The organism is Xanthomarina maritima, assembly GCF_008084905.1.
Classification (GTDB): Bacteria; Bacteroidota; Bacteroidia; order Flavobacteriales; family Flavobacteriaceae; genus Xanthomarina; species Xanthomarina maritima.
The window spans coordinates 1-57671 of record NZ_VSFC01000050.1 but is presented as its reverse complement, the minus strand read 5'-3'; the positions used below and the strand labels follow the sequence as shown (position 1 = coordinate 57671).

The 57671-nt window shown below is 30.2% G+C and carries 61 protein-coding genes and 1 tRNA gene (1 of these 62 running past the window's edge); 33 read left to right on the top strand and 29 right to left on the bottom strand.

Annotated elements, in window-relative coordinates:
• The 3 genes from FVF61_RS09430 to FVF61_RS09420 all read right to left on the bottom strand — a co-directional run.
• A protein-coding gene (locus FVF61_RS09430) for a sulfotransferase family protein (RefSeq protein WP_148455648.1) crosses the window boundary here: on the bottom strand, positions 1-548 show its 5' end (the start). Its footprint begins 703 nt before the window's first position; only the first 548 of its 1251 coding nucleotides appear in the window; it begins with the start codon at positions 546-548; its stop codon lies off the left edge, out of view.
• A 1-nt stretch (position 549) separates the two neighbouring features.
• A complete protein-coding gene (locus FVF61_RS09425) occupies positions 550-1731 on the bottom strand; it encodes a DUF1214 domain-containing protein (RefSeq protein ID WP_148455646.1) in 1182 nt (393 codons plus the stop codon).
• 134 nt (positions 1732-1865) lie between these two features.
• Positions 1866-2537 carry a hypothetical protein gene (locus FVF61_RS09420; RefSeq protein ID WP_148455644.1) on the bottom strand — a complete coding sequence of 224 codons (672 nt, stop codon included), beginning with the start codon at positions 2535-2537 and terminating at the stop codon, positions 1866-1868.
• Positions 2538-2613: 76 nt separating this feature from the next.
• On the opposite strand from FVF61_RS09420, the gene FVF61_RS09415 reads away from it, so the two are divergent.
• Entirely contained in the window at positions 2614-3654 is a 1041-nt protein-coding gene (locus FVF61_RS09415) for an NAD-dependent epimerase/dehydratase family protein (RefSeq protein ID WP_148455642.1), read from the top strand.
• Positions 3655-3741: 87 nt separating this feature from the next.
• Here FVF61_RS09415 and FVF61_RS09410 read toward each other — a convergent pair whose 3' ends face one another.
• The 7 genes from FVF61_RS09410 to FVF61_RS09380 form a co-directional block, all read right to left on the bottom strand.
• Complete coding sequence (locus FVF61_RS09410; RefSeq protein ID WP_158635205.1) at positions 3742-4524, bottom strand: alpha/beta hydrolase; 783 nt, start codon at positions 4522-4524, stop codon at positions 3742-3744.
• A gap of 201 nt (positions 4525-4725) precedes the next feature.
• The gene (gene scpA, locus FVF61_RS09405) at positions 4726-6846 is read right to left on the bottom strand and encodes a methylmalonyl-CoA mutase (RefSeq protein WP_148455638.1); all 2121 of its coding nucleotides are present in this window, start codon (positions 6844-6846) and stop codon (positions 4726-4728) included.
• Between the two features lie 13 nt (positions 6847-6859).
• On the bottom strand, positions 6860-7552 hold the full coding sequence (locus FVF61_RS09400) for a hypothetical protein (RefSeq protein ID WP_148455636.1): 693 nt from the start codon (positions 7550-7552) through the stop codon (positions 6860-6862).
• A gap of 16 nt (positions 7553-7568) precedes the next feature.
• Positions 7569-8921, bottom strand: coding sequence for a methylmalonyl-CoA mutase subunit beta (locus FVF61_RS09395; RefSeq protein WP_148455634.1), 1353 nt, complete (start codon positions 8919-8921; stop codon positions 7569-7571).
• Complete coding sequence (locus FVF61_RS09390) at positions 8911-9240, bottom strand: FtsB family cell division protein (protein ID WP_148455632.1); 330 nt, start codon at positions 9238-9240, stop codon at positions 8911-8913. The genes FVF61_RS09395 and FVF61_RS09390 overlap by 11 nt, the downstream gene beginning before the upstream one ends.
• Positions 9240-9848 carry a uridine kinase gene (gene udk, locus FVF61_RS09385; protein ID WP_148455630.1) on the bottom strand — a complete coding sequence of 203 codons (609 nt, stop codon included), beginning with the start codon at positions 9846-9848 and terminating at the stop codon, positions 9240-9242. The genes FVF61_RS09390 and udk overlap by 1 nt, the downstream gene beginning before the upstream one ends.
• Positions 9849-9929: 81 nt before the next feature.
• The gene (locus tag FVF61_RS09380; RefSeq protein ID WP_148455628.1) at positions 9930-11036 is read right to left on the bottom strand and encodes a PQQ-dependent sugar dehydrogenase; all 1107 of its coding nucleotides are present in this window, start codon (positions 11034-11036) and stop codon (positions 9930-9932) included.
• A 96-nt stretch (positions 11037-11132) separates the two neighbouring features.
• On the opposite strand from FVF61_RS09380, the gene FVF61_RS09375 reads away from it, so the two are divergent.
• The 6 genes from FVF61_RS09375 (at position 11133) to FVF61_RS09350 (ending at position 15638) form a co-directional block, all read left to right on the top strand.
• Positions 11133-11207 (top strand) — tRNA-Pro (locus FVF61_RS09375).
• Positions 11208-11352: 145 nt separating this feature from the next.
• Positions 11353-11781 (top strand): FKBP-type peptidyl-prolyl cis-trans isomerase, encoded by a 429-nt coding sequence (locus tag FVF61_RS09370; RefSeq protein WP_148455626.1) that lies wholly within the window; start codon positions 11353-11355, stop codon positions 11779-11781.
• Between the two features lie 101 nt (positions 11782-11882).
• Positions 11883-12812 (top strand): DUF1295 domain-containing protein, encoded by a 930-nt coding sequence (locus FVF61_RS09365; RefSeq protein WP_148455624.1) that lies wholly within the window; start codon positions 11883-11885, stop codon positions 12810-12812.
• 86 nt (positions 12813-12898) lie between these two features.
• On the top strand, positions 12899-13759 hold the full coding sequence (locus FVF61_RS09360; protein WP_148455622.1) for a porin family protein: 861 nt from the start codon (positions 12899-12901) through the stop codon (positions 13757-13759).
• Between the two features lie 93 nt (positions 13760-13852).
• Entirely contained in the window at positions 13853-15001 is a 1149-nt protein-coding gene (locus FVF61_RS09355) for a sulfotransferase family protein (protein WP_148455620.1), read from the top strand.
• Positions 14994-15638 (top strand): SRPBCC family protein, encoded by a 645-nt coding sequence (locus tag FVF61_RS09350; RefSeq protein ID WP_148455618.1) that lies wholly within the window; start codon positions 14994-14996, stop codon positions 15636-15638. Before FVF61_RS09355 ends, FVF61_RS09350 begins: the two co-directional genes overlap by 8 nt.
• Here the strand turns inward: FVF61_RS09350 and FVF61_RS09345 are convergent.
• The 4 genes from FVF61_RS09345 to FVF61_RS09330 form a co-directional block, all read right to left on the bottom strand.
• Positions 15631-16368, bottom strand: a complete 738-nt coding sequence (locus tag FVF61_RS09345; protein WP_148455616.1) for an outer membrane lipoprotein-sorting protein — start codon at positions 16366-16368, stop codon at positions 15631-15633. The two genes, FVF61_RS09350 and FVF61_RS09345, sit on opposite strands and share 8 nt — an antisense overlap.
• Entirely contained in the window at positions 16358-18619 is a 2262-nt protein-coding gene (locus tag FVF61_RS09340; protein WP_148455614.1) for an efflux RND transporter permease subunit, read from the bottom strand. Before FVF61_RS09340 ends, FVF61_RS09345 begins: the two co-directional genes overlap by 11 nt.
• A 71-nt stretch (positions 18620-18690) precedes the next feature.
• Positions 18691-19440: a DUF1295 domain-containing protein gene (locus tag FVF61_RS09335; protein WP_148455612.1), complete on the bottom strand. Its 750-nt coding sequence runs from the start codon at positions 19438-19440 to the stop codon at positions 18691-18693.
• Positions 19437-20414: an NAD-dependent epimerase/dehydratase family protein gene (locus tag FVF61_RS09330; protein ID WP_148455610.1), complete on the bottom strand. Its 978-nt coding sequence runs from the start codon at positions 20412-20414 to the stop codon at positions 19437-19439. Before FVF61_RS09330 ends, FVF61_RS09335 begins: the two co-directional genes overlap by 4 nt.
• 177 nt (positions 20415-20591) lie before the next feature.
• On the opposite strand from FVF61_RS09330, the gene FVF61_RS09325 reads away from it, so the two are divergent.
• The 5 genes from FVF61_RS09325 to FVF61_RS09305 all read left to right on the top strand — a co-directional run bounded on the left by FVF61_RS09325 (position 20592) and on the right by FVF61_RS09305 (position 24896).
• Positions 20592-20921, top strand: a complete 330-nt coding sequence (locus tag FVF61_RS09325; RefSeq protein WP_148455608.1) for a YtxH domain-containing protein — start codon at positions 20592-20594, stop codon at positions 20919-20921.
• Between the two features lie 5 nt (positions 20922-20926).
• Positions 20927-21277 (top strand): hypothetical protein, encoded by a 351-nt coding sequence (locus FVF61_RS09320; RefSeq protein ID WP_148455606.1) that lies wholly within the window; start codon positions 20927-20929, stop codon positions 21275-21277.
• Positions 21278-21280: 3 nt separating this feature from the next.
• Positions 21281-21481: a DUF6327 family protein gene (locus FVF61_RS09315; protein ID WP_148455604.1), complete on the top strand. Its 201-nt coding sequence runs from the start codon at positions 21281-21283 to the stop codon at positions 21479-21481.
• 157 nt (positions 21482-21638) lie between these two features.
• Positions 21639-22619: a thioredoxin-disulfide reductase gene (gene trxB, locus FVF61_RS09310; protein ID WP_148455602.1), complete on the top strand. Its 981-nt coding sequence runs from the start codon at positions 21639-21641 to the stop codon at positions 22617-22619.
• Positions 22620-22736: 117 nt separating this feature from the next.
• On the top strand, positions 22737-24896 hold the full coding sequence (locus tag FVF61_RS09305; protein ID WP_148455600.1) for a prolyl oligopeptidase family serine peptidase: 2160 nt from the start codon (positions 22737-22739) through the stop codon (positions 24894-24896).
• Between the two features lie 81 nt (positions 24897-24977).
• Here the strand turns inward: FVF61_RS09305 and FVF61_RS09300 are convergent, their stop codons facing one another.
• The 4 genes from FVF61_RS09300 to FVF61_RS09285 form a co-directional block, all read right to left on the bottom strand.
• Positions 24978-25706 (bottom strand): head GIN domain-containing protein, encoded by a 729-nt coding sequence (locus FVF61_RS09300; RefSeq protein ID WP_199757295.1) that lies wholly within the window; start codon positions 25704-25706, stop codon positions 24978-24980.
• 98 nt (positions 25707-25804) lie between these two features.
• Positions 25805-27649 (bottom strand): PspC domain-containing protein, encoded by a 1845-nt coding sequence (locus tag FVF61_RS09295; RefSeq protein WP_148455598.1) that lies wholly within the window; start codon positions 27647-27649, stop codon positions 25805-25807.
• A complete protein-coding gene (locus tag FVF61_RS09290; RefSeq protein ID WP_148455596.1) occupies positions 27649-27987 on the bottom strand; it encodes a PadR family transcriptional regulator in 339 nt (112 codons plus the stop codon). The genes FVF61_RS09295 and FVF61_RS09290 overlap by 1 nt, the downstream gene beginning before the upstream one ends.
• Positions 27988-28048: 61 nt before the next feature.
• Entirely contained in the window at positions 28049-28525 is a 477-nt protein-coding gene (locus FVF61_RS09285) for a DUF4870 domain-containing protein (protein ID WP_317131665.1), read from the bottom strand.
• Between the two features lie 23 nt (positions 28526-28548).
• On the opposite strand from FVF61_RS09285, the gene FVF61_RS09280 reads away from it, so the two are divergent.
• The 4 genes from FVF61_RS09280 (at position 28549) to FVF61_RS09265 (ending at position 31555) form a co-directional block, all read left to right on the top strand.
• Positions 28549-29847 (top strand): T9SS C-terminal target domain-containing protein, encoded by a 1299-nt coding sequence (locus FVF61_RS09280; RefSeq protein WP_233586769.1) that lies wholly within the window; start codon positions 28549-28551, stop codon positions 29845-29847.
• 64 nt (positions 29848-29911) lie between these two features.
• Positions 29912-30367, top strand: a complete 456-nt coding sequence (locus FVF61_RS09275; RefSeq protein ID WP_148455592.1) for a DUF4442 domain-containing protein — start codon at positions 29912-29914, stop codon at positions 30365-30367.
• Between the two features lie 57 nt (positions 30368-30424).
• A complete protein-coding gene (locus tag FVF61_RS09270; protein ID WP_148455590.1) occupies positions 30425-31225 on the top strand; it encodes a TIGR00266 family protein in 801 nt (266 codons plus the stop codon).
• Positions 31226-31357: 132 nt separating this feature from the next.
• On the top strand, positions 31358-31555 hold the full coding sequence (locus tag FVF61_RS09265; protein ID WP_148455588.1) for a hypothetical protein: 198 nt from the start codon (positions 31358-31360) through the stop codon (positions 31553-31555).
• A 31-nt stretch (positions 31556-31586) separates the two neighbouring features.
• Here the strand turns inward: FVF61_RS09265 and FVF61_RS09260 are convergent, their stop codons facing one another.
• Positions 31587-32525, bottom strand: a complete 939-nt coding sequence (locus FVF61_RS09260) for a LysR substrate-binding domain-containing protein (protein ID WP_148455586.1) — start codon at positions 32523-32525, stop codon at positions 31587-31589.
• A 108-nt stretch (positions 32526-32633) separates the two neighbouring features.
• On the opposite strand from FVF61_RS09260, the gene FVF61_RS09255 reads away from it, so the two are divergent.
• Positions 32634-33113, top strand: coding sequence for a Dps family protein (locus FVF61_RS09255; protein WP_148455584.1), 480 nt, complete (start codon positions 32634-32636; stop codon positions 33111-33113).
• 56 nt (positions 33114-33169) lie between these two features.
• On the opposite strand, the gene FVF61_RS09250 is transcribed toward FVF61_RS09255, so the two are convergent.
• Together FVF61_RS09250 and FVF61_RS09245 are read right to left on the bottom strand one after the other, a co-directional pair.
• Complete coding sequence (locus FVF61_RS09250) at positions 33170-33667, bottom strand: RDD family protein (RefSeq protein ID WP_148455582.1); 498 nt, start codon at positions 33665-33667, stop codon at positions 33170-33172.
• 4 nt (positions 33668-33671) lie between these two features.
• On the bottom strand, positions 33672-34094 hold the full coding sequence (locus FVF61_RS09245; RefSeq protein WP_148455580.1) for a DUF2141 domain-containing protein: 423 nt from the start codon (positions 34092-34094) through the stop codon (positions 33672-33674).
• A gap of 237 nt (positions 34095-34331) precedes the next feature.
• Here FVF61_RS09245 and FVF61_RS09240 point away from each other — a divergent pair, with 237 nt between their 5' ends.
• A complete protein-coding gene (locus FVF61_RS09240; RefSeq protein WP_148455578.1) occupies positions 34332-34934 on the top strand; it encodes a trimeric intracellular cation channel family protein in 603 nt (200 codons plus the stop codon).
• A 57-nt stretch (positions 34935-34991) separates the two neighbouring features.
• Here FVF61_RS09240 and FVF61_RS09235 read toward each other — a convergent pair whose 3' ends face one another.
• Positions 34992-35687, bottom strand: a complete 696-nt coding sequence (locus FVF61_RS09235) for a peptidylprolyl isomerase (RefSeq protein WP_148455577.1) — start codon at positions 35685-35687, stop codon at positions 34992-34994.
• Between the two features lie 74 nt (positions 35688-35761).
• Here FVF61_RS09235 and FVF61_RS09230 point away from each other — a divergent pair, with 74 nt between their 5' ends.
• Positions 35762-36403, top strand: a complete 642-nt coding sequence (locus FVF61_RS09230) for an NUDIX hydrolase (protein WP_148455575.1) — start codon at positions 35762-35764, stop codon at positions 36401-36403.
• 50 nt (positions 36404-36453) lie between these two features.
• Positions 36454-37269 (top strand): lysophospholipid acyltransferase family protein, encoded by an 816-nt coding sequence (locus FVF61_RS09225; RefSeq protein ID WP_148455573.1) that lies wholly within the window; start codon positions 36454-36456, stop codon positions 37267-37269.
• Here FVF61_RS09225 and FVF61_RS09220 read toward each other — a convergent pair whose 3' ends face one another.
• Together FVF61_RS09220 and FVF61_RS09215 are read right to left on the bottom strand one after the other, a co-directional pair.
• Entirely contained in the window at positions 37270-37914 is a 645-nt protein-coding gene (locus FVF61_RS09220; RefSeq protein WP_148455571.1) for a hypothetical protein, read from the bottom strand.
• Positions 37915-37918: 4 nt separating this feature from the next.
• Complete coding sequence (locus FVF61_RS09215; protein WP_148455569.1) at positions 37919-38413, bottom strand: RNA polymerase sigma factor; 495 nt, start codon at positions 38411-38413, stop codon at positions 37919-37921.
• A gap of 127 nt (positions 38414-38540) precedes the next feature.
• Between FVF61_RS09215 and FVF61_RS09210 the strand changes: the two genes are divergently transcribed.
• Positions 38541-39821: an NAD(P)/FAD-dependent oxidoreductase gene (locus tag FVF61_RS09210; RefSeq protein WP_148455567.1), complete on the top strand. Its 1281-nt coding sequence runs from the start codon at positions 38541-38543 to the stop codon at positions 39819-39821.
• A gap of 61 nt (positions 39822-39882) precedes the next feature.
• On the opposite strand, the gene FVF61_RS09205 is transcribed toward FVF61_RS09210, so the two are convergent.
• A complete protein-coding gene (locus FVF61_RS09205; protein ID WP_233586766.1) occupies positions 39883-40554 on the bottom strand; it encodes a lysoplasmalogenase in 672 nt (223 codons plus the stop codon).
• Positions 40555-40685: 131 nt separating this feature from the next.
• Here FVF61_RS09205 and FVF61_RS09200 point away from each other — a divergent pair, with 131 nt between their 5' ends.
• From FVF61_RS09200 to FVF61_RS09175, 6 genes are all read left to right on the top strand, one after another.
• Positions 40686-42839: a TonB-dependent receptor gene (locus FVF61_RS09200; protein WP_148455565.1), complete on the top strand. Its 2154-nt coding sequence runs from the start codon at positions 40686-40688 to the stop codon at positions 42837-42839.
• A 94-nt stretch (positions 42840-42933) separates the two neighbouring features.
• On the top strand, positions 42934-43665 hold the full coding sequence (locus FVF61_RS09195) for an energy transducer TonB (protein WP_148455563.1): 732 nt from the start codon (positions 42934-42936) through the stop codon (positions 43663-43665).
• Between the two features lie 216 nt (positions 43666-43881).
• Positions 43882-44484 carry a tetratricopeptide repeat protein gene (locus FVF61_RS09190; protein ID WP_233586763.1) on the top strand — a complete coding sequence of 201 codons (603 nt, stop codon included), beginning with the start codon at positions 43882-43884 and terminating at the stop codon, positions 44482-44484.
• Between the two features lie 5 nt (positions 44485-44489).
• Positions 44490-45827, top strand: a complete 1338-nt coding sequence (locus FVF61_RS09185; RefSeq protein ID WP_148455559.1) for a 2TM domain-containing protein — start codon at positions 44490-44492, stop codon at positions 45825-45827.
• A complete protein-coding gene (locus FVF61_RS09180) occupies positions 45818-46141 on the top strand; it encodes a 2TM domain-containing protein (protein ID WP_233586761.1) in 324 nt (107 codons plus the stop codon). Before FVF61_RS09185 ends, FVF61_RS09180 begins: the two co-directional genes overlap by 10 nt.
• Before the next feature lie 46 nt (positions 46142-46187).
• Positions 46188-46943, top strand: a complete 756-nt coding sequence (locus tag FVF61_RS09175) for a LytR/AlgR family response regulator transcription factor (protein ID WP_148455558.1) — start codon at positions 46188-46190, stop codon at positions 46941-46943.
• A gap of 1 nt (position 46944) precedes the next feature.
• Here FVF61_RS09175 and FVF61_RS09170 read toward each other — a convergent pair whose 3' ends face one another.
• Positions 46945-48120, bottom strand: coding sequence for an LETM1-related biofilm-associated protein (locus FVF61_RS09170; RefSeq protein WP_148455556.1), 1176 nt, complete (start codon positions 48118-48120; stop codon positions 46945-46947).
• Positions 48121-48269: 149 nt separating this feature from the next.
• On the opposite strand from FVF61_RS09170, the gene FVF61_RS14415 reads away from it, so the two are divergent.
• From FVF61_RS14415 to FVF61_RS09145, 5 genes are all read left to right on the top strand, one after another.
• On the top strand, positions 48270-48920 hold the full coding sequence (locus FVF61_RS14415; protein WP_148455554.1) for a DUF4331 family protein: 651 nt from the start codon (positions 48270-48272) through the stop codon (positions 48918-48920).
• A 22-nt stretch (positions 48921-48942) separates the two neighbouring features.
• Positions 48943-49515 carry a DUF4331 family protein gene (locus FVF61_RS14410; RefSeq protein ID WP_148455552.1) on the top strand — a complete coding sequence of 191 codons (573 nt, stop codon included), beginning with the start codon at positions 48943-48945 and terminating at the stop codon, positions 49513-49515.
• A 146-nt stretch (positions 49516-49661) separates the two neighbouring features.
• Positions 49662-50324 (top strand): DUF4331 family protein, encoded by a 663-nt coding sequence (locus FVF61_RS09155; protein ID WP_148455550.1) that lies wholly within the window; start codon positions 49662-49664, stop codon positions 50322-50324.
• A gap of 17 nt (positions 50325-50341) precedes the next feature.
• Positions 50342-50929 (top strand): DUF4331 family protein, encoded by a 588-nt coding sequence (locus tag FVF61_RS09150; protein WP_148455548.1) that lies wholly within the window; start codon positions 50342-50344, stop codon positions 50927-50929.
• A gap of 73 nt (positions 50930-51002) precedes the next feature.
• On the top strand, positions 51003-52298 hold the full coding sequence (locus FVF61_RS09145) for a tetratricopeptide repeat protein (RefSeq protein WP_148455546.1): 1296 nt from the start codon (positions 51003-51005) through the stop codon (positions 52296-52298).
• A gap of 175 nt (positions 52299-52473) precedes the next feature.
• On the opposite strand, the gene FVF61_RS09140 is transcribed toward FVF61_RS09145, so the two are convergent.
• From FVF61_RS09140 to FVF61_RS09130, 3 genes are all read right to left on the bottom strand, one after another.
• Positions 52474-53283: a hypothetical protein gene (locus FVF61_RS09140; RefSeq protein ID WP_148455544.1), complete on the bottom strand. Its 810-nt coding sequence runs from the start codon at positions 53281-53283 to the stop codon at positions 52474-52476.
• A 443-nt stretch (positions 53284-53726) separates the two neighbouring features.
• Positions 53727-54533 (bottom strand): anti-sigma factor, encoded by an 807-nt coding sequence (locus FVF61_RS09135; protein ID WP_148455542.1) that lies wholly within the window; start codon positions 54531-54533, stop codon positions 53727-53729.
• A gap of 1 nt (position 54534) precedes the next feature.
• On the bottom strand, positions 54535-55065 hold the full coding sequence (locus FVF61_RS09130; protein WP_148455540.1) for an RNA polymerase sigma factor: 531 nt from the start codon (positions 55063-55065) through the stop codon (positions 54535-54537).
• Between the two features lie 270 nt (positions 55066-55335).
• Here FVF61_RS09130 and FVF61_RS09125 point away from each other — a divergent pair, with 270 nt between their 5' ends.
• Positions 55336-57564 carry a TonB-dependent receptor gene (locus tag FVF61_RS09125; protein WP_148455538.1) on the top strand — a complete coding sequence of 743 codons (2229 nt, stop codon included), beginning with the start codon at positions 55336-55338 and terminating at the stop codon, positions 57562-57564.
• The last annotated feature ends 107 nt before the right edge of the window (positions 57565-57671 follow it).

Genomic DNA, 57671 nt, shown 5'->3' with positions numbered 1-57671 from the left:
AATCCAGGAGACATGTGTTTCAGGGCTTTGACACTTGTTTGGGCAATTTTAAGGCGTTCTTTTCCCGTTTTATCATCTCCTTTTAATGGAGCTGGATTTAAAGCTTCCCAACTTAAAAGGGCACGATTGTCTGGATCTGCAGCCAACAAACGTTGTAATTTTGTGGTTCCTGTACGTTGTAACCCAACAATAACCATACATGGATATAATTCCTGTTCTAAAATTTCAGGATATTTTTTGAAATAGTCTTCTGCTCTTAAGCGAACAGCCAATAAATTAATAATGCGTTGTCTTGCAATAAACTGTCCTATTGGATGTAATTTTGCTTCTTCATTAATGGATTTCAGCATGACTTTAAGAGGTTCTTCCCAGAAATTTCCAAAATCTGATAATCCTGTGGCTTTGATTGCTGCTTTTTTTAGACTTTCAATTTCTAAAGTTGACTTGGTTCCTAAAGCATAGGTTTTCAACCAAACACTATTTAGCAGATTAAACCAACCAGGTTGTTTATTATAATCACTCGAAGAGTATGTAGTTCCTGCTTTCATGTTATATTAAACTATCCCATTTTACGACTTCGCAAGTTGGTTGTATTTCTGTTCCTTCTTTTTCTAATCGATACCATCTCCAACACATGGTTCCTTCTAAATGATCGCACGTATTTAACCAATTTTTTAATCCAGGATTTTTATGTGCCACAATAACTTTTATACTTCCATCTGCTTCATATTCTGCAGTACCTTTGCTAATGCAAATGGTGTGGTAACGATAATCTAAAGATTCCATCCAATAATTATTAAGCTGAAAATTCCAGCTATCGCAAGCTGGTGGCTTTACAGTAATTATCAATGCTTCATCTTCTTTTAAATTCCAATAACTATGATAATAAATAATATTAGCATCACCTCCAGCAGCATTCGATACTTTTGGGTCGAATTGTGGTAAGGTGTTGGGGTGTTTTTTAAATCCTTTAGCCCAACGTGTAAACAGAATAGGAGCTCCAGCAACAAGCATGGCTGCCATTTTTAATCCTTCGTCTATCAATTTAGGTGTTATGGCATCTGGTGATTTCTTTCCATTTAGGTTTTCAATAGTAATTTCTGCAGGAATTTCTTTAAAGCGATTTAAAAACGTCTGACGTACCATAACCATACCAGTTTCGTCTTCAATTTTTAGCCAGTTTTTGCCTTTTCTTTCTTTGCTTAAAATAATTTCAAAACTCCCATCAGTTTCTAAAATCAGGTCTTTTCCTTCTAACGTTCCACAAGGAGATAAACCTCCTGTTGTTCCATAATTTCCATTCTGTGTAAAAAAACCAATATAATGTGCTGTGTTTCTTTTTCCAGAAATTTTATATTCAAAGTCACCACTAATTTGTGCATTGAAATAATAATTATCCGGATTATCGGCACCCATTTTTACAGTTTCATGCACCATTCTTTTAAAAATAGGAAAAGAAGGATCGGCATATTCCACAAAGGCTTCTAATGAAACTCGTGTTAAACGTGTTAAATAACGAATGCCTTCTGCTTGAGAAAGCGCATCTTGAGGTGTTCCTGGAGCTTTTAAATTAGTTCCTGCTAGCTTTATTTGGTTGCAAAACTCATCCCAAGATTTTCCTGAAACAATGCGTTCATTATAAATATCATCTTCTGTTTTTCCAAAAAGTGATAATCTAATAGATCTTAAAAATTTCGAAATATTTAAAAAAGCAAAAAGGAGTTTACGCATTGTATGAAATTAAAGTATTTTTTAATATTCTTAAAAGTAAAGGAATTTTATGAATATGATTATAAATTAAAAGTCAAAGCCATTATTTGGAGTCTTAAAATCCTTTTCAAGATGTTTGAACACAAAAGTAAGGACTAACTTTTTATATGATATTCAGCAGTTAAATAGGTTTCAATCGTTCCATAATCTAAAAAAGATTTCGTGTCTGTATAAACCGAAATCATATTTGGAATCATTTTAAGCGAGCCTCCAAAAAACTTTATAGGATTTATTAATTCAGCTTTGGTGTTACAATGTTCTTCAACAATACCATCCCAGTTTTCTAAATTACTGGAACCTTTTTCATCAACCACATTTCTATTATAGTGGGTTAAAGGATGAATTTTTAAGGAAAGTGGTGTATGACTGTTATGCCAACGATCAATAAATGTGTTGTATTCAATCGATTTTTTTTGATTGAAGAGCGTTAACAAACAGATACCTGGAGTTACTTTTCCATCATCCCAATCTTTATTGTAAGCTACAGGAAGTGATTCGGTGACTTCAAAAACTCCAGCAAATCCTTTGGCATGTAGCAATTCGGTAAAATATTTTTTTTCAGAACTTTTTATAGTTACAGAAGCAACTTTATCTTTTTTAAAAGGAATGATAGATATGGTAGGTGGAGGTGTTTCGGTTAAAACAACTTTAGCCAAAAGAGTTGGATTTTTTTCGACTAATTGATTTACTGACTGAAGTACATAGTTTTTAAAATCTTTATAACTCTCTTTTTTTCCACCTCTTATTAAGTATATAGTTTTTGTCATTTTCAAAATCAATTATTATGACTAATTTAGTTGCTTGTATCTAAGAGCAAGATACTAATAAATTGATGAAAAGCATATGGAAAATAAGCAACCACATATATTTTTAACAGGAGGCTCTGGCTTTATAGGAAGTAGAATTGTAGAAGAATTGTTAGCTGAAGATTCTCCTTTAAAGCCATCAAAAATTACTGTTTTTGATATTAAAGCTTATCAAGGTGTTGAAAGTGAGCTTATTCATTTTGTTCAAGGTTCTGTTTGTGATTATGAAGCTGTTGAAACATCTAGTAAAGATGCTGATCTTGTTATTCATACGGCTGCCATTATTGATTGGGGAACTAAAACGAAAGATGAGGTGTTACATATTAATGTGGATGGCACTAAAAACATCATAAAAGCTTGTAAAACAAACAATATCAATTATTTGGTCTATACAAGTTCTTTAGATGCTGTTTTTACTGGTTTTCCTTTGGTTGATATTGATGAAACTCAACCTTATCCTGAAACACATCATACGGTCTATTGCGAATCTAAAAAACTAGCAGAATTAGCAGTTTTAGAAGCACATTCATCCATGCTTAAGACTTGTATTTTAAGACCTTCAGATGTGTATGGTGAAGCTGATCCGTATCATATGGATCCATTAATTGATATGGCAAAAAGTGGTTTTTATGTGCGTTTAGGAAATGGAACCTCTACATGCCAGCATGTTTATGTTGGGAACATGGCTTATGCACATGTATTAGCCGCAAATGCTTTGTTGACTGGGAACCAAAAAATTGAGAACGAAGTTTATTTTATTACGGATGATACAGGACATAATTTCTTTCATTTTTTTGATAATATCGTTAAAGGTGCTGGTTATAAGATTTTCCCAAAAAATGCATGGATACCTAAAAGGCTTGCATATGCTATTGGAAGTCTATCTGAAGGCGTCGCTGTTTTATTTCGACCAATAAAACATTATAATCCAAAATTTAGTCGGTTTGCTGTAACTTATACCTGTACGGATTTTACGTTTTCTTCAAAGAAAGCATTGCACGATTTTAATTTTCGACCAAAATATGCAACTGAAGAGGCTCTTAAGAGAACAATTGGGTTTTATTCTAAAAGGAAATAAGGTTTTGAGGTTAGAATCGCAAAGAAAAGTCTCTTATCGAAATATCTTATTGTATTTAATTATCCATTGTATTGCATCCATTTTAAATTAATTAGGAAGAACGTGTCCAGAATCAAAATAGATTAATTCTTTTTTTGTTTCAGGAACATTCTTAAAAAAGGATGAAACCTCTTTTTCAGTATAAAAGAAATCTTTTTTACCCATTAACAATAGAATTGGGGATTTCTGAAAAATTGAATAATTAGATGGAGTTACATCTGAAAGCTCTTTCGTTAATTGTTTGGACCAATTAAATTCCTTTAATTCTTTTTCAGGATGATTTAAAGGAGGAACACATACTACGATGCATGAGATGCGATTGTCAGTTGCATTTAATAAAATAGCAAGAGCTCCTCCCATACTATATCCAATGACTCCAAATTTCAAATCTGGATTTTCAAATCTAAATTGTAAATAATCAATAATGATTCTAATATCTTTTACTGTAGAAGTCATTAATGTTTCAAAGTGTTTAGCATCTGCTTCATTCTTTGAAAGCATAGGTGGAAGTTTTTCAGCAGGACGAAAATCTAATTCATAACTTCTTTCTCCATGATATTTGGCATCTGGAATAATTAAATTATACCCAAGTGAAATAAGAGAATCTTTTATAGTCTTTAAATTTTCACTCCATTCTAAATATGGTTTAGATGGATAAACCCAATCCTTTTTAGAGCCACCTAATCCATGTAGTAAGATAATATAGTTTTTTGTATTAATTCTTTTATTTATGAAGTGGTAGAATGGTATTTTAGAATCAAAGCCATTAATGGTTATTTTTTCAAAAACAGTTACAGAGTCAATTTGCTGACTTTGAACAATATTAGCCAAATTGATTGATTTTTCATTATAATTAAAAACATTAGTATTTATCTGTGAATTTATTTGACTAATAATAATAAAAAATAGCAGAAATGTGGGTACGTACTTCATTACTTCAATTACTTATTTAATCACAACTTACTGTATCAAGTCAATTAAGTTGTTAAATATATAATATTCAAAATATTAAGAATCTTTAGTCTCTTTATTCTAATCAATCAAAATCTCCAAAATCTGTATCGCAGCATCACTAATTTTAGTTCCAGGGCCAAATACAGCCATAGCTCCAGCATCAAATAAATATTGGTAATCCTGTTTCGGGATAACACCTCCAACAACCACCATAATATCGTCTCTGCCATATTTTTTAAGTTCTTCGATAACTTGTGGAACCAAGGTTTTATGTCCAGCAGCTAAAGAAGAAACACCTAGAATATGCACATCATTTTCTACTGCTTGTTTTGCTGCTTCTTGTGGTGTTTGGAAAAGTGGTCCAATATCCACATCAAAGCCAACATCTGCATAACCAGTAGCAACCACTTTGGCTCCACGATCATGACCATCTTGTCCCATTTTGGCAATCATGATACGTGGTCTTCTGCCATCTTGTTCAGCAAACTTATCTGCTAATTCTTTAGCCTTATTAAAAGAGGCATCATCTTTTATTTCTTTACTATACACACCAGAAAAAGATTTAATTTGTGCTTTATAACGTCCGAAAACAGTTTCTAAAGCATCGCTTATTTCACCAAGAGTTGCTCTTTCACGAGCAGCTTCAACAGCTAAAGCTAATAAATTTTCTTGTCCTGATTGGGCAGCAGCTGTTAAATTAGCTAAAGCTTTTTGTACTTTATCAGAATTTCTTTCAGCTTTAATTTTTGTTAATAGTTCTATTTGCTGATTTCTTACTGTTTGATTATCGACTTCTAAAGTAGAAATAGGGTCTTCTTGATCTAATCTATATTTATTAACACCAACTATAATATCTTCACCAGAATCTATTCTGGCTTGTTTTCTTGCAGCAGCTTCTTCTATTCGTAATTTTGGGATGCCAGCTTCAATGGCTTTTGTCATACCCCCAAGTTCTTCAACTTCTTCAATTAATTCCCAAGCTTTTCTTGCAATGTCATCTGTTAGTTTTTCAACATAAAAACTTCCAGCCCAAGGGTCAACCGTTTTCGTAATCTTAGTTTCTTCTTGAAGATAGATTTGTGTATTTCTAGCAATTCTTGCAGAAAAATCTGTAGGTAGCGCAATGGCTTCATCTAAAGCATTTGTGTGTAAAGATTGCGTGCCACCAAAAGCAGCAGCAGCAGCTTCTATACAGGTTCGCGCTACATTATTAAAAGGGTCTTGCTCTGTTAAACTCCATCCAGAAGTTTGACAATGGGTTCTTAAAGCTAACGATTTTTTGTCTTTCGGATTAAAATGTTTCACCATTTTTGCCCATAGCATTCTGGCAGCTCTCATTTTAGCAATTTCCATAAAATGATTCATGCCAATAGCCCAAAAGAATGATAATCTAGGAGCAAAGGTATCGATGTCCATTCCAGCATCTAAGCCTTTTTTTATGTATTCTAAACCATCTGCAAGTGTGTAAGCTAATTCAATATCGCAAGTGGCTCCAGCTTCTTGCATGTGGTATCCAGAAATACTGATACTATTGAATTTTGGCATGTTCTTGCTAGTGTATTCAAAAATATCTGAAATAATTTTCATAGATGGCGTAGGAGGATAGATGTAAGTGTTACGTACCATAAACTCCTTTAAAATATCATTTTGAATAGTTCCAGCTAGTTGTTCAGGAGAAACTCCTTGCTCTTCAGCAGCCACAATATAAAATGCCATTATTGGTAGTACAGCTCCATTCATGGTCATGGAAACAGACATTTTATCCAGAGGAATCTGATCAAAAAGGATTTTCATGTCTTCAACAGAATCGATTGCAACTCCTGCTTTTCCAACATCTCCAAACACACGTTCGTGATCTGAATCGTATCCTCTATGCGTCGCTAAATCGAAAGCTACGGACAAGCCTTTTTGTCCAGCAGCTAAATTCCGTCTGTAAAAAGCATTGCTATCTTCAGCAGTTGAAAACCCAGCATATTGACGAATAGTCCAAGGTCTACGAACATACATGGTACTATATGGTCCACGAAGATATGGAGAGATTCCTGCAACAAAGTTTAGATGTTCAAGGTTGTTTAAATCTTCTTTTGAGTAAGTAGATTTTACATCGATATCTTCGGCAGTTTTAAAGATTTTATTATCTTTTTCCTCTTGCCTTTTACTTTCTTGAAGGATTATATTTTGAATGTTTTTTCTTGACATATTATTGCTTAGTCTATTCTTGAGATTCTTTCTGTTCTATTTTAACTGCATTTTCTTGGTTGACTTTTGCTGCATTTATAGCTGGTAAATTTTTTATTTTATTGTTTAATGTAGATCCAGTTCTTTCAGTAATAGTTGCAGGGTCTACATTAAATAGTTTTGCATAAAATAAATCTAATGCAATATAGGTTGCCATATATCTGTCTTCATGTGCATTTTTAACATGTGCTTTTAATGGAGCACCAAAAAGCTCAGGACTCATACTATTTGTAGATACTAAAGCATTAAATGTTGTTTGTAAACCTTCAACCTTAAAATTACTTGAAAGACAGGTGAAAATATCTGCATTGTAGTTGATGCTATTATCTTCATTCCAAAGGTATTTATCTTGTTTTAAAGATTCAAAAACCTCCATTGTATGAGGTGAAACAAATTCTTCATATTTTGCTCTATTAGCTATAGCATCTCTGAAATAAAATGAATGAGCTCTCCTTATATTTTTATTTTTTTCATCGTAATACAAAGCAATATCATCTTCAAATGAAAGAAGTGCTTCAACATATAATTTGGTGTCTAAGTTTTCGCAGATTAAAATATTTTCTTCATTTGCAAACTTAAAATTTTCAAATTCTGTTGACTCTTTTTTACAGTTAAAAAGAGTTAGACTTAATGCAATAAAAGTAATTTTAAGGTTTAATTTGCTCATAATTTTTATTTGAGATTTATTCAGTTTTTAATCTATTTTGTTCTGTAGTTTCAGCTAGTCTTTTTTCAATAATTGGTTCAACTAGAGTCTTTCTTGGGTTTGTTTTGACAAAAGGATAAAGTTCTAATTCATGTTTCATTTTATCATTAGGATTTGGATGCTTATTGGTCCCTAATAAAACTTCTTCGCCAAAATTGAATTGAGTTTGTTCAGTTTCGGCGCTTTCTTTTATTTTTCTTTGAATAATGCCTTCTTTCAATTGTTTTAAAAAGCCGCCATTTCTTTCAATATCTTTAAATAATTCCAATGCTTTTTCAGCTAATTGCTGTGTAAGACTTTCGATATAATAAGTTCCATCTGAAGGATTATTAACTTTATCGAAATAGCTTTCATGCTTTAAAACCAAAAGTTGATTTCTAGAAATTCGATTTCCAAATTCGTTAGATTTATGATAAATAGCATCGTAAGCTAGATTGTTAATGGTATTCGCTCCACCTAAAATTGCACTCATACATTCTGTTGTTGTACGAAGCAAATTGGTGTTATAATCGTATAATGTTTTATTGCGTTTGGTTGGAGTAGCAAAAATATGACAGTCTGAAGTGATGTTATATTCAGAAGCTAAAGTCTTCCAAAGTAAACGTAAAGCTCTAAGTTTAGCTATTTCAAAGAAGTAATTTGTACCAACTGAAACATTAAAAATTACATGAATTGATTCCTTGTTGTCTACATGATTTAAATATTCATTTGATTGGGCTAAAGCATAAGCCAACTGCTGAATGATAGTTGCTCCAGCATTTTGGAATAAAGATAAATCAACACTAAAAGTTGAAGTTTCTTTAATTATAGTATCAAAATGTTGATGATCTGCTTCAAGTGATGTAAACCAGTTTCCAGTTCTAGCCAGATTGCCAATAATGTCTGTATTGATGTAGATTTTAGCTTCAAAGGGAAATTGTGCAAGTGTTTTGGCAAATTTAGAATCTAAAAATTTAAGTTCAAAATATAAAGAATTAGCATAAGCATCGATACCTTTTAAAAGCGTGTTTAATGAAACATCTTTTGAAGGAATAATAAATTTAATACTTTGTGCGCCTCTACTTAAAAATTCTTTTGCATAGTGATTCGATTTTTTAACATCTGAAACAAAAATGGTATCGCAAATATGCCATTGCGTAGCTTGAGATGATGATACGTTTGGTAAAGAAGAGAATTCATCTGCATGATAAAAAGGTTTTACATCAATACCTTCGTTTGTTTTCCAAATAAGGGTTTCGTTATAATCGGCACCTTTTAAATCGGCTTGAATTTTTTGTTTCCATTCTTTAGATGAAACGTCGCTAAATTCTTCAAATAGTTTATTTTTCATTTTCTTTCACTTTAGCTATGCTATCTTCATATTCAATAATGTAAATGTCTTCATTTTCTTTCTTCATATAATATTTTTCTCTAGCAAGTTTTTCAATACCTTCTTCTGTACTTAACTCTTTTATAGCTTTTTTATCTTTTATGATTTCGTTTTTGTAAAAATCCTTTTCATCTTCTAGCTCGTCAATATCTGAATTTAATTCATTGTGTATAAGCCAGGAATTAGCATCAAAAAAAATCATCCAAACAGCAAATACAACTAATATTAAAACAAAGATGTTTCTAAAAGGTTTTAGGTATTTGTTTCTACTTTTAGCCATTATGCCAAGCGTTGATTAATAATAGTCTTAACGATATCCACAGCTACTGTATTATACTTATTGTTAGGAATAATAATATCTGCATATTCCTTCATGGGTTCAATAAATTGTTGGTGCATAGGCTTTAACGTGTTTTGGTATCGAGAAAGAACTTCTTCAATATCTCTTCCACGTTCTGTAATATCTCTTTTTAAACGACGAATTAATCTTTCATCACTATCTGCATGTACAAATATTTTAATATCGAACATCTCTCTTAATTCTGGATTTGTTAGAATTAAAATACCTTCAACAATCATTACTTTTCTTGGATGTGTTAAAATTGTATCTCCAGTTCTGTTATGTTTTATAAAAGAATAAACAGGTTGATGAATGTCGTTTCCTTTTCTTAATTCTTTTAAATGAGATTCTAGTAATACGAAATCGATAGACCTTGGATGGTCGAAATTTATCTTTACACGCTCATCGAAGCTTAAATGAGATGTGTCTTTATAATAAGAATCTTGTGAAATAACGCCAACTTCACCTTCAGGCAATTGATCTAAAATTTGATTTACAACCGTAGTTTTTCCACATCCAGTTCCACCAGCAATACCAATAATTAGCATGAATTAATATTTAAATTTAAGCACAAATTTAGTTATTTACATTGGGAAATACGAGAGGTATTATTGAAACTTATAAAACCATTATTTTTCAGGTATTAGCTTTACAATACCTAATTTTTCTATTCCAACATATATATAACCATCAGGACCTTGTTCTAGAGAACGAACTCTGCCAAGACCTTCAAGTAATTTTTCTTCTTTAATTACCTTGTTATCTTTTAAAATACATCTGCTAACATATTCAAATTTTAAAGATCCAACCAGCAAGTTGCCTTTCCATCCAGTATAAATGTCGCTAGAGATAAAAGCCATACCGCTTGGTGCAATTGAAGGTACCCAATAATGAATTGGAGACTCCATGCCGGGTAGTTCTTTATTATCAGTAATTTTAGTTCCTATATAATTAACACCATATGTTACTAAAGGCCAGCCATAGTTTTTACCTGATTTAATAATGTTTATTTCATCTCCTCCTTTTGGACCATGCTCATGAGTCCAGATTTCACCAGTTTCTGGATGTTTTTTCATGCCTTGAGGATTTCTGTGGCCTAAAGAAAAAATAGCAGTCTTGGTATTAGAAATATTGTAAAAAGGGTTATCTGTTGGAATTTTGCCATCATCATGTAATCTATAGACTTTACCACAATCTTTTGAAATATCTTGTGGGTTATTATCTCTATCACCACGATCACCAATAGTGAAAAATAAATATCCATCTTTATCAAATGCAATTCTAGACCCAAAATGCTGTCCTTTAGTGCTATTTGGTGATGCTTTATATATCAACGCTTTATTTACAAGTAGGTTGTTTTCTATTTTTGCCCTCATTATAGCCGTATTGCAACCTTCTTCTTCTCCTTCAGGCGATGCGTAAGAAAAGTATATCCAACCATTGTTTTTATAATCTGGATGAATCTCTATATCCATAAAACCACCTTGGCCACGGATTTCTATATCTGGTAGTCCTTGAATAAGTGTTTTTTTTCCATCTTTAAAATGTATAAGTTCTCCTTTTTTTTCTGTAATTAACATGGAGTTATCTGGAAGAAAAGTAAATCCCCATGGAATATTTAAATCAGGTACAATTATTTGATATGTGTCACTTGATGCCTTTTGTTTTTTTGATTGAGAACAAGCTAAAATACTTATTATAAGCAAAATAATATATTGTGAATATTTTAATTTCATTTAAATAGAGTTTTAAGGTTAAATTTAAAAAATAAAAACTTGTTTGTTGTTAAAGAAAAGCTATATATTTGCACCTCAAAATTTTGATAACTAATTCGGGGTGTAGCGTAGCCCGGTTATCGCGCCGCGTTTGGGACGCGGAGGTCGCAGGTTCGAATCCTGCCACCCCGACTTTAAAAGCTCAACTTTATGTTGGGCTTTTTTTATTTAATACGTTAATGTTATCTTAATTATCAGGTATTTATTCCATAAAAGGTGGATGTTCATTCAATAAATTAATAGTTTTGTACAGATTTAAAAACTAGAAAAATATATTATGAGTCAAGTAAAAGAGAATGATACTGTAAAAGTTCATTACACAGGAAAATTAAGCAATGGACAAGTTTTTGATAGCTCTTTAGAAAGAGAACCTTTAGAGGTAACTCTTGGTCAAGGGATGTTAATTCCTGGATTTGAAAAAGCTATCATTGATATGAAATTAAACGAAAAAAAGACTATAAATATTCCTAAAGTTGAAGCTTATGGTGAAGTAATGAAAGAATTATTTCACGAAGTTAAAAAAGAACAGCTTCCTCAAGATATGGCTCCTGAAGTGGGTATGGGTTTAGCTTCTAAGAATCCAGATGGTTCTGAAAATCAATTTAGAGTAGTGGCTGTAAATGACGACCATATTATAGTAGATGGTAACCATCCGCTTGCTGGTCAGGATCTTACTTTTGATCTTGAATTGGTTGGGATAAAATAAATTATAGTACCAAATTATATTAAAAGCTTGAGTTTCTTCTCAAGCTTTTTTTTTATAGCATAATTTGATTACATTTATTGCAACTAAACCAATTTTATTATATGAATATTATAAAAGTAGCCTCTCTTTTAATTACTACACTTCTTATTGTCCCAATCATTACTTGTTTTTTTGGAACTCCTTTAGATAACACTGAATTATTAGCTTTAAAAACGGTCTTGTATATTAATTTAGCAGTTGTTGTATATTGCTTTGTTGTTGGAGAATTAACTAACAACAATAGTCAAGTAGATAAACTTTGGAGTATTATTCCAATTGTTTACACATGGGTAATTACTGATTTCGGGAATTATTCACCTAGATTAATTTTAATGTCTGTTTTAGTAACTATTTGGGGTTTGAGATTAACTTATAACTTCTCTAGACATGGGGCTTTTACTATTAAATTCTGGGAAGGTGTTGAAGATTATAGATGGCAAGTTTTAAGAGATAAGCCAGAGTTTCAGCCAAAATGGAAATGGACACTTTTTAACTTGTTTTTTATTTCTGGGTATCAAAATATATTGATTTTGTTATTTACTTTACCAGTACTTGTTGCATTACAATTTAATAATACACCATTAGGAATATTAGATTATTTAGCAGCTGGTTTTATGTTGTTTTTTATAGTATATGAAACCATTGCAGACCAACAACATTGGAGATATCAAAGTAAAAAACATGATATGATTAAAAATGGGGAAGAGTTAACAGGAGATTATAAAAAAGGGTTTTTAGACAAAGGACTCTGGGCATATTCAAGACACCCAAATTATTTTGCTGAACAAAGTATTTGGGTAAGTTTCTACCTGTTTAGCGTGTCTGCATCAGGTCAATGGATAAATTGGAGTATAGCTGGATGTTTATTATTAATTGTTTTGTTTCAGGGAAGTTCAGATTTTTCTGAAGAGATTAGTGCAGGAAAGTATCCAGAATATACTAATTATCAAAAAAGAGTATCACGTTTTTTTCCTATGAAAGTTAAAAAGTAAAAATATTATATAATAATTTTTCACCTATCTACTTTTTATAAAATTTGTCTATATTTAACCATAATTAACCAACAAAATATTAATAAATGAAACATTTTAATAAACTAATTGTTTTAGCGTTTGTATTACTAACGTCAGGTAGTTTTGCACAAGAAACAAAAATGGGTATTCGTCTTGGAATAGGCTTGCCAAATCTTAAAAGTACTGACGATAATATCTATAGTAAAGATTACGAAACTGTAGCTGGTTTTGATGGTGGTATCTTTTTAGATTATGGCCTTACAGAAAACTTTTCTATTAAAACAGAATTGTATTACGCAAGAAAAGGTGGTGATAGAAATGGGATGCAACCTATTCCATCTGCTACATTGAATAGTACACCTGAAGGTCAACAACTATCTGGTTATTTACAATCACAAGGTATTGAAACAATTTATGCAACTTTTGATAATAGAGCTGTTTTTGATTATATTGGAATTCCGGTTTTAGCTAAATACGAGTGGAATTTAGGCGATAAATGGGGCGTATATGCTAATGCAGGTTTATATGTAGAATTTATTTTAAGCCCAGAACAAGTTACTTCAGGTGAAAGTCAGTTTTATTTGGATGAGGCAGGGACTATTCCTTTACAAATTCCTGTTAATATTGGTACAGAAGACATGCCTAATTATATTTTAGTTGATGTGGAAGGTGATTTAACAGCAACTACAGATATCGATAGTGATTTAGCAGATATGGATTTTGGTGCTATGTTTGGAGGAGGAGTAACTTATAACTTAACTGATACAAGTGAATTGATTTTTGACTTTAGAGGCTCTTATGGATTTATACCTTTACAAAACGATACAGATACTTATGGTACTGTACATATGGGAAGTTTTGTATTCTCTTTGGGTTATGCTTATACTTTTAAAAGAAAAAGTAAAGAAGTTGTACCTAATGAATAAATGATATAGTTAAAAGAAATGGAAAAAAATCTTGAGGAATGTAATTCTTCAAGATTTTTTTTTAAATGATTAAATATATAATAGCTTAACCAAATGTCTCAATTAGTGAAAAAGAGTAAAAAAGGATTTTTATTACCTCCAGCTGTAGGTTATTCTTTTCATATTGTTTTAGGCTTAGTATGGAAAAATAAAATATCTTTACGGTATTATTTCAGGTTACTAATTACTATATTTATTAATATTATAAACTTTCCATTTAGAACTTTCGAACGTCTATTTATCAACCCGAAATATAAAAAGCAAGACATTAAAAATCCACCTATTTTTATTGTAGGTCATTGGCGAAGTGGAACGACGCATTTGCATAATTTGCTTTGTCAAGACCAGAAAATGGGTTATACAACCACGTTTCAAAGTGTATTTCCTGATACTATTTTTAATAACATTGGAAATTTTATATTTGAAGGGTTTGCTAAATTATTAATTCCAGGTAGAAGAGCAGGAGATAATGTGGTTTTAGATACAAAGTTACCACAAGAAGAAGAGTTTGCTTTAGGAGATAAAACTCCTATAAGCTTTTATTATTTCTGGATGTTTCCTCAAAAAATTAAAGAATATTATAAACATTTTATACAATTTAAAGACTTAGATAGCAATCAATTAGAATCTTGGAAATCAGATTACAAATTGCTTATAAAAAAGTCTTTAAAAAACACAAATAAAAACATGTATCTTTCTAAAAACCCACCAAATACAGGACGTGTAGAGATGTTGTTAGAAATGTTTCCAAACGCAAAATTTATTCATATTCATAGAAATCCAGTAGAAGTCTTTTTGTCAACACACAATTTTTTCTCTAAAATGATGCCTCATTTGCAGCTTCAAACTATACCTAGGGAGTCTTTAGATGTTATGGTATTTGAACTTTATGAAAACTTGATGAGTGATTATTTGAAGCAACGAGAATTAATTCCAAAAGGAAATTTAGTAGAAGTGTCTTTTGATTGTCTTCAAGAAAGCCCAATGGACGTGTTAAACAATATTTATAAAAAATTAAATCTTTCAGGTTTTGAAAGAGCTGAAATAAATTTTAAAACATATATTGAAAGTAAAAAAAGTTATAAAAAGAATACTCATAAAATTTCTAAAAATCATCTAGAGACATTAAAAACAACATGTAAATTTGTTTTTGAAGAATATAATTATAACATTCCTGAAAATATAGAAATAATAAATGATTAAGAATAAGTTGAAATATAGTTTGCTGATTTTTATGTTAGCATTGCAATCTGTTTTTTCACAAGATGGATGGGATTTAGTTAAAGAAGAAAGTGGGATAAAAGTTTACACAAAACCTGTTAGTACTTCAGACTTTAAAGCTTTTAAAGCAACAATGACAATAGATGAAAGCATTCATGCGTTTCTATCCGTTTTATATGATGTAGAAGGCCTTTTAGATTGGGGTTATAAGTTAAACGATGTAACGTTACTTAAAAGATCTGGCGATTCTCTTCAAATATATTATGCCGAAGCTAAAGTGCCTTTTCCTTATAAAAATAGAGATGGTATTTACTCCAATAGCTTTAAATGGAATCCAAAAACTAAGACTTTATTTGTAGAAATTAAGCTTTTGGAAAATTACATGGCTGCCAAAGAAGATTTAGTAAGATTAACTGGTAAAGGCTATTGGAAAGCTAAAGTTTTAGATTCTGGTAGGCTAGAAATTGATTTCGAAATGCAAGTGGATCCAGGAGGAGGTATTCCTGCTTGGATGGCAAATATGTTTGCAGACGACTCACCTTATTTCACGATGGTTGAAATAAGAAATGTGATTAAAAATAAAAAGTATCAGAACAAAACGTATAAGTTTATTAATTAGATATTAATTTTTCAACCTCAAATTCTTCATCTTTTAATCCTTGATCGAATTTAATATCTTTCATAACAATTTTTGTGGAATGACTCTTTTGTAAATCTTCCATTATTACTTCTTGCGCATACCAATAATTGCCTTTTTTAGCATATTTATAGGTTGCTAGTTTTTCATAGTTTTTATCTAAATCAAAAAAGGCCATTTTAACAGGGTAATAATGAGTTTTATCAATTGAAATTACAATTTTAGAATAAGTTGTTTTGTTGGTTCTTGGTGTTAATTCCAACATATAAGTATTTGGCGTATCTGGATTTAATAACTTTGGGATATATCTTTCGCTATAAGGAATTCCGCTCATATCTTCATAAGAAAAATCAGTTCCAGTAAAGGCTTGACTTTTACTTAATAATGAAATTTTTATAGGTTTTCCAAAAGATGGCATATAAAGCCACATAATGTCATCAGGAAGAGATAATGTAGCAATTCCAGCTTTTTTTTCAGGCTTTGTATATCTGTACATTTTTCTATCTGTTCCTTTTTGTTTTAAAATGGCTTCTCTAACTTTTTCATCTTCAAATTTGTTAGTTACTGTCATTTCTACTGTTGCAACTCTATCTTTTGGTGCAGACATAAGCTTATCCATATTTTGAAGTAATGTTTCTGCATTTTGTGCTTCAGAAAAGGGAATAAAATTAAATATTAAAAAAGTTATAATAGATAATGTTTTATAATTCATTTGAATTTTGATTTAAAGATTTTTTGTTAACTAGTATTAAAATTGCTGGAAGTAAAGTTATAGCTCCAAGCCCAGAACTAACCATACTAATTGCTATTAGTAATCCAAAATATTGTAAAGGAACCATATCTGAAAAAACAAGCATTAAAAATCCTGCTGAAACAGCAATAACATTAATAATAATTGCATTACCACTAACTAAAATAGATTCTTTTATAGCTATTTTAAAATTTTGAGTGTCTTTAAAAACATGATTAAAATGCGATATGATATGAATGGAATAATCGATTCCAATACCTAATGCCACACTGGCAACTAAAACGGTAGCTATGTTTAGCGATATTCCTGTTAATCCCATTACTCCAAATAGAATAATGATGGCTGCAACAATTGGAATAGCTGCATAAATACCACTTTTTAATGAGCGTAAAATAAGCCCCACAATAAATATTACAAATATAATAGCTATGGAAATACTTCCCATTTGACTGTTAATTAAACTTTGATCCATAGTAATATCTACAAAAGGCATTCCAGTTATTTCAATCTGACATTTTTCTGTTGAATTTTCTTCAATAAAAGCATTCATATAATCTGAAAACACCTTTTTTGACTGATTGTCTGGAGATTTAAATTTAGAAATAATAATGCCTTCATCTAAATCATCACTAACAAAGCGTTCTAGTGTTTCGTTGCCATCTAATAAAAACCAAAGCTGTTCAATTTGTTCTGGATCTTCAGGAATGTCTCTATTTCCAGTTATGGCAAAATTTAATTCAGAAATTAAATCTGCAATAGACATTGATGTATAAATATCTGGACTTTCTTCCATATAGTCAGCTGTCTTTTTCATAGTTTTTAAAACTTCTGGACTTTGCATGTTTCCTTTAAACAAAACAAAAACAGGTTTTGTTCCTCCAAATTTATCAATCATTATTTTTTCGGCTAATCTGGTAGGATTATCATGTTTAAAATACTCTTGAATATCAACACTGCGTTTAATAGAAAATAATCCAAATATGCTGATTGCTATAAGAAGCATCCACATAGTTAAAATACGTTTTGGATATTTTAAAAGAATAGAATTTAAAGGCTCTAAAAAATAACTTGTTAATAATACATTTTTGGATGTTTTAACTTTCGACGCTGATTTTTTAAAAGACATAATTGCTGGAACAAAAAAGATAGATAAGATGCAAGCAAATAAAGTTCCTAAAGCTGTAAAAATGCCAAAGTCGACTATCATTTCTAAATAAGCTCCAAAAATAAAAGATACAAAACCAATCATAGTTGTTATTGATGCTAATATAACTGGAATCAACACATAAGCTAAAGCAGTTTGAACGATGTCTGTTTTGTTTTGGTCGTGTATTTGGTTAATTCTATTTATTACATGGATTGCGTAAGCACTTCCAATGGCTAATAAAATAATTGGAATATTGTTAGAAATCATAGACATACTAAATCCAAGTATAGCCATTAGACCTAAGCTCCAAACAATCGAGATTACAGCTGTTAAAAGTGGCAATAAAACTCCTAAAATAGTTTTAAAACTAAAGTAAAGTATAATTGCAATTACTAAAAAAGCGAGTGGTAATAATCTTGTTAAATCGTTTTTCATTAACTCAGATATGTATGTTACAAGCATTGGAGAGCCTGTGTAATATAGAGTTTCAGGTAAATTAAGTGTTTCGGTGGTTTTTAAAACATTTTTGGCAACAGCATTTACAATTGCTTCATCCTCTAAATTAAAAATAATTAAAGTTGAAGTTTCATCTTCAGAAACAATAGAGCCTTTGTACATGTCGTTAGAAAGAATATTATTTCTAAGAACTTCAAATTGTTCTGGACTTGTAGGTAGCTCAAATTCATCAACTAATCTACCAACTTCAATGCCATATTCGCTACCTTTAATATTGATAATATTAGTTAAACTTGAAACTGAAGCTATACCATCTATTTTTGAAAGAGAATCCGTTAATAATCTGACATGTTCTAAAACTTTTGTTTGATAGATATTATCTGTTTCCAGAATAATAACTCCCATACTATTACCGCCAAAATTTTTACTGATATGCTTTAAAAGTTTCGCATTTTTATCATCATCAGGTAAAGATTTAATGATATCTGCGTCAATCGTTAATTTTGTTAATTGAAACCCAAAGAAACAGGTGCTTAAAATGACTAAGAAGATGGTAATCCATCTAAATGAGACTATTTTATTTGAAATTTTCTTGCTGTTTAAAGACATATTTTTACGAACCTTAATAGGAGATTCAAGGTCTAAATATCGTGATTTTATTTAGTATATAAAACATTGAATTACCATATTTTTGGAATAATGGCTTTCCTATTAATTGGATACTCTTTAAAATGGTCTCGATACCATTTATGGTGATTTAAAGCTCTTGGAAGTAAATTTGCAATGGTCCAAATAAGAAAGGTAGTTGCTGGTAAATTCCAAGCCATGATGGCAAAACCAGACCATTGAATTATTTCACTTAAAAGATTTGGGCAAGAAATGTATTTAAATAAAAATCCATTTGGAATTTTATAACCTACTTCATCTGGTTTTCTTAAATTAATTAGAATAGAATCACTTATTTGATTAGAAATAAAACCTAAAACAAAAATAGTTAGACCTAAATAAAACATCCAATTTTCAAAATCTAAACTACTATATTGCTCAAAATGAGATAAAAAATAACCATTTAATCCAGCATTAATAAGATTGAAAAATATGGCAGAAAGCACTATGGTTAAAGGCATTTTCTTTCCTTTAGTTCTTATTCTTAAAGGAAAGATAAAGGTTCTATTAAAATAATGAAAAAGCCATAAAATGTTAAGAAATTGTGCATAAGAACTCTGACTAAAGTTTAAATAAAAATATAAGATAATAGCAAAAGAAGGAAGTTCCATAAGAACCCAACCTAGTTTATTTGGTAATTCTGGTCCCCAACCTTTTTTTATGTGTCTGCCATAAGGTGCAGTTACAAATTGTAATAATATAAACGTAGTTACTCCAAGACTTGCCCAAATAATACAGATGTTATTAAATTGTTCTAAACTCATATTTTGTTTTCAGTTTTAAACCAAGAAATTAAGTTCTCGATGCTGTTTTTGGTTGGTCTAATTGTGTGATTTAAATTTTCTATGGCTTTAGATGAATCTACATTTTTTGGAGCTTTTTTTAAAATTACCAAGCTTTCTCTAGTTACAGGCCATCTCATTTTAAATAGTTTATTGAAAACAGAAAAAAGAGGACTAAGGAAAATTAGAATATCTAAAGGAATAATTATCGGATTCCTTTTTGAATTTGCCATTTTTGAAATTTCTTTTAAACTAAAATAATTTCCACCAACTAAATAAACTGCACCTGTTTTTCCTTTAATAAAACTATTAATAATAGTTTGTGAAACATCTCTAACGTCAACTAAATTATATCCTCCAGTTGTAAGAGCTGGAATATTTCCATGATACATATCTAAAATTGTTTGGCCAAAATGCGAAGGAATATAGTCTGGAGGCCCAATGATAGAAGTTGGTCTGATAATTAAAGCATCTAAACTTTTTGTAGTTACTGCTTTTAAAACGTTTTGTTCAGCTAGTGCTTTGGTGTAGCCATATAGAAAGTCTGTTTCTGTTTTATAAGGTCTACTTTCATCAAAAACATCATCATTAATTGTTTCTTTTACAGCGTTAGACGAGCTAATGTATATTAATTGGATGTTTTTATTCAAACAAGCTTCAATTACAATTTCAGTACCAATAACATTGGTATGGTAAACAGTATCTCGTTTTTTTTCACCTATAGAAATAATACTAGCTGAGTGAACCAAAACAGACGTATTTTCAATTAGCTTTTCAATACAATTTTTGTCTTTAACATCACCTTTTATCCAAATTAGATTAGGATGTTTAATTTTAGGTAGGTTATTTTTGTATAGTGCTTTAACCGTAAATTGTTGTTCTAAAAGAAGTGTAATTAAACAAGTTCCTAAATGACCACTTCCTCCAGTAAGGCTGATTTGTTGTTTTTTTGTCATTTAAGAAATGATAGAAGATTTATTTTGACCAAAGTAATTAATAAACTTTTGATGTCAAAATATATAAATTTAAATAGAATTGAAATGTTAAAATAGTTATAATCCATTTGAATAATTCAAATTTATATGTTACATTATTTTAAATCAAACTTATAAATTTAAAATTTACAAAAGAATATGGGAAAAGAAAGTAGTACGTTATTAGGAATATTAGCAGGAGCAGCAATTGGTGCAACCTTAGGAATATTATTTGCTCCAGATAAAGGGGCAAAAACTAGACAAAGAATTGCCGATGAAGCTGCAGCTGCTCGTGATAAAATGGCTGAAGGAGCCCATCATTTAAGAGATAAAGTTGCAGATACAGTTTCCTCTAAAAAAGAAAGTCTAGATGATAAATTAGATCATATTATGAGTGATGCTAGTCATAAGGCTGAAGATGTTATTTCAACTTTAGAAAAAAAGTTGAGTGAACTTAAAGCTAAAAACAAGAAATATCAAAAATCTTAAATTGAATGAATATCTTAGAATCTTTAAATGAAACATCTGGAAAGTTAACAGATGCAGGAGAAACTTATATAAAAAAGACAGAAGAATATTATAAATTAAAAGTATTTCAACAAATTGCTGTGTCTATTAGTTTTGTTACTAGGGGACTCATTATTGGAGGCGTTTTATTCTTAGCATTATTTTTTCTAACCTTTTCGTTGGCTTTTGCATTAGGTCAATGGCTTAATAATTTTGCATTAGGTTACTTAATAGTTGCTTGTTTGTTTTTAATTGTTACCATTATATTATATTATAACAGACACTACATAAACAAAAAGATAATACAATCACTCTCTTCCAAATTTTTTGAATCGTAGACTATGAAACAATATCAATCTTTTGAAGATATAGAAACAGATTTAAAACGTTTAAGCCTAGAGCGAAAAATAGCGTTAGAAGAAATGAAACTTCTTAAAAGCGAATTTCAAGACAACCTAAAACCTTCAAATTGGTTTAGTTCAGTGCTAAGTATTGCTGGGAAATATGGTTTGTATGCATTATTAAAGAAGTTTTTAAGATAATTAGAATTAACATAGTTTTTTAAGCCATATTTTAAAATTAAATATGGCTTTTTAATGACTATCAACAATATTAATAGAACCATAATAACTGTTAATAACTTATAAGTATGGTTTTGTATAAAAAACCTACTTTTGTTGTAGTAAAAAAAATATAATAATGTCTGAAAAAATAGAAAAAGTAAAGTGCTTGATTATAGGGTCTGGACCTGCAGGATATACTGCGGCCATCTATGCAGCTAGAGCAAATATGAAACCGGTTTTATACCAAGGAACTCAACCAGGTGGGCAATTAACAACAACTAATGAAGTTGAAAATTTCCCTGGTTATCCAGATGGAATCACTGGACCTGAAATGATGATAGAATTACAAAAACAAGCCGAACGATTTGAAACAGATGTACGTGATGGATGGGTGACTAAAGTCGATTTTTCTGGAGATATACATAAAGTTTGGGTAAACGACACCAAAGAAATTCATTGCGATACGGTTATTATTTCAACTGGAGCTTCAGCAATGTATTTAGGTTTAGATTCAGAACAAAAATATTTAAAACTTGGCGGAGGTGTTTCAGCATGTGCCATTTGCGATGGTTTCTTTTATAGAAATCAAGAAGTGGTGATTGTTGGAGCAGGAGATTCTGCTTGCGAAGAAGCACACTACTTATCAAAGCTTTGTAAAAAAGTAACTATGTTGGTAAGACGTGATGAGTTTAGAGCTTCAAAAATTATGGCTGCTCGAGTAAAAAACACAGAGAATATTGAAATTTTATACAATACTGAAACAGAAGAGGTTCTTGGAGATGGACAAGTGGTTACAGGTGTTCGTGTGTATAATAATCAAACCAATGAAAAACATGACATTCCAGCAACAGGATTTTTCGTGGCCATTGGACATAAACCAAACACCGATATTTTTAAAGATTTTTTAAACTTAGACGAAACAGGATATATTATTAATGTGTCTGGAACTTCTAAAACCAATGTAGAAGGTGTTTTTGTTTCTGGAGATGCTGCAGATCATGTATATAGACAGGCTGTAACAGCAGCAGGAACGGGTTGTATGGCTGCTTTAGATGCAGAACGTTGGTTAGCTGCTAAAGATGCTTCTTTTGAAGTATCAACTTCGACGTATAACTAATTAGACATATTTATTAAATTTAAAAACCGAAACATTTGTTTCGGTTTTTTTGTACCTTGTTGTCACTTCCCCAAGAATTTTTTTAGTAGTATTTTATTAACACCTAAACTCAAAAATATGAAACAACTATTTTTTGCTCTGTTATTTTTATTTTCTTTTTCAGTTTTTTCTCAAGAATCTGTAAAACCTGAACCACCACCACAAAAAAATGTTACAAATACGTATCATGGTATAACATTAAATGACCCTTATCAATATCTCGAAAACCTAGATGATCCTAGTGTTGTTGCTTGGATGAAGGATAACACTAATTATGCAAACTCAATTCTTGATAATATATCAGGAAAGCAAGAAATACTTGATAAAATGTTGGAGCTTATTAATAGAACTACTGCAGCCATTGGAAGTTTAAGAATAACAGATGATAATACTTATTTTTATTTAAAGAGAGTTCCAGGTGAAGAAATTAGTAAGATGTATAAACGTGATGGTTATGATGGAAATGAAGTTTTGTTTTTTGATCCGACACAATATAAGAAAGAAGAAGGAACTTATACGGTTTCAGGTATTACACCAAATATTAAAGGTGATAAAATAGCTGTTTCTGTTTCAGCTGATGGTTCTGAAAACCCAGAGTTACTCATCTTCAAAAAATCTGGGGAACAATATAGTGAGGTTTTGCAATTAGCAAGTGGGATTTCATGGCATAAGTCTGGAGACAGTTTCTTTTATAATAAATTAAATTCTGCCGACTTAAAAGATGTTAACAGACAAATATATAAATCAAATTATGTTCATAAAATGGGTGCAGATCAATCTTTAGATGAAAAATATTTTTCAAAAGATGATTATGGACCTTTAAATATTTTTGAGTCTGAGTCTCCTTATATTTTTTATTCAAAGGAGGCAAGAAAGAATTTTTTGTATGCAAGTTCTGTAGACAAGAACTTAAAATTATATATAGAGGATACTAATACTCCTAATAATTGGAAGCCTATATTAACAAGAGAAAATAAAGTTACTAGTACAACATTTAATTCAACAGATGTTTATTATTTGACTTATGATGAAGCACCAAATTATAAAATTGTTAAAGCGCCAATAAGTAGTCCAGAATTTTCAAATGCTACGATTGTTATAGAAGAATCTAAAACAGAGAATATAACTCAAATTGCAACGTCTAAAGATGGTCTATATTATTGTACTGTAAAAAATGGAGTAGAGGCAAAAGTGTATTTTTTACCTTCAAACAAAACAATTCCTATTGAATTAGGACTGCCTTTTACAGCAGGAAGTGCTAGTGTTTCAACTAGAGGAAGTGATTATAGTGAGGTATGGGTAAATATATCTGGCTGGACCTCACCAAACAAGCGCTATTTATATAATGCTGAAAATAATACTTTTACTTATCAACCTTTATCAACACCAGCTGAATATCCAGAATTAGAAAATCTTGTTGCTAAAGAAGTTATGGTAAAATCTCATGATGGAGTTATGGTTCCAGTATCAATTATTTATAATAAAAACATGAAAATGGATGGTCAAACACCTGCAGTTATGTATAGTTATGGAGCTTATGGGAATTCTACAAGTCCATTTTTTAGTCCTATTACATTGGCTTATACTATTTATGGAGGTGTTTTGGTAGTACCACATGTTAGAGGAGGAGGTGAATTAGGTGATGCTTGGCATAAAGCAGGGCAAAAACTTAACAAACCTAATACTTGGAAAGATGCTATTGCAACAGGAGAGTATCTTATTGATGAAGGATATACTTCAGCAGATAAACTATCATTTTTTGGTGGTAGTGCTGGCGGTATTTTAGTAGGAAGATCTGTTACCGAACGACCTGATTTATTTGTTGCAGCATCACCAATGGTAGGAGCTATGAATATGGTAAGAATGGAAGAAACACCAAATGGTCCCGTTAATACACCTGAATTTGGTTCTGTTAAAGACCCTGAAGAATTTAAAGGATTGTTAGAAATGGACTCATACCATCATTTAGAACCAGGAACAGATTATCCTGCTATGTTAATAACTGCAGGAATTAATGACCCTAGAGTTATAGCTTGGCAGCCTGCTAAATTTGCCGCTAAAATGCAGCATGATAATGCAGGAGATTCTCCTATTTTATTTTTGACTGATTTTGACGGAGGTCATGGAGGAGGAGTGGCGTTAACTAAAACATTGAACGAGTTTTCAAATATATTTTCTTTCTTTTATTGGCAATCAGGACATCCTGATTTTAAATTGAAAGAGAAAGTGAAAGATTAAAATAATAATAATAAATAAAACCACCTTAATCTTTAAGTATCAAAGATTAAGGTGGTTTTTATTTTGGTTGTATTAGTTTGTTTAATGTCCTTTTATAGAACCAGAAACACCATCGCTAGTTTTAATAATTTCTGGATTTCCTGAGTATCTTATATCGCCACCACTAGATGCCTTTGCAGTTAGTTTTTTTGAGGTGTTTACTCTAATATTTGCTCCACTAGTTGCTTTTACTTGAGCATTAAATGTCATTAGGTCTTCAGCTTTTATAGAACTTCCACTTGTAGCTTCAGCAATAAAATTATTTGTTTTACCTTTTAATTCAATATCGCTTCCACTTGTTGAGTGACAATTAACAGATTCTGCATCTAAAGTTAATTCAATATCGCTTCCACTGGTAGAATTTAATTCTAAATCTGAAACACGAATAGTATTATTTGAAACCACATCACTACCACTTGTTGCTTTTATTGCAGAAATATGATTGAAACTTAGCATTACTTTTTTAGAAGTTGATCTTCCAATGTTTTCACTTGCAGTAATAATTAATACATCATTTTCGATGTTTGTTGTTATTATTTCTTGAAGATTTTCGTCTGCTTCTACGCTTAAACTTTCGGTATCACTTTGTGTTAAATACAAATCGATGCCTCGACTTACTTTAATGGAACTAAAAGAGCCATTTAATGCTCGATCTTTGATAACTACTTGACCGTTCCCATTTATTCCAGTTCCAAAATTTCCGTCAAAATTGCAAGATATCATTAAGATAGCTAGAATGATGGATGCCATTATTTTTGTTAGTGTACTCATAACTGTTCGTTTTTTGATTGATTATTTTTTTGATTGATGATTCAAAGATTGTTTTATAATTAATATTTATAAAGTATACTTTTCTGAATTGTTAGAAATTATTCCTCAACTGTATTATTTTCTTCTGAGGTTATATTAATACCATTTTCATTTATATCTACTCGAACACTTTCGCTTTCAGCTTTTACTCCTTCATCATTAATTTCTAAGTTAGAATCAATAGATTTTATTTCTAATCCATCTTCATTTATTCTAATATGTGATTCGTCATTGATATTAACTCTAACTTTATATTCATCATCAGGACAATCTGAACAAAGAATTTCATTATTCATTATTATCAAATAATGTTCTTCCATACCATTATCTAAAATGTCATCGTAATAACTTGAATTTCTGTGAAAGCTATAGGTATTGTCATCTGCATATAATGTTAACCCTTCTGGTAGATATAATATAAGCTCTACTTCTTGATCGCTAAATTTATTTTCGTAAGCTGTTGTTAGGTAAGCGTCTAATAAAAGTTCATTACCGTTTAAAATATAATTGTAATTAATATTATTTGCTCTTTCTTTAGCTTGCTGATAGCTACTTCCTTCAGCCCTTTTTTCTATTCTTATAGAAGCTAAACTATCTTTTGTAGATCTTACTATCAATCTAATGTCTGATGAATAAATTATTTTTTCATCGTTATCATTGTAAACTAATTTCACAGAATGGCCACTTCTATAAGCTTTATTCTTATAGGTATCGTTTGTATTCATTTTTACTCTAAGCGTATCATTAGCTGAAATATATAGAACTTCTTTACTGTTAACGCTCGCATCAAAAGCATGTTCGCTTGCTTGTTTTATACCAATAACAATTAAACTGATGATAGCTATAAACCAAATACCTAATAATGAAAATTTAGCAATGTTTCCAATTGATTTTAAATTGTTGATTAGAATTTTTAATCCTAAATAGAATAAGAAAAAGAATGGAATTCCTATTGCAAAAAGCATTAATAAAGATATAAGCCAGATTGGTGTATTAGCTGCATTAGCAGCATCAATAAAATCGAATCCAGGAACATGAATTAAGTCTGTAGCTCCAACAGTAAAGAATCCAATTATTAATCCAATTAAGGTAGCTGCACCAACTATTATTAGCATGATACCAATAAATTTTGAAAAGACTTTAAGGAAAAACATAATGATATCTCCAATGGTATCAAAAAACGATTTTGAAGTTGATTTTAACCGATTTCCTTGTTTTTGAAAATTAACGTTTTTAGCAGCTTCATTTACAGAATTAGTAACATCTTTAGCTTTTTCTGAAATGGTATCAGATACGTTTTTTGCTGCATCTGATACACCTTCAAATCCGTCCTTGATTTTTTTTTCGATATTGCTAATATTCACAGGTTCTCCTGTCATGGTTAGCTTATCTGCAGTAGAAACTGCTTCAGGAACCAAAATCCAGAACAAAATATAGATAAAGATAAAAGTTCCACCAGAACCAATTGCTAACAAAATCCAAAGTAATCTAACCCAAAGAGCATCTATACCTAAGTAATGTCCAAGTCCTGATGCTACACCTCCAATATAAGAGTTGTCAGTATCTCTAAATAATTTTTTTGCACGTCCAGAATATGTTCGACTATGATACGATTTTGGTTCGTCTTCAAAAATTTCGTCATCAACAAGATAGTCTTCTGGTTGTCCCATGATTGTAATCACTTCATCAACTTCTTTATTGCTAATAACTTGTTTTTCGTGTTTTACACGTTCACTAAAAAGCTCAGCAATTCTTGCTTCAATATCAGCAATGATTTCAGATCGTCCTTGAGAGTCTGTAAATGAACGTTTTATAGCCTCAAGATAGCGTTGTAGTTTTATGTATGCATCTTCATCAATATGAAAAAATACACCTGCTAAATTTATGTTGACTGTTTTATTCATTATTTCGTGTTTTTTTGTCTGGTTACTATATTAACTGCATTTTGTAATTCACTCCAAGTCGTGTTTAATTCATTTAGAAACAATTTTCCTGTTTCTGTAAGACCATAATATTTTCTTGGTGGTCCAGAGGTTGATTCTTCCCATCTATAATTGAGAAGGCCTGCATTTTTAAGGCGAGTTAGTAAAGGATAAATAGTCCCTTCAACTACTAACAATTTAGCGTCTTTAAGCGTGTCTAATATTTCTGCAACATATGCATCCTCGTCTTTAAGGACAGATAAAATGCAGTATTCTAAAACACCTTTTCGCATTTGTGCCTTTGTGTTTTCTATCTTCATATTCTAAAGCGATTTAAATTTTTAAAACTGTTCATTTTTTAATTGATTTGATTGATGATTGTTATTTTAAAAAGTTTATTGTTAATGGATATTTGTAATAGTCTCCATCTTTTGCAGCTAAACTTGCTTTAACAATAAAAACTAATTCTAGTATAAATCCAATAAATGCTATAATTCCTAATCCTCCTGTTATATACAAAAGAGGAGAAGGTTTTGTAAGACTTAAGTGAATACTGTCAAACGAATCAATATTAATAAAGTCTAAACCATTAAATAAGTTGAAAATAAAAAATGGGATGGTTATCATTCCTAAAATAATAGCATACAATAAAATACTTATCTGAAAATTAATTGCCTGTTTTCCATGTGCATCAACAAATTCCGATTTATCTTTATTAGCAATCCATAAAATTAAAGGACCAATAAAATTTCCTAATGGAATAATGAACCTAGAGAATGTAGAAAGATGGATAAATGTGGCAATATTTTTTTGATGATTATCTAACATTTTAAAAGCATATAATAGTTTCTTATGCAAATATATGTCTAAAAGAAGGTATTATGCAATACAAAGTACTAAAAATTAACAAAAAATTAACAAATTTAGGTGTCAATATTTTTATTAAATTGAAGCATAATTTAAACATTCCACCTAATAGTTTAAGTATGATTAAAAAATTGACTTATATATTGTTTTTAGTTAGTATGCTTTGTATCTCTCAAACATATCCTGTTGGAGAAAATATAATGGATATTACATGGAAAGTATATATTCAACCTTCAAATACACCTAAGTATTTAGAATCATTTATTAATGAATTTGATGTTCAAGTTACCAAAATTAGCGATCTTGATATTATAAGAGAGGATAGTCAAAAATTACGTCATCATTATAGTGTAGATTCACCTTGGAATAGTGATGGATCATATATTAAACTTTCAGGATATCCTGCAGCAATTCTCAATGGAAGTAATTATAAGTTTGTAAAATGGGCAAATATTCCTAGCTCTGCAACTTGGTCTAATACCAATCCAAATATTATGTATGGGATTAAAGATAATAGGTTGGTTTCGTATAATTTAACTACTAATAGAAATCAAACTCTTTACATTTTTAATGAGTTTGAAAAAATAAGTTATGGACTTAATAAAGGTAATACTTCTTATAATGATAAATATATTGGACTTATAGGTGTAAATGATAAAGATCTAACATTAATTGTTTTCGATATAATAAACAATAAAATAGTTGGAACTAATTTTATAGGTAGAATTAATATAGCTTGGTTTTCAGTAAGTCCATTAGGTAATTTTGCAGTATCAGCTTTTTCTGAAGATGGTTCAGAAGAAAACCAAGGATTAAAAGTATACCAAATAGATTTAACAAAGAAAAGACATTTAACAAACTTTACGACTCATTCAGATTTAGGAATAGATGCTTATGGTGATGAAGTATATGTGGCTTTTGGAGATTCAATCACAAGAAAAAAAGATTACTATATGAAAATGGTAAGACTTTCAGATGGACATACCACACCTTTATTTCATTACACAGAAGGTTATGGAGTTTGGGGAGGACATATTTCATGCAGAAATAATTTAAGACCTGGTTATGCATACGTAAGTGAGGGTTGTTGTGCCGATGATACTATTGCAGGAAAGGAAGTATTTGCAATTAGATTAGATGATAGTAATACCATTGAACGATATGGGTATCATCATGCAACCTATCAAGATAATTATCAACAAGAGCCTCATGCAGTACCTAATAGAGATGGTTCAAAAATTATGTTTGCAAGTAGTTGGAACGGTTTATTTACTACAAAATACCCTCCAGCTTTTATAGTTGAAAAGAAATAATCACTATAATTTTTGAAATCTTATCTTTGGTAGGTTAAACTTTTTTAATCTTTTAAACTATAAAATGAAGATAACTCCAAGAAAACTTAATGCCTTTTTACTTTTTAAATTACCAGCAGCTTATTTCACTGGTGTTCGTACAAAGTATATTGACGATGTAAAATGTATTGTAACAGTGAAGCATAGATGGATTAATCAAAATCCGTTTAAATCTTTGTTTTGGGCAGTACAAGGTATGGCAGCCGAACTTACTACAGGTGCATTAATAATAAATAAAATAAAGGCTACAGACAAAAATATTGCTATGCTTTTAGTTAAGAATGACGCAAGCTATTCTAAAAAAGCTACCGGAAGAATTACTTTCGAATGCCATGAAGGAGATTTAATAGATTCAGTTATAGAAGAAGCCATAAAAACAGGAGAAGGACAAACAGTAACACTTAATGTTGTTGGAAGTAATAGTAAAGATGAAGAAGTTTCTAGATTTAGCTTTACTTGGTCAATGAAAGTCAGAACTTAAGTGTAACAAAAAATATTTTTAGCTACTTATTTGTAGTATTAACTAAAAAATAAAATTATGACAGCACACGAAATCGATTACAAAATACATGGCGAAGAAATGCAATTTGTAGAAATTGAGTTGGACCCACAAGAAGGAGTAGTAGCAGAAGCAGGTAGTTTTATGATGATGGATCATGGTATTAAGATGGAAACTATTTTTGGGGATGGTTCCACTCAAAATAAAGGGTTTTTAGGGTCAATTCTTGGAGCAGGAAAGCGAATTTTAACAGGTGAAAGTTTGTTTATGACAGCTTTTTATAATTCACTTTCCGAAAAAAGAAATGTCAGTTTTGCTTCCCCTTATCCTGGAAAAATAATACCAATAGATTTAACAGATTTTAGAGGTAAATTTATCTGTCAGAAAGATGCTTTTTTATGTGCAGCAAAAGGTGTTAGTGTTGGTATTGAATTTAGCAAAAAATTAGGTCGTGGACTATTTGGAGGCGAAGGCTTTATTATGCAAAAGTTGGAAGGAGATGGAATGGCTTTTGTTCATGCTGGAGGAACTATGGCTAAAAAAGAACTTAAGGCAGGAGAAGTACTAAAAGTGGATACTGGTTGTATTATTGGTTTTACACAAGATATAGATTATGATATTGAGTTTATTGGAGGTATTAAAAACACCATTTTTGGTGGAGAAGGATTATTCTTCGCAAGACTTCAAGGACCAGGAACTGTTTACATACAATCTTTACCATTTAGCAGATTAGCAGATCGTGTTTTAGCTTCTGCGCCAAAAGGAGGAGGGAAGGATAAAGGAGAAGGTAGTATTTTAGGTGGTTTAGGAGATTTATTGGATGGAGATAATAGATTTTAATAAAAAAAAGGACTGTTAAAATTTTGTTTAAATTAAAAACTAATCCTTTTTTTTACTAAATTTATATATATCTAAACTAATAAGCCTATAAAACAAATCTACTTTTATTAAACCTAAAACTTAAAAATAATTATGGCGAGAGCAATGTTCGAGTACACCAAAACAGTACTTAATAAAGTTAGTTTTGATGCTACGTTGTTTTGCAAGGAAGTACAAAAAGCCCTTCAAAGATTATTACCTTATGAAATTGAAGAGTTAAAGATTTTTATTCAATCTCTTGTCCAGCAAAATCCCGACTTAAATCAATGTCTAATCTATTTAAAAACATAAAATAAAGAAGGCGACCAAATGGTCGCCTTCTTTATTTTGGTAACGGACTAATTATTTCCACGTTTTGGAATTTAATAGCACCTCTTATAATTCCAGAAATAACACTTTGCATGGCTTCTATTATTTGCATTTTAAGTTCACTCTTATGGTAAATTAGACTTACTTCTCTAGCTGGACTTGGTTCGTTAAAATGATGTAGATTTTGTTTAGATTTTTCATTTAAATCTAAAGTGTGTAAATAGGGTAGTAGTGTCATTCCTAACCCTTCATTAGAAAGTTTTATTAAGGTTTCAATACTGCCACTTTCTAATTGAAAATGTGAATCTACTTGACTTTTAAATGTTTTACAAAGGTTTATAACACCATCTCTAAAACAATGTCCATCTTCAAGCAATAGCATATCATCAATATCTAAATCAGAAGTGTTTATCTTTTGTTTGCTATGCAATCTATGATGTTCTGGAATATAACCTACAAATGGTTCGAAATATAACACACGTTCTTTTATGCTTTCAATTTCTAAAGGTGTTGCAGCAATTGCTGCATCTAAATGACCTTCATTTAGTCTAGAAATAATTTCTTCTGTAGTAAGCTCTTCAATTTTAAGTTTAATTTTTGGATACTTTTTAATAAAGGCCTTCAAAAACATTGGTAAAAGTGTAGGCATAATGGTTGGAATTATACCTAGCTTAAACTCGCCACCTATAAATCCCTTTTGTTGATCTACAATGTCTTGAATTCTGTAAGATTCATTAACAATGTTTTTTGCCTGGGTTACTATTTTTCTACCTACTTCAGTTAGCTCTATAGGTTTTTTACTTCTATCAAAAATTAAAACATCTAATTCATCTTCTAGTTTTTGAATTTGCATACTTAAGGTCGGTTGGGTCACAAAACATTTTTCTGCTGCTTTTGTGAAATTCTGGTTTTCCGCAACTGCTAATATGTAATATAATTGTGTAATAGTCATGTCTATCAATTTAGACTATAAAAATATAAAAACTATCAATAAAATTTATAGAAAAGAATGTTAATTATAGATTAAATTTGTAGTAGATAATAAAAAAACAATATAATTATGAGTTTAAATAGCATTGGATTAGAACAAAATAAAACGAAGGAATTAGCACAAGACTTAAACGGATTATTGGCTAATTTTCAAATATATTATCAGAATTTAAGAGGAATTCATTGGAATATTAAAGGTAAACGTTTTTTTGATTTGCATGTTAAGTTTGAAGAGTTATATACAGATGCAAACTTAAAAGTTGATGAAATAGCAGAACGTATTTTAACCTTAGGTGAAACTCCATTACATACATTTGAAGATTACTCAAAACTTGCAAGAGTACCAGTAGGTAAAAATGTGTCTCAAGATGAAAAAGCAGTTCGTTTAATTGTAGATTCTTTATATGAATTATTACAAATTGAACGCGCCATATTAGAAAAATCTGGGGATGCTAACGATGAAGGAACAAATTCAATGATGAGCGATTTTATCACTGAACAAGAAAAAACGGTTTGGATGATGAAAGCATGGTTAGGCGAGACAGTATAAAAAAGAATAATTAAAAGTAAATAAAAAAGCGACCATGTTTTTTTTTGGTCGCTTTTTTATATTTTAATTTTAATGCAGGTCTTTGCCAAATAATCGTAAATACTACTATTACCTTTTGTGTACAATATGCTTAAAAAATATAATAGAGCAATAATTTGTGGCAATATAAGAATAATCCAAATCCAAACAGGTTCAGTAGAACCAATAGAATTGTAATGAAACATAAAATGCACACCTATATGTGCTATTTCCCAAGGTAAAAACTTAAATATATTTCGTTTTAAAATAGATCCTTTTTTTGTATCTACTTGAATTTTTAAAATCATCTTACCAAGAGATGCTTTGAGTTTACTAGACTCCATAAAGTAGAAATATAAAAACACTGGGAGTGTTAAACTTATAAACCCAATTAACTGTCCATTAATTGGGTTTATATTTAATGTAAGATTGTCTAAAGAATAAATAGTAGTTGTTAATGTGAATAATATAAAACCATATAACAGAATTATTAAATAATCGATTAAGGCAGCTATTAAACGTTTTATAAGTAGCATGAAATTAAAATCTGATGATTATTTCTTTGTCTTCATTTAAAAGTTCAAATTTAGCATCTGTAAAAGTTGGAGGTCCAAATAGCATTGGGTTGTTAGACATGCCATAAGATTCTTTTGGCATTCCTGATGTATCGAAATCCATTTTCCCATTATCATTTGCATCATGTAAAACCATTATGGCATAAATTCCTGGCGTAACGTTTTCAAATGTTATGTTTACAACACCATCTGTAATTTTACTTTTAGAATTTTGTATTCCTTTTCCTTTCATAAAAGTATCTGCATTATGCAGCCCAATTAGCATATGGCCATCATTGTTTAAAGCGTTATCAATTTTTATTGCAATACTGTAAGTTTCTATATTGTCTTGTGCAAGATTTAATGAAGTTGTTAAAACAAGGGATAAAATTAATGCTAGAGTTTTCATTTATTGATTTTTTATTGACAATACACTTCAAATGTCGAGATAAAATTTGGACAAGAATAAGATTACTTACTCAATTGTAAATAAATAGGCTTGAATTGTTGTTAACGGATAATTATTCGAATCTAAATGTTATTTTTTTAACTGAATTTATTTAAAAGAATCTTCATTATTGTCTGTATTTACCTTTATTTTGCAGCAAATTAGTAAGTGAATTTTATATTCAGAATATTATAATATATGTTTTATACTATAGATATTTTAGGAACCATTGCCTTTTCTATTTCTGGTGTTTTGGTAGCACTAAATAAAAGAATGGATCCATTTGGAATTTTAATTATTGCCTTTGTTACTGCAGTAGGAGGAGGAACACTTCGAGATATTTTAATTGGCCACACACCTGTAAGTTGGATGGAAAATATGACCTATACATATGTTATAATTGCATCTACCATTTTTGCAGTTGTATTTAGAAGGAGGTTAGATTATTTAAGAAAATCTTTATTGTTATTCGATACTATTGGAATTGGGTTATATACAGTTGTAGGTGTTGAAAGAGGTGTTTTGGCTGGATTAGATCCTATAATATGTGTGGCTCTAGGTACTATTTCTGCATGTTTTGGTGGAGTTATTCGAGATATTCTTTGTAGTGAAATTCCAGTTATTTTTAGAAAAGAAATATATGCAACAGCTTGTATTGTTGGAGGTTTTTCGTATTTTTTAATTAAGAAATTACCTATTGAAGTAGATTTAGCTTTTGCATTTGCTGGCGCGATTGTAATTGTTATTAGATTGCTAGCAGTTAAGTTTAAAATAAGTTTCCCAAGTTTATATAAGGATTAATTTAGACGAAAAAGCAAGAGAATTTATTATTACTCCGTTAAAAAAACATCTAAGCCATCAATTAATAATTTCAACTTTTTCTATATAGATATTCCTAAGAGGCCAATCTCCTTTATCTGTTTTTTGTTTAGCAATTTGGTCAACAACATCCATGCCTTTAATTACTTTTCCAAAAATGGTATAATCGCCATTTAAATGATGAGCTCCTCCTTCTTGTTGAACAATAAAAAACTCAAATGGAGAAGCTAGTTTGTATGGATTATCTATCTCACCACTTGGCATACTTATAACACCTCTATCATGTTTAAAACCACGTTTGGTATCTGTTGGTAATAAATATTTTCCAATTTTATTCCTTTTTTTTGCTGTTTCAGAATTGTCCGAATTTCCTCCTTGAATTATAAAATTATCTATAACTCGATAAAATTGTGTGTTTTCGAAATAACCTTGCTTTGTTAAATAAATAAAATTAGCACGATGAAATTTAGTTTCATTAAATAACAATATGTCAATATCACCAAAACGTGTTGTTATTCTAACTTTATTCTCTTTATTAGTCTTTTCATATTGAAGAAAAAACTCCATAACATTTTCGTCAGTTAATAAAGTAGATTCTTCTGTATTTAAAGAAATAGTATCTTTTACTACTTTTATATTGGAAACTTCAGTTACGATATTTGTTTTTTTATGAGATTGTTTATCTTCACAATTCAAAAAAAATAAACTAACTATAACTAGAAAATAATACTTCATAAATGAATGTTGATGTTTTATAAAATCAGATTTATTAATGGTTGCTTAAGTTTTTAGATGCCAAATAGAATACTATGGAATTTGATAAATTTTGTAAGCTAATTTCAAAAATAGAAAATATACCACTTCCAGCCGAACCATCTCAGTTAAAAATGTCTCCACCTTTTAGAGAAGCTTTACAAGAAAGACAAAAACACCTGATAAAAGATGCTAGAAAAGCTGGAGTAATGGCTTTGTTTTATCCTAATCATGCTCAGCAAACGCATTTAGTATTGATATTGCGTAAAACTTATAAAGGAGTTCATTCTGCACAAGTGGGCTTTCCTGGAGGAAAACTTGAAGATACAGATGTCTCAATAGAAGCAGCTGCCGTAAGGGAAACTTTTGAAGAAGTTGGCATACCTGAAAAGCATATTAAAGTTTTAAAGAAATTAACACAGGTTTATATTCCACCGAGTAATTTTTTTGTGCAACCGTTTATAGGTATTTCCAGAATAACTCCAAGTTTTATTAAACAAGATGATGAAGTAGAAGACATATTAGAGATTACTCTACAAGACTTTATAAATGAAATGAATGTGGTTCAGAAATCTGTAGCAACATCTTATAATAAAAGTGTTATAGTTCCAGCTTTTAATTTAAATGGTCATATTGTTTGGGGAGCAACAGCTATGATGTTAAGCGAAATTAAAGACTTGTTAAAACAACTCCTGTAAAGGTTCAGTTTTTATTACCTTTGTATTATCTAACTAAGAAAAAATCTTTTATGGGATTGTTTAAAAGAAATCCTTTCGGACATATACTTTTTATTAAAAAATGGGTTATTAGAATTATTGGCTCTCTTTCTCACAGGAGATTTAGAGGGTTCAATGAGCTTCAAATTGAGGGTTCTGAAATAATTAAAAACCTACCAGAAACCAATGTCCTTTTTATATCAAATCATCAAACTTATTTTGCAGATGTTGTTGCCATGTTTCATGTTTTTAATGCTAGCTTAAGTAATAGAGAAGACAACATTAAAAATATAGGATACTTATGGAACCCAAAATTAAATATCTATTATGTAGCAGCAAAAGAAACTATGAAATCTGGTTTGCTGCCTAAAATATTGGCGTATGCTGGTTCTATTAGTATAGAAAGAACTTGGAGATCTAAAGGCGAAGATGTAAAACGCCAAGTAAAAATGAGTGATATTTCCAACATAAAAAAAGCATTAGACGATGGTTGGGTAATTACTTTCCCACAAGGTACAACAACACCATTTAAGCCAATTAGAAAAGGAACTGCACATATTATTAAACATTACAAGCCAATTGTGGTGCCTATTGTAATTGATGGATTTAGACGTTCTTTTGATAAAAAAGGACTACGAGTTAAAAAGAAAAATATCTTACAGACGTTTGAAATTAAACAGCCTTTAGAAATTGATTATGAAAACGAGAGTATTGCAGATATTGTAGAGAAAATTGAATATGCAATCGAGCAACATCCATCTTTCTTAAAAGTAATTCCAAGAGAAGAATTAGAAGAAACAGAAGAATTAAATAAACAACGAAAATGGCGTCTTGAGGATAATTATTAATTAAACTTCAAGTTTTTTAAGTTCCTTGTAATTTCTATTTAATCGTTTTAATAAAATGCCATAAATCAAGTAGTAGAATCCAAGTATAATTGCAATTAACACTGCTAAAAACACAAGGGTTATAATAATTGTAAGCGCATAAAATTTAAAGACTTCACCATTTGCTGATGCTTTTTCAATTAGAGAAATCATTTCTTGATCTCTATCAAACTGAACTCCTAAAGCAACAAATGCAGAAAGTGCTAAATAGATTAAATTAAAACCTACGTATTGTTTTACGGTTCGTCTTGTTTTTAAGATATTTTCCATTAAAACTTTAGCACTATCAGTTGCCGAAATAGTTCTGTAATTCATGTAAAACTTATAGAAAAAATAAGCTAAGATTATATAACCCAATACTAATAATGGAATCATGATGTTTTCAGCATGATAACTTTCAAAACGCTTATTATATTCAGTGTTTTTAAAAGCAAAAGAGATGGCTGTCCATAAACCAAATTCTAATAAACTGATAATAAAAATCCACTTAACAATTGAAGAGGATTTTTTTAATATCATCTTATAAATTTCATTATAGGAAAGCTTAGGATATTTTGTATCCTCATTCTTTTTCCAGTCTTTCTTTAATAATTCTAATTCATCCATATGATTACGGATTTAAAATAGTTTTTAGTTTTGTCTTTACACGATTCATTTTAACTCTAGCGTTAACTTCACTAATTCCTATTGTTTCACTAATTTCTTTATAGTTCTTGTCTTCTAAATAAAGGAACACAAGCGCTTTTTCAATATCGTTTAATTGATGTACTGCTTTATAAAGCAGTTTTAACTGCTCTTCTTCAGTATCGTCGTATGGTTCAGAAGATATTTTATATTGAAATGCATCAAATTCTTCAGTTTTTATAGAGCGTTTACGTTTTCTATAAAGCGTAATGGCAGTATTTAAACCAACACGATACATCCATGTACTAAATTTTGAATCGCCTCGAAATTTCGGATAGGCTTTCCAAAGTTGAATGGTTATCTCTTGAAATAAATCGTTATGTGCTTCTTGGTTGTTCGTATAAATTCTACAAACCTTATGCACAATGTTTTGATTCTTCTCTAGTTCTTCTATAAAATTATGTTCTAACTCTTTATTCAAACTGTTAGTTTAGTTATACTATAAGTAGTATATTATTTAATTTGTTACAAATTCTTGAAACATTATTTAAAAATAGTGTTTAACAGGCTTAAATTGTATCTTTGGTATAGATTTTTTTTTGCATATTATGAATATCCCAAAATCTGAATTTCCTAGAATTGTTATTATTGGTGGAGGCTTTGCTGGTGTTAGTTTAGTTAAAAAACTAGCTAATAAAAAAGTACAGGTTGTTTTATTAGACAAACATAATTACCATACGTTTCAGCCATTATTATATCAGGTATCTTCTTCTGGATTAGAACCCGATTCTATTGCCTATCCTTTAAGAAAAATTATAAAAAAGCAAAAAAACACGTTTTTTAGATTGGCTAAAGTAAATTCTATTGATGTTTCTTCAAATAAAGTAATAACAGATATTGGAAATTTAGTATTCGATTATTTGATAATTGCTACAGGAACAAAAACGAATTATTTTGGTAATAAAGCTATTGAATTTAATAGTATGCCAATGAAAACGGTTCCTCAAGCTTTAAATATTAGAAGCTTAATTCTTCAAAATTTTGAAAAAGCGACTATTGCCAATACTAAAGATGAGCGAAATGCATTTTTAAACTTTGTGATAGTAGGTGGAGGTCCTACTGGAGTAGAGCTAGCAGGTGCAATTGCAGAACTTAAAAATCATATCCTTCCTAGAGATTATCACGATTTAAATCCTAGCGATATGCAAATCCATTTATTAGAAGGTAGTCCAAGGCTGTTACCTCCAATGAGTGATCATGCGTCAAAAAAATCTTTAGAGTTTTTAGAAAAGTTAGGTGTTGTTGTACATTGTAACACGTTTGTTAAAGATTATAATGGCTTAAAAGTTTCAACCAATACAGATTTAATATTAGAATCTGAAACGTTAATTTGGGCTGCTGGAGTTACTGGAAACCCAATAATTGGTTTGCCTATAAATTCTTTAGTTGAAAAAACAAACAGATATCTAGTTAATAGGTATAATCAAGTAGAAGGATTTAGAAATGTTTTTGCTCTTGGAGATATTGCATTAATGAAAACTGAAGAGTATCCAAATGGTCATCCTCAAGTAGCTCAACCTGCAATCCAACAAGGTGAATTATTAGGTAAAAATTTGATCAAATTAATAGAAGGTAAGCCTTTAATAAAATTTGAATATAAGGATAAAGGTTCTATGGCAACCATAGGTAGAAACAAAGCAGTAGTAGATTTAAAAGCTTATAAATTTGCTGGATTTTTTGCTTGGTTTGTTTGGATGTTTGTTCACTTAATGTCTTTAGTTGGATTTAGAAATAGAGTAGTAGTTTTCTTTAATTGGACGTACAATTATATCAATTTTGATAAAGCAGCAAGGCTAATTATAAGACCTTTTAAAAAATTAAATTTATAATTTAAATAAACCTTGTAAGTGCATGGAATACAATATTATAACTATTTGTTATAGAAAAAACCTATGGTTGTTTTAAGAGCCCGAAAACGATAAAAAGCTGTGCAAAAGCATATGTAAACATAATACTAAAATTTGAAAAAGGCAATGGTTGATAAAACTTATTTAAAGCCAGAATACTGTCCGAAATCATAAATAAAATTGCTCCAATAAAAACCAAAATAAAACTATATTTAACTACTTGATCTTTTCTTAAAAATGCTGAAGTTGCCATAGTTAAAATAACAATCATATACATGATAACTGGAAGTAACATTTCGCCTAAAGTATCTTTCAAAATATAAAATAATAGAGTTCCATATAGTAGCATAAGTGTAATAAAGAGGGTACCTCTTTTTGATCGATTTCTTTGTTTTAAAAACACCAATACATAAAAAATATGAGCTGTTAAAAAAGCTATCAAACCACCTATAAAAAAGTTTTGAGATTGGCTTACAAACATCAGAAGAATATCTCCCAAAAGAGAAAAACACAATGCTAATAAAGTAAATTTTTTAATTGTTTTATTTATATGGTTACTCTGCTTATAAAAATATACTATTAAAGAAATTAGTAATGCTGGTTTTGCAATATAGTTTAGACTTGCAGTACTATCGATACTTGATGTTGCAATTTCAAAAGCTAAAAGTATAATAAATAATATTGAGAAGTTTTTTTCGGTTTTTGTAAGCATCATTGTTGGGTTAAAATCAAATATATTCAATTCATCATACAATTATTACAATTCAGTCATTTTTAGTTTCTGTTTTTTCATTAATAAAAGAGATTTGTCATATACATCGAACAATCGAACAGAAAACTAGCCAAATGAGATTATTCATTTTTATCATTTTATTATTCAGCTCTATTTCTGGAGTTTCTCAATCTATTGTAAGTGGAAAAGTGTTGGATAATAAAAATAATCCAATAGAAGGAGCCAATGTGTATTTAGATGGTACTTATGATGGTAGTACTACCAACGATAAAGGAGAATTTTCATTTATTACAGATGCATCAGGAGAAAATACTTTAAAAGTATCATTTCTTTCTTTTGAAACTTTATCTCTTACCAAAGAAGTTTCAGAATTAAACAATTTGCAAATAGAACTTCGTGAAGATATAAATGCATTAGATACTGTGGTTATTTCAGCTGGAACATTTTCAGCAGGTGATAATAGTAAGATTTCTGTATTAAAGCCATTAGATGTGGTAACAACAGCAAGCGCTTTAGGAGATTTTGTTGGAGCATTACAAACTTTACCTGGAACTACTACAGTTGCCGAAGATGGAAGACTATTTGTTAGAGGAGGGGAAGCAGAAGAAACCCAAATTTTTATTGATGGCATTCGTGTTTTTACACCTTATGTACCTACTACAAACAATACTCCAACTAGAGGTAGATATTCTCCTTTTTTATTTGATGGAATTACTTTTTCTACAGGAGGTTATTCAGCAGAATATGGCCAAGCTTTATCTTCTGTTTTACTATTAAATACTATTGAAGAACCAAACCAAGAGAAAACAGATATTGGAATTATGAGTGTTGGAGCTGCTTTAGGGCACACCGAAAAATGGGAATCAAGTTCTTTAAGTGTTAATGGAGCCTATATTAATCTAGCTCCATATATTGCTTTGTTTCCAGATAGAAACCATTGGATAAAACCTTTTCAAGGAGGATCTGGTGAGGCTGTTTTTAGAAAAAATTTAAGTCAAGGGTTACTTAAAATGTATTCTGCATTTGAGTTTAGTAGTTTTGATCTTATTCAAGAAGACATTAATTTTCCAGAAGGAATACATAATAAATTAAAAAATAAAAATTTATATTTCAATAGTTCATATAAGGGTGTTTTGAATGATAATTGGTCTGTTTTTGGTGGTTTAAGCTATACTTATAACTATAGTAAATTTGAAGTCATAGACGATAAAATTGATGATAAAGAAAATTCATTTCATGCCAAATTTAAATTAAAACACAATTTTAGTAGTAGATTTAAATTAAATATTGGAGCAGAATATTTTTCAACTAATTTTAAAGAAAATTATGACAATCCTGTTATAAATGAAGTCTCTTATGGATTTAAAAATAATATAACTGCTGTTTATTCTGAAGCAGATATATTCTTTTCAAAAAACTTAGCATTAAAAGCGGGATTAAGATTAGAATATAGCGATTTATTTAAAGAATTAACCTTATCTCCTAGAATGTCTTTAGCTTATAAAACTTCAGCTAAAAGTCAAATATCTCTAGCTTATGGGAATTTTTATCAGAATCCGAATAATAATATTTTAAAATTTAATCAAGATTTAGACGCTGAAAGCACAAGGCATTATATTTTAAATTATCAATTAAATAATGATGGGAAAATATTTAGAGCAGAAGCATATTATAAACAATATGATGATTTAATTAAATTCGATACTGAATATGCAGATTTTTCTAGCAATTATTCAAATTCTGGAACGGCCTATGCTAAAGGTATAGATTTGTTCTGGAGAGACAATAAAAGCATCAATAACTTAGATTATTGGATAAGTTATAGCTATTTGGATAGTGAAAGAAATTATAAAAATTACCCAGCAACAGCAACTCCAAATTTTGTTAACACTCATAACCTTTCAGTAGTAACAAAATATTGGATTGAAAATTGGAAAAGTCAAGTTGGAATGAGTTATGGTTTTGCATCTGGTAGAACTTATACAAACCCAAATATTGAAGGTTTTTTAAATCAAAAAACGAAATCTTATAACAGCTTAAGTCTGAATTGGTCATATTTGATTTCGCAACAAAAGATATTATATTTTTCAGTAAACAATGTTTTAGGAATCAAAAATATAAATGGTTATCAATATGCAGATGTACCAGACAGTAATGGTAATTATGCTAGAAGAGCATTAAGACCAGCAGCAGATCAGTTCTTTTTTGTTGGATTCTTTTGGACAATAAGCGAAAATGGAACCGATAACCAATTGGATAATCTGTAATAAAAACACTGTAAGAATTTAGCTGAAAACATGACTAATATCATAGTATTTAGATAGTTATAATACTAACTTTAATGCTATAAAATGTATCGTCATGGAAGCAAAAAAAAATCCAAACGTTGCAGTAAATAGAAACAGTAGTATTTATTTCGCTTTAGGATTAAATGTAATGTTACTTTTTACTTGGTTATCCTTTGAACATAAAACGTTTGAAAAATCAGACATATTATTAGAGAATCTTGATCTTATAGAGGAATTCGAAGAAGATATTCCTATTACAGATTTAAATATACCTCCACCACCTCCACCACCTCCAGTTCTTTCAACGCCAGAAACCATTACTATTGTTGAAGACACAAAAGAAATTGAAGAAACGGTTATTGAAAGTACTGAAACTGGACAGGACGATATGATAGAAGAACGCATTGTTGATGTTAATGAAGTTGAAGTTGAAGAAGTAGATGAAGATGTATCTGTACCTTTTTCTGTTGTTGAAAAAGTGCCAATATTTCCAGGGTGTTTAGAAACATCAAACGACGATTTAAAAGCTTGTTTCAATAAAAAAATAAATGATCATATTATTAAAAACTTTAGATATCCACAAGCAGCATTAGAATTAGGAATATATGGAAAAGTATATGTACTATTTACTATTGATAGAGAAGGAAATGTTACTAATATTAAATCTCGAGGACCTGATAAAATGCTAGAAAAAGAGGCAGAACGCATTATTGGTTTATTACCACAGATGAAACCTGGTTTGCAACGTGGAAATCCAGTATCTGTTCCGTATAGTATTCCTATAAATTTTCAAATTCTAAATTAGAATCCTAAAAAGAACACGATTCAATAGTATTTTAAAAGTAAAACACTTTCTTATAAAAAGAAGGTGTTTTTGTGCTTAAATCAACTTCTATTTACAGTTCAGAAATGAAATATTACAATTCGGTTCAACTCTTTTTATTTGTAGGATTTTAAGTTTGATATTTGATTTATAATTAAAAAAATAACTAAAATGCTAAAAACAAAACATTATATACTTATGATAGTCACATTACTTTCATTAAGTATTCATTCTCAATCAAATTATGAGAAAGGCATGGAAAAAGCTTTTTCTTTTTGGGAATTGGGTGATATTAATGCAGCAGAACAATTATTTGAGCGAATAGCAAATGCAGAACCAACCGAGTGGTTACCTAATTATTATATTGCTCAAATTAATAGTTTAAAAAGCTGGGAGGAAAAAGATGCAACTATTATAAAAGCGCAATTAGATAAAGCTCAGTCATATTTAGATATTGCAAAATCTATAAGTAAAGACAATCCAGAAATTATGGTTTTGCAAGCACATATTTATACAAATTGGGTAGTTTTTGATGGTGCATTTTATGGAATGAAATATGGAGCCACAATTTCTGAATTATATGAAAATGCTTTTAAAATAGACCCAGAAAACCCAAGAGTGGTTTTTAGTAAAGCAGATTGGGCTTATGGAAGTGCCCAATATTTTGGACAAGACACAACACCTTATTGTAAAGAGATTAAAGAATCATTAGAACTTTTTGCTAACTTTAAACCTGTATCTAAATTTGCTCCAAATTGGGGATTAGAACGTGCAGTACAAGTTTTAAATGAATGTAAATAATACATATGAATAGAAATTCTAAAAATATCTTAATAACATTTGGCATAGGCTGTTTGGTGTTTGTTATTGGTAATGCACTATATAATGGTTTTGAATTTGAAAGTGTTAGAGAATTTCTAATTGATTTTACATTTTATCAATTATATGCATTTGTTTTAGGATACTCTAATATGTTCTTTTTTAATTATCTGGAAAAATTACCTTGGAAAAAATCTGATGGAATAAAGCGAATTATTATTGGAATTTCTGGTTCAATTATCATTACTTTATTAGGGTTGTTTTTATTAAGAATGCTTACTGGAATGTTCTATAATGATCAATCTTTCGAAGTATTTATTACTAATGAATCTTATACAAATTACTCTTTTGGATTATGGATTACCTTATCAATTGTAATTACGTTTCACGCTATATATTTTTTTAAAAAAAATCAGGAAAAAAAGGTTAAAGAATCTCAAATAGTTGCACAAACTCAAACAGCAAAATTCGATGCTTTAAAAAATCAGCTAGATCCACATTTTTTATTTAATAGTTTAAATGTATTAACTAGTTTAATTGAAGAGAATCCAGAAAATGCCCAAAATTTCACTACTTCATTATCTAAAGTTTATAGATATGTTTTAGAGCAAAAAAATAAAGACTTGGTGTCTGTAGATGAAGAATTAAAATTCGCAAAAACATATATGTCTTTATTAAAGATGAGATTTGAAGACAGTATTATTTTTGATATTCCAGAAAAAGCTTCAAACCCAGAAAGTAAAGTGGTACCATTGTCTTTGCAGTTGTTATTAGAGAATGCTGTTAAGCATAATATGGTAACAGAGAACAAGCCATTACAAATCAAAATTTTCGAATTTGAGGGAAGTTTAGTTGTAGAGAATAATTTACAACCAAAACAAATAGTAAAAAAGAGTAGTGGTGTAGGATTAAGTAATATTACACAACGTTATAATTTATTAACTAAAAGAAAAGTAAACATCAATCAACAAGCAGACAGTTTTGCAGTGTCAATTCCTATGCTTACAAAACAAATCACAATTATGGAAACAAATAACTCACAAAGCAGAGAAGATGCATATTATAGAGCAAAAAAACAGGTAGAAGAATTAAAAGGGTTTTATGGAAATTTAATATCTTATGTTTGTGTTATTCCTTTATTAATTTTTATAAACTATCAAACTTATTGGGGTTTTCAATGGTTTTGGTTCCCAATGTTAGGTTGGGGAATGGGATTAATATTTCATGGATTTGCCGTATTTGGTTATGGTAAATCATGGGAAGAGAGAAAGATTCAAGAAATCTTAGCGAAAGAAGAAGAATATAAACAAGAAAAATGGAGATAGTTATGAACCAAGATATTTCAGATTTAGAATATTTAGATCGTGTTAGAAAACGAGTTAAAAAGATTAAAGGATTTTATTCTCATTTACTTGTGTATATAGTAATAAATATTATGATAGTTATAATTAACATTCAAGATTTAGAGCCAGGAGAAAGTTATTTTCAATTTAAAAATTTCTTTACTTTATTTTTCTGGGGAATAGGCCTTCTAGTTCATGGATTAAGTGTGTTTTTACCAGACTTTATTTTTAGTAAAAATTGGGAAGAACGAAAAATTAAAGAGTTAATGGAAAAGGATAGAAAGCAATGGGATTAAGATTTATAATGGTTTTAAAAGGTATATTATAAAAAAAAAGACACACATGAGAGTTATTATTATTGAAGACGAAAAACCATCAGCTAGAAGATTACAACGTATGTTAGATAAAATTGGAGTTCAAGCTGAAACAATGCTTCATTCGGTTGAAGAATCTGTAACTTGGTTTCTCGAAAATGAACATCCAGATCTTATTTTTTTAGATATACAGTTAAGTGACGGTCTTTCGTTTGAAATTTTCGATTTAGTCAAGATAAAATCATCCATCATATTCACAACAGCTTATGATGAGTATGCTCTTCAAGCTTTTAAATTAAATAGTGTGGATTATTTGTTAAAACCAATAGATCCAGAAGAAATGCAACAAGCAGTTAATAAGTTTAATTCAAATCTTAATGATCAATCATCAGTCACTTTAAATTTCGATGAAATTAAAAAGCTGTTAGTGAATTCTAATGAGAAGGCATACAAGAAGCGCTTTTCAGTTAAAGTAGGGCAACACTTAAAACTTATTTCAGTACATGAGATTGAATGTATTTTCAGTGAGAATAAAGGAACTTATTTGCATACTGTAGATGGTAGAAATTACTTAATAGATTTAACTTTAGAACAATTGGAAGATGAATTGAATCCAGATTTATTTTTTAGAGTTAATAGAACTTTTTATGTAAATATTAAAGCTATTAAGGATATGGTTAGTTATACAAATTCTAGATTGCAAATTAAATTGAATTCCTATAATGAACAAGATGTAATTGTAGCCAGAGAAAAAGTAAAAGATTTTAAAGCCTGGTTAGAATAGATTAATCTTCAATTCGATTGTCATCAAAAGAAGATGGCAATAATTTTGGTATAAACTTTATTACCAAAGGTAATAACAAAGCACCACCAGGAAGCATAAAAATAGCTAAGCTTGGTATAGATTTAAAAATATCTAATAGCTGTGTTTGAACCTTTTTTTGTTCTTCATCACTTAAATCTCTAACAGTCGATTTTGATAATAGAACCATCAATTCTTTGCTTTCTAAAAGTTCTTTTTGAAGTCGTTTACTGTTTCTTGCTATTAGTTTCTTAACCATTTTACTCGAATTTGAATAAAAGGTTTTTACAATATTTTGAGAACTTAATAAGGCAATCTTATCTTTATTTTCTTTATAAAATAATTCTATAAATGTTATTGATTCTTCCACCCTATTAGGTTCTAGTTGAAGCCTATTCCCTAATGTTTTTAATAGAATTTTTTCACTTTTATCAATAGTTAAATCTCCCCAAGTTGCCATACTGGCAATATCCATAATATAAAATTTTTCTAAATCTGTATTAATAAATACAAGAGCTTCTTCAAAGGTTAAAGATTCATTGGTTTTATATCGAATAGATTGTTCAACTAGTTTTATTAAACTTTCGTCATATTCAGTTTTTACGGCTTTAGAATTTAATACTTCACTAACAATAGATTCTATAGCAGATTCTAAATGTTGTATATGTTTTTCAGAGATTTCTTGAGTTTGTAAAAATGCTTTGTAAGCTATAACATCAATAAAAAGTAACGCATTAGTTATAAAATAATTAAAACTTCTGTCAATTAAATTATCATCAATTTGAATACGCTTTTGAATTATTTTTTCTAATAAAGAAGCTGTTTTCTTTTCACCTAATATTTCAGAAAAAATGGATGGTGCATGGGCATTAATTTCAATATAAAAGTTAATTACACTCTCAATAAAATTATTATTGGAAGGATTATTTTTTTCAAAAATGTACTTTAAAGCAAGTAAAAAATTTACTTTACAAATTTCTTCTTCAGTAAATCCGGAATAATTTATATAATCTTTTAAGATTTTAATATTACTTCCATATATAAACCCACTTTCCCTTAAGGACTCATAAAACACAAGATAGTCAGTTTCATTCCAAATAGGGTTGTGGTCTATTTCTTTTAGTAACTTTTTTATCCAGCCACTTGCTGATGGATTCATTGTTTTAAATATTTCAATGATGTAAAGATAAATTATATATCTAAAATCAACCTAAATTTTAAGATGTAAAAAAAATATAAAACCGACTTATACTTTTTTTCGTAGGTATTGGTGAGAGACAATTATTAATTAACAAAAAACTCACTATTATGAAAAAAATGAAAGTAATATTAGGAATTAGCATCTTAGCAGTTGCTGGTTTCTTTATGGTTGCAGCAGATCATATCGATGCTCCTGCAGTACAAGGTGGTACAAGTGATATCACAGATTTCTACGCCTTTCAAGGGCAAAACACAGACAATGTAGTATTTGTTGCAAATGTTCAAGGATTATTAAGTCCTATGGCAACTGCAGATGCAACATTTGATGAAAATGTGTTAATTGAGTTTAACATTGATACTACTGGCGATAATGTTGAAAATTTAGTTATTCAAGCTATTCCAAGAGATGGTAAAATGTACTTTTTTGGACCAACAAACCCTGGAACTACTGGGTTAAATAGTTCTATCGAAACGGCTGGAGCACAATCTGTGGTTGATATTTCACCTTATGGGTCTAACGCGATTACTAAAACAAGTAATGGACTGAAAATATTTGCTGGCCCTAGAGACGATCCATTCTTTATGGACTTTGCACAGTATAGTGAAATTATAGCTGGAAATGCAACTGGATTCAATAATCCAGGCTCAGACACTTTTGCAGGAACAAATGTGATGTCTATTGTAGTAGAAGTACCAAAAGGCATGCTAGGTGGTTCAGGAACTGTAAACACTTGGGTGGAATCTAAAAGAAAACAATAATAACCTTTAAAATACTAGAATTATGAAAACTCTATTAAATATAAAAAACATCATTGCAGTCTTAATGATTTCAGGTTTAGCCTTTAATTGTTCAAACGATGATGATATGAATACGGTAACTCCAATGCCGACAGAACCAGATTTTTCTGGTCTTTATGTGCAACAAGATCAAATGGGAAGGCCAGCAGTAAACACTGTTTTTGGGTCTTCGGCAAGTAAAGATATGTATAACATAACTCCTCCTTCTCAGCAAGGTGCTGCTTTTCAAAGCATGTTTCAAACTAATTTAATGGCTTTAAGTCCTGCTTACGCAAATCCTGGAGATGCCAATGCACTTGGGTTAGATGCTGCAACTTTTACAGGATTGTTGGCTACAGATGTATTAAATCTGTCATTAGATGGAACCACTACGTTTTACGATGGAACTAATGTGTTAACTGGTCGTGCCTTAGCAGACGATGTTATTACAGTAGAATTGCTTCTAATTTTTGGAGGTGAAGATTTTTCTGAAAATCCAACGCTTTCAAATGATAATGTAGATGCAAACGATAAGCCTTTTTTAGCCTCGTTTCCTTACCTAGCTTCTGCTTGGTAAAATAATAAATAGCATCAGCATGGTTATCACATGTTGATGCTATCACTTAAATCTTAATACTTAACCTAGCCAGATTAGCAAACCATATCTACTATAAGAAGCCTCAATGTTGTGAAAAAATAATTTATTAATTAAATACATTTATTATGAAAAAAATGAATCAAATTTTTGGAATCAGTTTGCTGTTTGCTGCTGGTTTATTCATTATCGCAGCAGACCACATTGATGCTCCAGAAGTAGCTGGTGGTGCTAGCGATATTACAGACTTCTATGTTTTTCAGGCGAAAAATACAGACAACATGGTGTTTGTAGCGAACCTTCAAGGGCTTTTAAGTCCAGGAGCAACTGCAAATGCTAGTTTTGACGAAAATGTTATGATTGAATTTAACATTGATACTAATGGAGATAATATTGAGGACTTAGTCATTCAAGCTATTAGGAAAGATGACAAAATGAATGTTATTGGACCAGTTGCACCTTCGCAAACAGGTTTAATAAGCACTCTAGAAGCATCAAATTTTGGCAACGATGTTTCTAAAGTAGAAATTACTCCTTATGGTTCTCAGGCAATTATTAACACTTCTAGTGATGGAATGTCAATCTTTGCAGGACCTAGAGATGATCCGTTTTTTATGGACTTTGCACAATATAGTGCTATTATTAGTGGTAATGCCACTGGATTTAACAATCCTGGAGCAGACACTTTTGCTGGTACTAATGTTTTATCTGTAGTTGTTGAAGTACCTAAATCCATGATTGGAGGTACAGGTACTATAAACACTTGGGTAGAATCTAAAAGAAAACAATAATCCAAAAAACGAAAATCATGAAAATTTATAATATAAAACTAGTCGCATTATCTGCAATTATAGCGTTTATGGCATTTAGCTGTAGCGACAACGATCAGATGGATATTCAAAAAGAAGAAGAAGTCTATAAAAAAGGCAATCCATTTCAAGCAATCTATTTACAGGAAGACCAGATGGGAAGACCTGCTGTAAACACGGTTTTTGTTAGTTCAACTAGCAAAGATATGTTTAACACGACTATTCCTTCGGAACAAAACTCTCTGTTTCAATCTATGTTTCAAACTAATTTAATGGCTTTAAGTCCAGCTTATGCTAATCCTGAAGACACAAATGCATTAGGATTAGATGCTGCAACTTTTACAGGCTTATTAGCTACAGATGTGTTAAACGTCTCATTAGATGGTGTAACAACTTTCTTTGATGGAACGAATGTTTTAACAGGAAGAGCTTTAACAGACGATGTGATTACTGTAGAACTTATTTTGATTTTTGGAGGTGAAACTGGATTAACAAATCCGGAATATCCAACATTATCAAACGATAACGTAGATGCTAACGATAAAGCATTTTTAGGTGATTTCCCATATCTCGCCTCACCTTGGTAAAATATGCTCATAATCAGAGCATGCTTCAAGTGTGCTCTGATTTTTTTTAAAAACAAAACAAAAAACAAACAAAATGAAAACGTTTAACAAATGTATACTAATGGTTGTATTGCTACTGTTTTTAACCAGTTGTCATACAAACCAAAACAAAATTACAGATGTAGAAGATTATAATCTATATCTGGAATCAAAAGAAAATATAACAAAGCAAAAAGCCACTGAGGAACTTAAATTTTGGGAAGAAAAGCTAGAAAAAGAACCGAGTCAGTTTCCTTATTTGACTAAAATTGCTTCGGCACAATCTAAAATGTTTCATACTACTGGAGATATCGATTATTTAATTCATGCTGAAGAAAGCTTGATTCAAGCAAATAAACGCACAAATTACATGCAATCAGGTTATTTAAGAGCTCTAGCAAGAAATTATATTTCGCAACATAGATTTAAAGAGTCTTTGGAACTTTTGAAAAAAGCAGAAACCATAGGAGAAAATTTAAAAGGCACTCAAAAGATGCTTTTTGATGTCTATTTAGAATTAGGAAATCACGAAATGGCTAAAACATACCTTTATGAAATTAAAGATGTTTCAGATTTCGATTACTTAATCCGTTTGTCAAAATGGAGCGATCATCAAGGAGATTTACAGGCTGCTATAAAATATATGGAACAAGCTATGGCTATTTCAGAATCTTCTAATATGGCTGACTTTAAGCAATGGACCTACACAAACATTGCTGATTTTTACGGACATAACGGAGAAATAGATAAGTCTTACACCTATTATTTAAAAGCCTTGGCATTACATCCAGACAATGCCTATGCAAAAAAAGGAATTGCTTGGATTGTTTATTCTTATGAAAAAAATCCAGATGAAGCCCTTCGTATTTTAAATAGTATTTCTAATAATCATCAAGCACCAGATTATTATTTGTTTAAATCTGATATTGCTGAATACCAAAACAATTTAGAAGAAAAAGAAAAAAATCTAAATCAATATTTTAATGCCGTTGCCAACACAAAATATGGCAATATGTACAATAAGTATAACGCTATATTATATGCTGAAGAATTACAAAAAATAGATAAAGCTCAACAAATTGCAAATACCGAAATTGAAAATAGACCCACACCACAGTCTTACGATTTGTTGGCTTGGACCTACTATAATAAAGGAAAATATATTAATGCTTTAATTGTAGCCGAAGAACATGTTGCAAATAAAACATTCGAACCTGAAGTTTTATTTCATTTAGCTAAAATTTACAAAGCCAATGGGAAAATAGCTGAAGCTGAAAATTTAAAAAAAGAATTATTAGAAAGTACATTTGAGCTTGGACCAGTTATGGAACGTGAGATTCTTAAAATTTAATCTATGAATATTGAAGTAGTCTAAACCAATAAAAAACATGTTTTTTTAAGTTAAAAATACATATTGAGGGATTTGCTAGTGTTTTTTGTTGGTTTTTTGTGAAAACGTCAAGTTTGTTTAAGCTTGGCGTTTTTGTTTTTTTATATAGGTGTCTCAGCACGATGTTGGCTTACTTTTATAAATCTGTTTCTGTTATTGAATTTTGTTTTGCGTTATATATAAATAACTTATTTAATGCAGTAGAAGTCACTATAAATTCTTCTATTCCAAATAAATCAAATCCATATAATCTAAATGTGCAAATATCAGTTGCCGAAATGTAGGGCGTCATTTTTAAATGAGAATGTATTGCAGAAACAACAACTTCGTTGTTCGGACCTTTAGTTTGAGTAGCTATTAATGTTTTATGAAATTTTCTCCAATATATAATATTTCCTCTTTTGTCTGTTTTAAATAAATAATCATTTCCAAAGGGAATTACATTTGAGTTAGGCGTCCCAATAATTATATAAAGTTTAAATCCATTAACTTCAGGAATCAATACTGGGTTTGGATTAAAACCTTTTTGAAAGCTGAAACTATATTTTTCTGAATTAGAATTAAGATTATTGAGAATAACATTTTTAATTTCAAATATTTTTGAAATTTTTTCTGGTATTGGTTTAATTTCAAAATCCTCTGAGCAGGGAACTTTTAAATTTTTCTTGGTAAAAGTATATTTTGCTATTTGATTTTTATATTCTTTATCTGCAAAAACAGCAAAAAGTGTGTCATTAGAATGATACACTATATACGTCCCAATATTTTCTTTAATTCGTTTATTTGAATAAGCCAAATCTGTAGAGTTCCATGTAATTTTCTCATAATTATAAAGTAAGTCAGCTTCTTTTATTATTGAATCCAGTATTATTTTATTAGATATTTCTTGTGAAAAGGCAGAAATAGGTAGTATTCCTAAAATCAGAATATATATAATTTTATTCATTATTTTGTTCTTAATATTAGCCAACAATTGTATACATACAATAGTCCATATCCACGATATACAAGCTACTAAAGTAACATAGTTTTCTAGTCTTTCTAATGGGTTTTTTAGGGTTTTGCTTCCAGTTTTGTTCGAGAACCCTCTCAAAAAGCTCGATTTTTAAAAAATACAGTAAAGTCGTTCTCGAACAAGTCTCAAACAAAACCACCTTAAAATAGCATATATGTGTCAATTTGTGTCAATCTGTGTCAAGGGTTTGGTTTGTAATATTTTAAAAAAGATATTTCATGTGCTTTTACCCTTAAATCTCAAAGTTATGGATAGTCTTTAATATCAAAATATTTAAATAAGTTTTATAAAAAACAAATAACTCATTATCCACAAAATTAATAGCGACAATGAGTTATTAGAAGTAAATATGTTCAATAAAATGAATTTAAACCCTAAGACGCTTCTACAACTCCAAGCGTATACAATTGCTCAAGAGTAGGAGATTCGCTTCCACCTGCTGGTTCTAAAGTAATCCCAAAGGCTTCAGTAGCATTGGCATTTTCAATAGTAAAGAGTTTGTTCTCGTCTGTACTAAAGGTATCTATGGTTCCAAGACTGGTTGGTGTTAACGGATTCAAAGTTAAAGACCAAACCTGATACACTTTTCCTTGTGGTGGTTCTGGTAAACCTTGTACATCTAAAACAACTGTGTTGGTTTTTTTATCCCAATAAGCTTTTGCATAAGAGTCTGGAGATACAGCTTGTCCAGCAAGTGGTACAGCAATAATGTCTTTGTCTCTTAAGAAAGTGATGAGTTGTTTAGTTTCGGTTAAATCGTTACTATATTTTTCAATAGTTACTTCTAAAAGTTCCTTGTCTGTTTCTACCGTTTGAATTTGTTCTTTTAAGTCGTTATTCTCAATAATAAACCAAAATAAACCAAGTCCTATAACAAGCGATGCTGCCCAACCTACAAAACTAAACCAATTTGTTCCAGGTTTGTGTAATGGTCTAACGGTAGTTTCTTTGTCTGTAATTATACCTAGTTTTTCTTTTACAGCTTTAAACAAATGTTTCGTGTCTGTTGGAGATACTGCTGCTGTTAGTTTTACTATGGTTGACTCTATTTTTAAAACTTCGTCTAGTAATTCTGGATGTTTTAATAATTGCGCATAGATTTCCTGATTCTCTTTTTCAGAAAGTGATCCTGCAACATACAGCTCTAAAATTCCAGATTCTATGTAGTCTTTAATATCCATACTAAACGTCGAGCATGAGTCTTAGCTCGTTTATACAATTTCTATTTCTTGTTTTTACAGTTCCAATAGGCATGTCTAAAGTTTCTGAGGCTTCTTTTTGTGTGTACCCTTTAAAATATAAAAGTTCAATGACTTCAATGCACTTTTTTTTCAGTTTACTAACAAACTTTTTAATGCCAATGGCATCGGTTTTTTCGTCCAAGTTATCATGGTCTTGTATGATATCTACGAAATAATCTGAATTGAGGTTTTTACCTGAGTTTTTAAAGCTTTTAGAGCGTATCTTATCTATAGCTGCATTTCTAGAAATGTTTATCAGCCAGGTGAAAAATCTCCCTTTTTGTGGAGAATAGCTGTCTGCACTATGCCAAGCTTTTATAAAAACTTCCTGCATTACGTCTTGAGCTATATCTTGATCTCTAACAATATTATAAATAACGCCAAGCATGCTTTCGCTATACATGTGGTATAAAGTTTCAAAAGCTTTTTCGTCTTTGTTTTGAAATTTAGAAACAAGTTGTTCTAATTGCATATAGTGTTTTTAATAAGTTTCTAAAATACTAAAATATATGATAATCATTGTATAAATAAATGTTTATTTAAGAAGTTTATAAAACCTAATGTCATTTTTTTTCGTAGGTATTTGTACAAGACAAATTGGTAAATAATAATAGTTTGACTTTAGGTTTTGAAAAGTAGTAAATAGCAAAAGTTAAAAAGCTGTTAACGTTAAAAAGCGGTTATATATGTCGTTATATTTTTACCAGTTAATCATTTATTATCCAATATATAATTAATCAATATGAAAAGACTTTTTACAATCTTAACGCTTTTATTTTTTTATAATGCTCATGCTCAAGACATAAAAGGGATTGTTACAGACGACAACCAAAAGCCATTAGAGGCTGTTTATGTCTATAATACTAAATCTTCCAGTCATGCACATACTATAGCCAATGGATCTTTTATAATAGAAAACAATGCGGTAGGAGATTCATTAACTATTGGTTTATTAGGATATGAAAAATCATTTATTGTAGTAAAAGAGAGTCATTTCAAAAATGGACTTTCAATAGTTTTAAAAAGCAAAACTATTTTATTGGACGAGTTAGTAATAACTGAACAAATTGATGCTTTAAGTAGTTTGTCGAAAGTAGATTTAGAAACAAATCCTGTAAATTCCTCTCAAGAAATTTTGCGTACAGTTCCAGGCTTAATTATTGGGCAGCATGCAGGTGGAGGTAAGGCAGAACAAATATTTTTGCGTGGTTTTGATATCGATCATGGAACAGATATCAACCTGTCTGTAGATGGTATTCCAGTTAACATGGTGTCTCATGCTCATGGACAAGGCTATAGCGATTTACATTTTCTTATACCAGAAACCATCAATAATATTAACTTCGGAAAAGGACCTTATTATGCAGATAAAGGCGATTTCAATACAGCTGGTTTTGTTGAGTTTAATACCAAAGAAGATATTCGCTTTAGTGAAGTAAGTGTTAGTTACGGACAGTTTAATTCCTTGAGAACTCTTGGAATGTTCGATTTGTTAGGAAACACACCTAATCAAAATGCCTATATAGCTTTGGAATATATTCAGTTTGATGGACCTTACGATTCTCCTCAAAACTTTAACCGTATCAACCTCTTTGGGAAATATACAACCTATTTAAAAGGAAACGATAGACTATCGGTTACACTGTCACATTTTAATAGTCGTTGGGATGCTTCAGGGCAAATTCCTCAAAGAGCTGTAGATAGTGGTATGATTAGTCGTTGGGGTTCTATAGATGATACTGAAGGAGGAAACACGTCTAGAACCAATATTAACATGGAATATAATTCGCTTTTAGCTGAAGATTTGCAGTTCAAATCCAATGTGTTTTATTCGCAATATAATTTTGAGTTGTATTCAAACTTTACGTTCTTTTTAGATGATCAAATTAATGGCGACCAAATAAAACAAAAAGAAGCTAGGGATATTTTTGGTTTCAATTCTGAATTTATTAAAGACTCTCATTTAGGATCTGTAGATGCAACATATACTGGAGGTTTTGGAATGAGATACGATTTTGTAAACGATGTAGAATTATCGCATACCCTAAACAGAAACGAAACATTAAATTATATGGCACTAGGAGATGTAAACGAAACCAATATGTTTGCCTACATAAATGCAGATATAGATCTTGGAAAGTTTGTTGTAGCTCCAGCCTTGCGTTTAGACTATTTTAAATTTATGTATAACGATGCTTTGGTTAGCGATTATGAAACACTTTCGGAAACAAAAACCATTGTAAATCCAAAGCTGAACTTCTTTTTTAATCAGAATCAAAACCTACAATGGTTCTTAAAAACAGGAATAGGTTTCCACTCTAATGATACTAGAGTTGTGGTTCAACAAGAAGAAGAAGATATTTTACCGAGAGCTTATGGAGCTGATTTAGGAGCAATTTGGAAACTATTTAAAAAAGTAGTGTTTAATTCTGCTTTATGGTATTTGTTCTTGGAACAAGAGTTTGTGTATGTTGGAGATGCAGGAATTGTAGAGCCTAGTGGAAAATCAGAAAGATATGGTTTAGATTTAGGCTTGAGATATCAAATAACAGATTGGTTGTATTTTGATACAGATGCTACGTTAACACATGCAAGAAGTGTGGATGAGCCTTCAGGTGAAGATTACATTCCATTAGCGCCAGATTTTACACTTACAGGAGGATTATCGGTTAATAATTTAAAAGGTTTCTCTGGTGGCATTAGATATCGTTATCTAGACGATAGACCAGCAAACGAAGATAATTCTATAATTGCTGAAGGTTATTTCATAACAGATTTAAACCTAAGTTATGAGTTTACAAATAATTTAGTTTTTGGGATTGCTATTGAAAACCTTTTCGATACCGAATGGAACGAAACACAATTTGCTACAGAATCTAGATTACAAAACGAGATAGAGCCTGTAGAAGAAATACATTTTACTCCAGGAACTCCGTTCTTTTTGAAAGCTAATATTAGTTATAGATTTTAAGCCAATTGTACATTATATAAATAAACGTCATTTCGAGTGATTTGCCAAGCATGAACAAATGTTGCAGTGTCTTGTCCTGAAATAGCTATACACAAAACAAGTGTATG

Coding starts and splice junctions, on each gene's coding strand:
- FVF61_RS09225 (WP_148455573.1), top strand. CDS start 36,454: ATGGGATTGTTTAAAAGAAATCCTTTCGGACATATACTTTTTATTAAA.
- FVF61_RS09305 (WP_148455600.1), top strand. CDS start 22,737: ATGAAACAACTATTTTTTGCTCTGTTATTTTTATTTTCTTTTTCAGTT.
- FVF61_RS09340 (WP_148455614.1), bottom strand. CDS start 18,619: ATGTCTTTAAACAGCAAGAAAATTTCAAATAAAATAGTCTCATTTAGA.
- FVF61_RS09395 (WP_148455634.1), bottom strand. CDS start 8,921: ATGAAAAATAAACTATTTGAAGAATTTAGCGACGTTTCATCTAAAGAA.
- FVF61_RS09210 (WP_148455567.1), top strand. CDS start 38,541: ATGAATATCCCAAAATCTGAATTTCCTAGAATTGTTATTATTGGTGGA.
- FVF61_RS09280 (WP_233586769.1), top strand. CDS start 28,549: ATGCAATACAAAGTACTAAAAATTAACAAAAAATTAACAAATTTAGGT.
- FVF61_RS09255 (WP_148455584.1), top strand. CDS start 32,634: ATGAGTTTAAATAGCATTGGATTAGAACAAAATAAAACGAAGGAATTA.
- FVF61_RS09315 (WP_148455604.1), top strand. CDS start 21,281: ATGAAACAATATCAATCTTTTGAAGATATAGAAACAGATTTAAAACGT.
- udk (WP_148455630.1), bottom strand. CDS start 9,848: ATGCTAATTATTGGTATTGCTGGTGGAACTGGATGTGGAAAAACTACG.
- FVF61_RS09330 (WP_148455610.1), bottom strand. CDS start 20,414: ATGACAAAAAAACAACAAATCAGCCTTACTGGAGGAAGTGGTCATTTA.
- FVF61_RS09320 (WP_148455606.1), top strand. CDS start 20,927: ATGAATATCTTAGAATCTTTAAATGAAACATCTGGAAAGTTAACAGAT.
- FVF61_RS09205 (WP_233586766.1), bottom strand. CDS start 40,554: ATGATGCTTACAAAAACCGAAAAAAACTTCTCAATATTATTTATTATA.
- FVF61_RS09390 (WP_148455632.1), bottom strand. CDS start 9,240: ATGGCTAAAAGTAGAAACAAATACCTAAAACCTTTTAGAAACATCTTT.
- FVF61_RS09235 (WP_148455577.1), bottom strand. CDS start 35,687: ATGAAGTATTATTTTCTAGTTATAGTTAGTTTATTTTTTTTGAATTGT.
- FVF61_RS09300 (WP_199757295.1), bottom strand. CDS start 25,706: ATGAGTACACTAACAAAAATAATGGCATCCATCATTCTAGCTATCTTA.
- FVF61_RS14410 (WP_148455552.1), top strand. CDS start 48,943: ATGAAAACTCTATTAAATATAAAAAACATCATTGCAGTCTTAATGATT.
- FVF61_RS09240 (WP_148455578.1), top strand. CDS start 34,332: ATGTTTTATACTATAGATATTTTAGGAACCATTGCCTTTTCTATTTCT.
- FVF61_RS09135 (WP_148455542.1), bottom strand. CDS start 54,533: ATGGATATTAAAGACTACATAGAATCTGGAATTTTAGAGCTGTATGTT.
- FVF61_RS09180 (WP_233586761.1), top strand. CDS start 45,818: ATGGAGATAGTTATGAACCAAGATATTTCAGATTTAGAATATTTAGAT.
- FVF61_RS09265 (WP_148455588.1), top strand. CDS start 31,358: ATGGCGAGAGCAATGTTCGAGTACACCAAAACAGTACTTAATAAAGTT.
- FVF61_RS09295 (WP_148455598.1), bottom strand. CDS start 27,649: ATGAATAAAACAGTCAACATAAATTTAGCAGGTGTATTTTTTCATATT.
- FVF61_RS09360 (WP_148455622.1), top strand. CDS start 12,899: ATGAAACATTTTAATAAACTAATTGTTTTAGCGTTTGTATTACTAACG.
- FVF61_RS09145 (WP_148455546.1), top strand. CDS start 51,003: ATGAAAACGTTTAACAAATGTATACTAATGGTTGTATTGCTACTGTTT.
- FVF61_RS09420 (WP_148455644.1), bottom strand. CDS start 2,537: ATGACAAAAACTATATACTTAATAAGAGGTGGAAAAAAAGAGAGTTAT.
- FVF61_RS09230 (WP_148455575.1), top strand. CDS start 35,762: ATGGAATTTGATAAATTTTGTAAGCTAATTTCAAAAATAGAAAATATA.
- FVF61_RS09425 (WP_148455646.1), bottom strand. CDS start 1,731: ATGCGTAAACTCCTTTTTGCTTTTTTAAATATTTCGAAATTTTTAAGA.
- trxB (WP_148455602.1), top strand. CDS start 21,639: ATGTCTGAAAAAATAGAAAAAGTAAAGTGCTTGATTATAGGGTCTGGA.
- FVF61_RS09220 (WP_148455571.1), bottom strand. CDS start 37,914: ATGGATGAATTAGAATTATTAAAGAAAGACTGGAAAAAGAATGAGGAT.
- FVF61_RS09380 (WP_148455628.1), bottom strand. CDS start 11,036: ATGAAATTAAAATATTCACAATATATTATTTTGCTTATAATAAGTATT.
- FVF61_RS09170 (WP_148455556.1), bottom strand. CDS start 48,120: ATGAATCCATCAGCAAGTGGCTGGATAAAAAAGTTACTAAAAGAAATA.
- FVF61_RS09130 (WP_148455540.1), bottom strand. CDS start 55,065: ATGCAATTAGAACAACTTGTTTCTAAATTTCAAAACAAAGACGAAAAA.
- FVF61_RS09350 (WP_148455618.1), top strand. CDS start 14,994: ATGATTAAGAATAAGTTGAAATATAGTTTGCTGATTTTTATGTTAGCA.
- FVF61_RS09125 (WP_148455538.1), top strand. CDS start 55,336: ATGAAAAGACTTTTTACAATCTTAACGCTTTTATTTTTTTATAATGCT.
- FVF61_RS09185 (WP_148455559.1), top strand. CDS start 44,490: ATGAATAGAAATTCTAAAAATATCTTAATAACATTTGGCATAGGCTGT.
- FVF61_RS09370 (WP_148455626.1), top strand. CDS start 11,353: ATGAGTCAAGTAAAAGAGAATGATACTGTAAAAGTTCATTACACAGGA.
- FVF61_RS09140 (WP_148455544.1), bottom strand. CDS start 53,283: ATGAATAAAATTATATATATTCTGATTTTAGGAATACTACCTATTTCT.
- FVF61_RS09175 (WP_148455558.1), top strand. CDS start 46,188: ATGAGAGTTATTATTATTGAAGACGAAAAACCATCAGCTAGAAGATTA.
- FVF61_RS09195 (WP_148455563.1), top strand. CDS start 42,934: ATGGAAGCAAAAAAAAATCCAAACGTTGCAGTAAATAGAAACAGTAGT.
- FVF61_RS09260 (WP_148455586.1), bottom strand. CDS start 32,525: ATGACTATTACACAATTATATTACATATTAGCAGTTGCGGAAAACCAG.
- FVF61_RS09325 (WP_148455608.1), top strand. CDS start 20,592: ATGGGAAAAGAAAGTAGTACGTTATTAGGAATATTAGCAGGAGCAGCA.
- FVF61_RS09245 (WP_148455580.1), bottom strand. CDS start 34,094: ATGAAAACTCTAGCATTAATTTTATCCCTTGTTTTAACAACTTCATTA.
- FVF61_RS09355 (WP_148455620.1), top strand. CDS start 13,853: ATGTCTCAATTAGTGAAAAAGAGTAAAAAAGGATTTTTATTACCTCCA.
- FVF61_RS09150 (WP_148455548.1), top strand. CDS start 50,342: ATGAAAATTTATAATATAAAACTAGTCGCATTATCTGCAATTATAGCG.
- FVF61_RS09400 (WP_148455636.1), bottom strand. CDS start 7,552: ATGAGCAAATTAAACCTTAAAATTACTTTTATTGCATTAAGTCTAACT.
- FVF61_RS09290 (WP_148455596.1), bottom strand. CDS start 27,987: ATGAAGATAGAAAACACAAAGGCACAAATGCGAAAAGGTGTTTTAGAA.
- FVF61_RS09250 (WP_148455582.1), bottom strand. CDS start 33,667: ATGCTACTTATAAAACGTTTAATAGCTGCCTTAATCGATTATTTAATA.
- FVF61_RS09155 (WP_148455550.1), top strand. CDS start 49,662: ATGAAAAAAATGAATCAAATTTTTGGAATCAGTTTGCTGTTTGCTGCT.
- FVF61_RS09275 (WP_148455592.1), top strand. CDS start 29,912: ATGAAGATAACTCCAAGAAAACTTAATGCCTTTTTACTTTTTAAATTA.
- FVF61_RS14415 (WP_148455554.1), top strand. CDS start 48,270: ATGAAAAAAATGAAAGTAATATTAGGAATTAGCATCTTAGCAGTTGCT.
- FVF61_RS09335 (WP_148455612.1), bottom strand. CDS start 19,440: ATGAGTTTAGAACAATTTAATAACATCTGTATTATTTGGGCAAGTCTT.
- FVF61_RS09415 (WP_148455642.1), top strand. CDS start 2,614: ATGGAAAATAAGCAACCACATATATTTTTAACAGGAGGCTCTGGCTTT.
- FVF61_RS09270 (WP_148455590.1), top strand. CDS start 30,425: ATGACAGCACACGAAATCGATTACAAAATACATGGCGAAGAAATGCAA.
- FVF61_RS09200 (WP_148455565.1), top strand. CDS start 40,686: ATGAGATTATTCATTTTTATCATTTTATTATTCAGCTCTATTTCTGGA.
- FVF61_RS09190 (WP_233586763.1), top strand. CDS start 43,882: ATGATAGTCACATTACTTTCATTAAGTATTCATTCTCAATCAAATTAT.
- FVF61_RS09365 (WP_148455624.1), top strand. CDS start 11,883: ATGAATATTATAAAAGTAGCCTCTCTTTTAATTACTACACTTCTTATT.
- scpA (WP_148455638.1), bottom strand. CDS start 6,846: ATGTCAAGAAAAAACATTCAAAATATAATCCTTCAAGAAAGTAAAAGG.
- FVF61_RS09345 (WP_148455616.1), bottom strand. CDS start 16,368: ATGAATTATAAAACATTATCTATTATAACTTTTTTAATATTTAATTTT.